33 protein-coding genes, 1 tRNA gene and 2 riboswitches are annotated in these 40,834 nt (G+C 37.0%); of the genes, 30 read left to right on the plus strand and 4 right to left on the minus strand.

Features of this window, described 5'->3' with window-relative positions; all coding sequences use genetic code 11:
* Positions 1 to 1,265: 1,265 nt before the first annotated feature.
* The 5 genes from C406_RS0105175 (at position 1,266) to tsaD (ending at position 4,085) form a co-directional block, all read left to right on the plus strand.
* Positions 1,266 to 1,341 (plus strand) — tRNA-Asp (locus C406_RS0105175).
* Between the two features lie 123 nt (positions 1,342 to 1,464).
* Positions 1,465 to 1,917: a tRNA (adenosine(37)-N6)-threonylcarbamoyltransferase complex ATPase subunit type 1 TsaE gene (tsaE, locus tag C406_RS0105180; RefSeq protein ID WP_017379533.1), complete on the plus strand. Its 453-nt coding sequence runs from the start codon at positions 1,465 to 1,467 to the stop codon at positions 1,915 to 1,917.
* Positions 1,914 to 2,621 carry a tRNA (adenosine(37)-N6)-threonylcarbamoyltransferase complex dimerization subunit type 1 TsaB gene (tsaB, locus tag C406_RS0105185; RefSeq protein ID WP_017379534.1) on the plus strand — a complete coding sequence of 236 codons (708 nt, stop codon included), beginning with the start codon at positions 1,914 to 1,916 and terminating at the stop codon, positions 2,619 to 2,621. The genes tsaE and tsaB overlap by 4 nt, the downstream gene beginning before the upstream one ends.
* Complete coding sequence (rimI, locus tag C406_RS0105190) at positions 2,614 to 3,069, plus strand: ribosomal protein S18-alanine N-acetyltransferase (RefSeq protein ID WP_017379535.1); 456 nt, start codon at positions 2,614 to 2,616, stop codon at positions 3,067 to 3,069. Before tsaB ends, rimI begins: the two co-directional genes overlap by 8 nt.
* Complete coding sequence (gene tsaD / locus C406_RS0105195) at positions 3,066 to 4,085, plus strand: tRNA (adenosine(37)-N6)-threonylcarbamoyltransferase complex transferase subunit TsaD (protein ID WP_017379536.1); 1,020 nt, start codon at positions 3,066 to 3,068, stop codon at positions 4,083 to 4,085. Before rimI ends, tsaD begins: the two co-directional genes overlap by 4 nt.
* Before the next feature lie 336 nt (positions 4,086 to 4,421).
* Here the strand turns inward: tsaD and C406_RS0105200 are convergent, their stop codons facing one another.
* The gene (locus C406_RS0105200; RefSeq protein WP_017379537.1) at positions 4,422 to 6,353 is read right to left on the minus strand and encodes an ABC-F family ATP-binding cassette domain-containing protein; all 1,932 of its coding nucleotides are present in this window, start codon (positions 6,351 to 6,353) and stop codon (positions 4,422 to 4,424) included.
* 124 nt (positions 6,354 to 6,477) lie between these two features.
* On the opposite strand from C406_RS0105200, the gene C406_RS0105205 reads away from it, so the two are divergent.
* From C406_RS0105205 to tatC, 3 genes are all read left to right on the plus strand, one after another.
* Positions 6,478 to 7,134, plus strand: a complete 657-nt coding sequence (locus tag C406_RS0105205) for a redox-sensing transcriptional repressor Rex (protein ID WP_017379538.1) — start codon at positions 6,478 to 6,480, stop codon at positions 7,132 to 7,134.
* A gap of 63 nt (positions 7,135 to 7,197) precedes the next feature.
* Positions 7,198 to 7,392, plus strand: a complete 195-nt coding sequence (locus C406_RS0105210) for a twin-arginine translocase TatA/TatE family subunit (protein ID WP_017379539.1) — start codon at positions 7,198 to 7,200, stop codon at positions 7,390 to 7,392.
* Between the two features lie 18 nt (positions 7,393 to 7,410).
* On the plus strand, positions 7,411 to 8,187 hold the full coding sequence (tatC, locus tag C406_RS0105215) for a twin-arginine translocase subunit TatC (RefSeq protein WP_017379540.1): 777 nt from the start codon (positions 7,411 to 7,413) through the stop codon (positions 8,185 to 8,187).
* Between the two features lie 197 nt (positions 8,188 to 8,384).
* Here tatC and C406_RS0105220 read toward each other — a convergent pair whose 3' ends face one another.
* A complete protein-coding gene (locus tag C406_RS0105220) occupies positions 8,385 to 9,116 on the minus strand; it encodes a CPBP family intramembrane glutamic endopeptidase (RefSeq protein ID WP_017379541.1) in 732 nt (243 codons plus the stop codon).
* Positions 9,117 to 9,313: 197 nt separating this feature from the next.
* Here C406_RS0105220 and groES point away from each other — a divergent pair, with 197 nt between their 5' ends.
* The 3 genes from groES to C406_RS0105235 all read left to right on the plus strand — a co-directional run bounded on the left by groES (position 9,314) and on the right by C406_RS0105235 (position 12,062).
* Positions 9,314 to 9,598: a co-chaperone GroES gene (gene groES / locus C406_RS0105225; protein ID WP_017379542.1), complete on the plus strand. Its 285-nt coding sequence runs from the start codon at positions 9,314 to 9,316 to the stop codon at positions 9,596 to 9,598.
* Between the two features lie 40 nt (positions 9,599 to 9,638).
* A complete protein-coding gene (gene groL / locus C406_RS0105230) occupies positions 9,639 to 11,270 on the plus strand; it encodes a chaperonin GroEL (RefSeq protein WP_017379543.1) in 1,632 nt (543 codons plus the stop codon).
* A 363-nt stretch (positions 11,271 to 11,633) separates the two neighbouring features.
* Positions 11,634 to 12,062, plus strand: a complete 429-nt coding sequence (locus C406_RS0105235; protein WP_017379544.1) for a hypothetical protein — start codon at positions 11,634 to 11,636, stop codon at positions 12,060 to 12,062.
* 581 nt (positions 12,063 to 12,643) lie between these two features.
* Here the strand turns inward: C406_RS0105235 and C406_RS0105245 are convergent.
* Complete coding sequence (locus tag C406_RS0105245; RefSeq protein WP_017379546.1) at positions 12,644 to 13,090, minus strand: hypothetical protein; 447 nt, start codon at positions 13,088 to 13,090, stop codon at positions 12,644 to 12,646.
* A gap of 874 nt (positions 13,091 to 13,964) precedes the next feature.
* Here C406_RS0105245 and C406_RS0105255 point away from each other — a divergent pair.
* The 11 genes from C406_RS0105255 (at position 13,965) to C406_RS0105310 (ending at position 29,105) form a co-directional block, all read left to right on the plus strand.
* On the plus strand, positions 13,965 to 14,948 hold the full coding sequence (locus C406_RS0105255) for a tRNA dihydrouridine synthase (RefSeq protein WP_026045613.1): 984 nt from the start codon (positions 13,965 to 13,967) through the stop codon (positions 14,946 to 14,948).
* Between the two features lie 683 nt (positions 14,949 to 15,631).
* Entirely contained in the window at positions 15,632 to 17,686 is a 2,055-nt protein-coding gene (locus tag C406_RS0105260; protein WP_017379549.1) for an acyltransferase family protein, read from the plus strand.
* Positions 17,687 to 18,057: 371 nt separating this feature from the next.
* Entirely contained in the window at positions 18,058 to 18,576 is a 519-nt protein-coding gene (locus C406_RS0105265; RefSeq protein WP_017379550.1) for a DUF1456 family protein, read from the plus strand.
* A gap of 231 nt (positions 18,577 to 18,807) precedes the next feature.
* On the plus strand, positions 18,808 to 20,622 hold the full coding sequence (locus C406_RS0105270; RefSeq protein ID WP_017379551.1) for a LysM peptidoglycan-binding domain-containing protein: 1,815 nt from the start codon (positions 18,808 to 18,810) through the stop codon (positions 20,620 to 20,622).
* A gap of 271 nt (positions 20,623 to 20,893) precedes the next feature.
* Complete coding sequence (locus tag C406_RS0105275; protein ID WP_017379552.1) at positions 20,894 to 21,604, plus strand: EcsC family protein; 711 nt, start codon at positions 20,894 to 20,896, stop codon at positions 21,602 to 21,604.
* Positions 21,605 to 21,623: 19 nt separating this feature from the next.
* Entirely contained in the window at positions 21,624 to 22,421 is a 798-nt protein-coding gene (locus tag C406_RS0105280; RefSeq protein ID WP_017379553.1) for a DUF4097 family beta strand repeat-containing protein, read from the plus strand.
* Positions 22,422 to 23,097: 676 nt separating this feature from the next.
* A complete protein-coding gene (locus C406_RS0105290; protein WP_017379555.1) occupies positions 23,098 to 23,820 on the plus strand; it encodes a GntR family transcriptional regulator in 723 nt (240 codons plus the stop codon).
* A gap of 3 nt (positions 23,821 to 23,823) precedes the next feature.
* Positions 23,824 to 25,371, plus strand: a complete 1,548-nt coding sequence (gntK, locus tag C406_RS0105295) for a gluconokinase (RefSeq protein WP_017379556.1) — start codon at positions 23,824 to 23,826, stop codon at positions 25,369 to 25,371.
* Between the two features lie 24 nt (positions 25,372 to 25,395).
* Positions 25,396 to 26,742 (plus strand): GntP family permease, encoded by a 1,347-nt coding sequence (locus C406_RS0105300; protein WP_017379557.1) that lies wholly within the window; start codon positions 25,396 to 25,398, stop codon positions 26,740 to 26,742.
* An 18-nt stretch (positions 26,743 to 26,760) separates the two neighbouring features.
* Complete coding sequence (gene gnd / locus C406_RS0105305; protein WP_017379558.1) at positions 26,761 to 28,164, plus strand: decarboxylating NADP(+)-dependent phosphogluconate dehydrogenase; 1,404 nt, start codon at positions 26,761 to 26,763, stop codon at positions 28,162 to 28,164.
* A gap of 167 nt (positions 28,165 to 28,331) precedes the next feature.
* Positions 28,332 to 29,105, plus strand: coding sequence for an exodeoxyribonuclease III (locus C406_RS0105310; RefSeq protein ID WP_017379559.1), 774 nt, complete (start codon positions 28,332 to 28,334; stop codon positions 29,103 to 29,105).
* Between the two features lie 51 nt (positions 29,106 to 29,156).
* Here the strand turns inward: C406_RS0105310 and C406_RS0105315 are convergent, their stop codons facing one another.
* Positions 29,157 to 29,522 carry a hypothetical protein gene (locus tag C406_RS0105315; protein WP_017379560.1) on the minus strand — a complete coding sequence of 122 codons (366 nt, stop codon included), beginning with the start codon at positions 29,520 to 29,522 and terminating at the stop codon, positions 29,157 to 29,159.
* Between the two features lie 277 nt (positions 29,523 to 29,799).
* Between C406_RS0105315 and C406_RS0105320 the strand changes: the two genes are divergently transcribed.
* From C406_RS0105320 to C406_RS0105355, 8 genes are all read left to right on the plus strand, one after another.
* Positions 29,800 to 30,003, plus strand: coding sequence for a hypothetical protein (locus tag C406_RS0105320; protein WP_017379561.1), 204 nt, complete (start codon positions 29,800 to 29,802; stop codon positions 30,001 to 30,003).
* A gap of 112 nt (positions 30,004 to 30,115) precedes the next feature.
* Positions 30,116 to 31,585: a nicotinate phosphoribosyltransferase gene (locus tag C406_RS0105325; protein WP_017379562.1), complete on the plus strand. Its 1,470-nt coding sequence runs from the start codon at positions 30,116 to 30,118 to the stop codon at positions 31,583 to 31,585.
* Between the two features lie 12 nt (positions 31,586 to 31,597).
* Positions 31,598 to 32,425, plus strand: coding sequence for an ammonia-dependent NAD(+) synthetase (gene nadE / locus C406_RS0105330; protein ID WP_017379563.1), 828 nt, complete (start codon positions 31,598 to 31,600; stop codon positions 32,423 to 32,425).
* 148 nt (positions 32,426 to 32,573) lie between these two features.
* Positions 32,574 to 33,524, plus strand: a complete 951-nt coding sequence (locus tag C406_RS0105335; protein WP_017379564.1) for an AAA family ATPase — start codon at positions 32,574 to 32,576, stop codon at positions 33,522 to 33,524.
* Positions 33,521 to 34,738: a DUF58 domain-containing protein gene (locus tag C406_RS0105340; protein WP_017379565.1), complete on the plus strand. Its 1,218-nt coding sequence runs from the start codon at positions 33,521 to 33,523 to the stop codon at positions 34,736 to 34,738. Before C406_RS0105335 ends, C406_RS0105340 begins: the two co-directional genes overlap by 4 nt.
* A complete protein-coding gene (locus C406_RS0105345; protein WP_017379566.1) occupies positions 34,735 to 36,930 on the plus strand; it encodes a DUF4129 domain-containing transglutaminase family protein in 2,196 nt (731 codons plus the stop codon). Before C406_RS0105340 ends, C406_RS0105345 begins: the two co-directional genes overlap by 4 nt.
* 33 nt (positions 36,931 to 36,963) lie before the next feature.
* A riboswitch (purine riboswitch) is annotated at positions 36,964 to 37,065 on the plus strand.
* A 198-nt stretch (positions 37,066 to 37,263) separates the two neighbouring features.
* Positions 37,264 to 38,817, plus strand: coding sequence for a glutamine-hydrolyzing GMP synthase (gene guaA, locus C406_RS0105350; protein ID WP_017379567.1), 1,554 nt, complete (start codon positions 37,264 to 37,266; stop codon positions 38,815 to 38,817).
* Positions 38,818 to 38,922: 105 nt separating this feature from the next.
* Positions 38,923 to 39,024: riboswitch (purine riboswitch) on the plus strand.
* Between the two features lie 230 nt (positions 39,025 to 39,254).
* Positions 39,255 to 40,595, plus strand: a complete 1,341-nt coding sequence (locus C406_RS0105355) for an NCS2 family permease (protein ID WP_017379568.1) — start codon at positions 39,255 to 39,257, stop codon at positions 40,593 to 40,595.
* The last annotated feature ends 239 nt before the right edge of the window (positions 40,596 to 40,834 follow it).

The raw sequence follows: 40,834 nt of genomic DNA on the forward strand, positions 1-40,834 counted from the left end.
GCAAATAAGAAACCGTTACCTGTAAAAGGGTATCGGTTTTTTTGTGTGGTTTATTTCGAGTGTTAATAGAAGATGAGCGAGAAATGAGACCTGGAGCCTATAGCTTACGGAAAGACCTGGGATGTGACGAAAATCATTAGATTTATACAACAGTTGTCTCAACTAATAAGTCATCTTGCCTATTAATACCAATACTTTCTGATGTAAAAAACCGTCACTTGAACCAAGTTGACTATTGGAAGCCAATTCTTTTTTTAACAGCTCCATGAAAATCGTTTAAGATTACCGGATAGCTTTCTGTTTTTTGCGAAATGGAAACTCTTAAATTGGACCCATTTCGTTGTCGCTACATGCCACTTTACTTTGTGTGAAGATATAAATAAAATTTTCGATTTATGGGAAGGGTGTTCCCAAATTAGCTTACCAGTTTTAGGAATAAATAATTCTCAATGAAAGTAACTTTTAAGAACCAAATCCTCTAAATTCGTAAGTTTCGACATATTTCCCGGGAAATGTCGAAACTCAATAACTTTCTCCACTTACTTTTCAAAATGCCTCAGAATATATTTCTTTTTGTTTAGTGAAGATGATTCCTCATTCTCTGGAAATCCTTTTATCGCAAATTAGTCCGTGAATTCGATGTGTATATGAATTAGTAGAATTTTGATGAAATGACACCTCTATTTGCTGTAGCATATATCTCTTAATCTTCCATGCAATGCATACATCCTACATAACATTTGTATTGAAGCGTTAAGGAATTTTAAGCTGATGTAGATAATAAGATATATAGGGGTGAAAATAATAGAAACATTTAATTGGATTATTTTGATTTGGCAAATTTCATTTGTAGGTTCATTTATTTCGTTTTTGTATGGCTTGTTTAACAGGTCTTGGATATCAATGCTTTTCACTTTTCTAACTTTTCTCCCGGTTGCTTATTATTTCAATGGAGTCGAAAATGGATGGACATTCATAGCTTTAATTTCAATTGTATTGCTTATTGTGTCAATTATCTTTTGGAGAAAGGGCAAGAGGTAGTTAGTATATTTTGGCGGTGCAAATAATAGGAAACAATAAATTAGCGATAAGTTATACTAATAAGAAAGATGGTTTCAGTTATCATCACTTCGTTAACCCACCAAATTTACAACCTAATTACTATACTAAAACTCATATTATAAAATCTTTAAACTATTTTTCAAATTACTATTGTTTAATATTATATTAGATGATATAATAAATCTTGTCGTTAAATAACATGTGGTCCCGTGGTGTAGCGGTTAACATGCCTGCCTGTCACGCAGGAGATCGCCGGTTCGATCCCGGTCGGGACCGCCATTTATCTAAATTATCAATCCGCAATGAAAGGAAACTTTCTATGTGGGTTTTTTTGTGCAAATAAAGTGAAGAATTGTTATGAATTCGGTACACTAGAGAAAACATGTGTGAGGTAATCATTATATGACATATATTAAACAAGTATCATCTCTTGAAGAAACAGAACAATTTGGTCAGCGATTAGGCTCGCTCGTTCAAGCACAAGATGTTATTACGCTAGAAGGCGATCTTGGTGCCGGAAAGACAACTTTTACAAAAAGCTTTGCAAAAGGTTTAGGGATAGAGCGTAATGTGAATAGCCCGACCTTTACGATATTGAAACAATATGAAGGTAGATTGCCATTCAATCATTTAGATGTATATCGTCTTGCAGGCAGTGAAGAGGATTTAGGATGGGATGAACTTTTTTATGGAGATGCGGTAACTGTGATTGAGTGGGCAAAATTGATTGAATATGATTTGCCAAATGATCGATTACAAATCGAAGTATTCTACGAAGATGAATTTGCTAGACGTTTTGAAGTTACCCCAATGGGTGAACGTTATGAGCGATTATGTAAGGAGCTATTTGAATGATTTGGTTAGGAATTGATACATCGAATGTGCCATTATCAATCGCGATTGTTAAAGATGATCAGCTATTGGTTGAATGGACAAGCTCGGTAAAAGTAACACACTCTGTAGGGGCAATGCCAGCTGTTGAAGAAGTTTTAAAACAAGCAAATATAAAACCGAATGAAATTGATGCAATTGCAGTGGCTGAAGGCCCAGGCTCATACACAGGTGTTCGAATTGGTGTGACTATTGCTAAAACTTTGGCTTGGACACTAAAGATTCCATTAGTGGGGGTATCAAGTCTTCAAACCCTTGCAGGGAATGGAGCGCTATTCAAAGGACTTATTTGTCCTATTATGGATGCTCGCCGTCAGAATGTATTTTCAGCGATTTATACAAATGATTTAGAAACTTACTTAGCAGATGGTCACTACTCCCTGGAGACTGTTTTAGAAAAGTTGGCAGCTAAAGAAGAAGATATATTGTTTGTTGGGAAAGATGTTTCAATTCATTGGGACGCAATACAACAAGTTCTAGGTAAACGTGCTATTCGTGCACCGTTTCATTTAGATTTACCAAAAGCTTCTATTGTGATTGAGCAAGCATTGAAGACAGCACTTCCTTCAATAGAAGAAACGCATCACTTTGTACCCGATTATAAACGAATTACCGAAGCTGAAACGAATTGGCGTGCAGAACAAAAGGCTGGAGAAACACATGGATGATATGATTATTTACCGTAAAATGACGGAATCAGATATTGATGGAGTCTTAAAGATTGAACAAGAAGCATTTAGTCTACCATGGACACGAGATGCATTTGTTCAGGAAATGACAAGTAACTTGCATGCTTATTATGTTGTCGCTGAAAATAGTGAAGGAAAAATTGTAGGTTTCTGTGGAATGTGGATAGTGGTAGATGAAAGTCATATTACTAATGTAGCAGTGACTGAGCAACTTAAGGGCCAAGGGATTGGAGAAGGACTTATGCGTGAAGCAATCCAAGTTTCTAAAGAGTCTGGAGTTGTTCTGATGACATTAGAAGCACGGGTCAGTAATACGGTTGCACAAAATTTGTATCGTAAATTAGATTTTCAAAATGGTGGTATTCGAAAAGGTTATTATACTGATAACCAAGAGAATGCCCTGGTAATGTGGGTGAAATTTAAATGATGAAAGATCAAATCATATTAGGTATTGAGACGAGTTGTGATGAGACTGCTGCATCCATCGTCCGTAACGGAAGTGAAATTGTATCCAATGTTGTAGCATCACAAATTGAAAGTCATAAACGCTTCGGTGGAGTCGTTCCTGAAATCGCTTCTCGTCATCATGTAGAGCAAGTCACCATTGTCATTGAAGAAGCGCTCAAGCAAGCAAACATGCAACCAAGTGACATAGATGCAGTTGCAGTTACAGAGGGTCCAGGGCTTGTAGGGGCACTATTAATAGGTATTAACGCAGCGAAGGCATTTGCATTCGCTAATGGATTGCCTCTTGTTGGTGTTCATCATATAGCGGGACATATTTACGCGAACCAGTTAGTAGAACCGATGCAATTCCCTTTACTAGCTCTTGTTGTTTCAGGAGGACACACAGAAATCGTCTTGATGCGAAATCATGGTTCATTTGAGTTAATTGGAGAAACACGTGATGACGCTGCAGGTGAGGCATATGACAAAGTAGCTAGAGTATTAAAACTGCCCTATCCAGGTGGTCCTCATATTGACCGACTGGCACATGAAGGCGGAGAAGCAATTGCATTTCCACGGATTTGGTTAGAACAAGATTCCTATGACTTTAGCTTTAGTGGACTTAAATCCTCAGTAATAAATTATATGCATAATGCCGAACAGCGTGGGGAAGTGGTTAAACCACAAGCCGTAGCTGCAGGTTTCCAAGCAAGTGTGGTAGAAGTACTCACTGGTAAAACATTACGCGCTGCTAGAGAATTTAAGGTGAAACATGTGATTGCTGCAGGCGGTGTTTCTGCAAACAAAGGATTACGAAAATCGTTAAAAGATACCTTTGCTAAAGAAGGCATCACATTTACTGTCCCTCCTCTGTTTTTATGTACAGATAATGCTGCGATGATTGCAGCAGCGGGTTCAGTTATGTTCGAAAAAGGACATAAAAGCTCGATGTCCATGAACGGAAAACCAGGTATGCCTTTATTCGACTGGAATTAACAAGAATCGATTCTCTCATTGAAGAGAATCGATTCTTTTTTAACAAAAATACAAGGCGCTGTCAATAGAGAACATCTGTACTTATGCACAATTTGTGGATAACCTGTGCATAAGTTAGTTGAATTCAATATGTAGTGGTAGGTTATTCATATTGAATTGTAGATAAAAAAAATTTCACCTGTGGATAGTGTGGATAAGTCTGTTGATAGATTGATATATCAAGCTTTAGTTTGTGAATAAATATGTGGAAAGAAAAATGTCGAAATTTGTACTTGACCTATATATATGGGTAAAAAATTGCAAGAAAATAGCGCATGTTGAAGCATGCGCTATTAATTATAATATTTCTAATTCTTCTTCTAATTCCATCCATTCCATCATTAACACTTCTTGTTCCTCTTTAAAAGCTTCGAGCTCTTTTTGAAGAGTTAATAGTTGCTCATGGTCTTGGAAAATGGCTGGATCACACAATTTTTCCTCAACAGCACTAATGCTAACTTCAATTGTTTGTAATTGAGCTTCTAATTCTTCTAAGCGTCTTGAAATTTGTCGTTCCCTTTTTTTCGCCTCTTTATCAATGGTCGAAGTGGATTGCTTCGTGGTCGCAGCTCCTACTTCTTGAGGACCCGTTTGTTCTAATCGAATTTCTTCTAGTTCTTTTTTCTTTTCCACGTAGTAATCATAATCACCTAAATATTCAAATGCCCCGTCACCTGATAGCTCAATAACTTTAGTGGCAATCCTGTTAATAAAATAGCGATCATGTGAGACGAAAAGAATAGTTCCTGGGTAATCAATTAATGCGTTTTCGAGCACTTCTTTACTATCAAGATCTAAGTGGTTGGTCGGTTCATCGAGAATAAGAGTGTTTGCTTTTAACATCATGAGTTTAGCTAAAGCGACTCTGGCTTTTTCGCCACCCGATAAAGAGGAAATTGTTTTGGTCACATCATCACCACTGAATAGGAAACGACCCAAAACATTACGAACATCTTTTTCATTCATCAATGGCCAATCATCCCATAATTCCTTTAATACGGACCGATTACCTGTTAGTTTAGCTTGTTGTTGATCATAGTAACCAAATTGAACATTGGTCCCGTAATGAATTGATCCAGCAATAGGGGGAATATCTTTAACAACTGTTTTGAGTAATGTAGATTTCCCTACACCATTTGGTCCAACTAAAGCAATTCGGTCTTCACGAAAAATCCGAAGATCTACATCTTTGGACACCGGCTTACCAGAATAACCTACCGTTAATTCTTCTAATTTTAATACGTCGTTGCCACTTTGGCGATCAATAGAAAAACCAAATTTTGCTGATTTTTCATCACCATTCGGTGAACCCATCCAGTCCGTTTTCTCCAGAACTTTTCGACGAGACTGAGCCATTTTAGTTGTAGAAGCACGAGCTAAATTACGTTGTACAAAGTCTTCAAGTTTCTCTTTTTCTGCTTGCTGACGGTCAAAAGTTTTCATATCCCGTTCATACGTTTTTGCCTTTTCATCCAAGTACTTGCTATAATTTCCGACAAAGCGTTTCACTTTATGACGAGATACTTCGTAAACAAAGTTCACAACTTGATCAAGGAAATACCGGTCATGAGAAACGATTAATATGGCACCAGGGTAACCTTGCAGATAACGCTCTAACCAACTGAGTGTGTCGATATCTAAATGGTTAGTCGGTTCATCAAGAATGAGCAGATCTGGTTTAGTTAATAATAATTTGGCTAATGCCAAACGTGTTTTTTGACCACCAGATAACGACTGTATCGGTTTATCGTATTCTTCGGGGAAGAATTGCATCCCGTGTAAGACAGCACGTGTATCAGCTTCGTATTGGTAACCACCGGAGTCCTTAAAGGCTACTTGTAATAAGTCATAGTCAGACATGATGCGTGCATAGGAATCGGCATCATCATATACGGTAGAATCTGCCATTTGACGTTCCAATGAGCGTAATTTTAGTTCAGCCACATGGTGATACTCAAAAATGGTCATCATCTCATCCCAAATCGACAAATCTGAATCGATGCCAGCATGTTGCTCCATATAGCCAACTTTAGTATCTTTTGGAATGATAATATCTCCAGAATCATAAGACATTTCACCTGCAATAATTTTAAGGAGTGTGGACTTCCCAGCTCCGTTTCGACCTACGAGAGCCACACGGTCACGATGATTTATTTCTAGTTTGGCCCCGCTTAAGATTTCATCGATACCAAACGATTTATGTAATTGATTCACTTGTAATACAATCATATATTCCACCTCAGTTCTCACTTAGTGTAAAGGATGCTCGTGACTCGTGCAACGACTGAACTTTACTTCTTTCACGTAGTAATGTAAGATGAAAGCGATTTCGCTTGAGTGCAGGAGGAACAACATGAAACAAGAACCGCTTAAAATTCCACAAGCTACATCAAAAAGATTACCTCTTTATTATCGTTTCATCCAAAACTTCTCAAACGCGGGTAAGAAGCGTGTTTCTTCACAAGAACTAAGTGAAGCGATGAAAATTGATTCTGCTACAATTCGTCGTGATTTTTCACATTTTGGCGCATTAGGTAAAAAAGGCTATGGCTACGAAGTCCAACACTTGCTTGAGTTTTTTCGTCAAACGCTCGACCAAGACGAAGAGACGAATGTCGCATTAATTGGTGTAGGCAGTTTAGGTACAGCTTTTCTAAAATATAATTTCCACAAAAATCATAACACCCGAATTGTGGTGGCATTTGATACGAGTGCAACGGAAGATGGGACGATAATGAGTAATATTCCCGTTTTTGAGCCAAGTAAGTTAGAAGAAAAAATACAACAATATGGGATTGAACTCGTAATCTTGACAGTGCCATCTCGTGCGGCTCAAGAAGTAACAGACCGTCTAATAAAAACGTCGGTTAAAGGAATTCTCAATTTCACTCCGGTTAGATTGACTGTACCTGATTCAATTCGTATTCACACAATTGATCTGTCTGTCGAATTGCAAACCCTAATTTACAGCATAAAACAAGACGAAGAAACGTTCACACTTCGTTCATAGAAGCAATAGCGTATAGATGCTAAATACGTTAAACTTAAATCACACTATAAGGAGGTATTTTCAATGCCAGGTCCATTAAGTTTTATAATTATCGGTGTTGTCGCGTTACTTGTGTTTGGTCCTAAAAAGTTACCTGAACTTGGTAAAGCTTTTGGTTCTTCTTTACGTGAGTTTAAAAATGCAACAAAAGGGTTAGTAGATGATGACGATGCAGTTGATAAAAAGAAAAAAGACGTTCAAAATGATGAACTGAAGTAAGTTAGGATGACCAATCCGATGAATGAAAAAGATTTAACACTCATTGAACATATAGATGAAATAAGAAAACGACTGATGATTACCGTCGTTTTCTTTGTTATTGCAGTACTTGGTAGCTTTTTTTTAGCCAAGCCTTTAATACACTTTTTACAGTATAGTGAAGAAGCGAAATCATTAACGTTAAACGCATTCACCATTACCGATCCAATTATGATTTATTTAAAAGTTATCATGTTTATCGCGATGGTGATTACATCACCCGTCATCTTGTATCAATTATGGAGTTTTGTTAGCCCGGGATTACACGAAACAGAACGAAAAGCGACACTTAGTTATATTCCATTTACGTTTTTCTTATTTGTAGGTGGTATTCTCTTTTCCTACAAAGTGTTATTTCCTTATGTCATTAATTTCATGATACTATTATCAACAGATTTAGATATCAACCAAGTTATTGGGATAAATGAATATTTTACTTTCTTATTTCAAATCACAGTACCATTTGGGATTATTTTTCAATTACCAATCGTGTTGTTATTCTTAACACGTCTTGGAATGGTTACACCCATGATGATGGTGAAAGTAAGAAAGTATGCATACTTCGTATTATTTGTCATTGCAGCCTTTATCACACCACCAGATATTTTCTCGCATTTGTTAGTAACTTTGCCGTTATTCATATTGTATGAGATTAGTGTTATGGTTTCCCGAATTGGTTATAAAAAGTATTTGAAATCAGAACAAAGGCGTCAACGTGAAGAACAACAAGCGCTCATCGACGACATGAAGAAGTAACAAAATGAAAGCTTTCCACCGGATTAAACGGTGGAGGGCTTTTTTTTGATAGCAACCAAGTGTTGTTAAGGGGTTGAGGGGGCAAATCAATTTGAATGGCCATAAATTAATAGGCAATAAAAAAATCTCCCAATGATTGCTTCATCGGGAGAAATTCTTATGTACTTTGAAACTGGTGTTCAATTACGTCAAACAGTTTATTGTGAGTTAGATAGAGTTTCTAAATATTTTTGATAACGTTCAATATTATCTGCATTTAATTGGACCAATACGACAAATCCATTTAATAACATGTGTGAAATAATTGAAGTCATAATACGTCTTGTTTTGTAATACAAGAAAGCGAATATGAATCCTGATACTGCATACAGTAGGATATGGGTAAAGTCAAAATGGATAATAGCGAAGACAATCGCACTTACAGCCCCCGCAATAAAGAAGTTGGTCTTTTGGACAAGTGATCCAAAAATTACGCGTCTAAAAATTAGTTCCTCTAGAATAGGAGCAAATATCGCAATCGATAATATAGCGACAGGTGCGGCATCTGCAATTTTAATAAAAGCAGCTGTATTTTCAGACCCAGGATCTATACCAAGTGCATTTTCAATAAGTGCTGCAAGTGCTTGACCAAACAACACCATGAAAAATCCGAGAACACCCCAACCAATCGAAGCACCAATTGAACTCTGCTTGCCTTTTAAATTGTTTAAAAAAGATTTGTTTTTTCGGATAATGATAACACTTATTAGAGTTGCCACAGCCATGCTGATGAATACCCACCAACCACTTGCCATAAGTTTAGCTTGTTGTATTTCCATTCCGTCTTGTTTCATTAATAAGTCAAAGATAAGAGGTGCAAACACTATTCCTGACAATTGCATGATTACATAAATTAAGATTAAATAAAACGCTGTATTGTATTTTTTCACAAATAAAGTCCTTTCATCAAAAGATGTTCTTTTCTTATTGTATTGTTTTTTAATGCGCCCCGCAAAGAATACAGAAATATCGATGTTCCTACTTGCAAAAGTGGAGACGATTCATTAATATAAGAACTGTGTTAGCACTCATACACTGAGAGTGCTAATAAATTAATTTACTACCATTTCAGGGAGGTTGTTTTCACTTGTTAAAACCATTAGGCGATCGTATCGTAATTGAATTAGTCGAGTCTGAAGAAAAATCAGCATTCGGCATTGTCATTCCAGACTCTGCTAAAGAGAAGCCACAGGAAGGGAAAGTAATTGCTGTTGGGACTGGTCGTGTACTTGAAAACGGCGCGCGTGTAGAGCTAGATGTGAAAGCGGGAGACAAAATCATCTTCTCTAAATACTCAGGTACTGAAGTGAAATTTGAAGGTAACGAATTTTTAATTTTACGCGAAAGCGATATTTTAGCTATTATTGGCTAATATTAATAACTTCATTTAACTCATTAGGAGGATTACAAAAATGGCAAAAGAAATTAAATTTAGCGAAGACGCACGTAGCGCAATGCTTCGTGGTGTAGATAAATTAGCGGACGCTGTTAAAGTAACGCTTGGACCAAAAGGACGTAACGTTGTTCTTGAGAAAAAATTCGGTTCACCACTTATTACTAATGATGGTGTAACGATTGCTAAAGAAATCGAGCTAGAAGACGCATTTGAAAACATGGGTGCTAAGCTAGTAGCTGAAGTTGCCTCTAAAACGAATGATATCGCTGGTGACGGAACAACAACTGCAACGGTTCTTGCGCAAGCAATGATTCGTGAAGGTTTAAAAAACGTAACAGCTGGCGCAAACCCAGTCGGAATCCGTAAAGGAATCGAAAAAGCGGTTGCAGCAGCAATTACTGGACTTAAAGAAATTTCAAAAGAAATCGAAGGCAAAGAATCAATTGCACAAGTAGCATCGATTTCTTCTGGCGATGAAGAAGTAGGCCAATTGATTGCTGAAGCGATGGAGCGCGTTGGAAACGACGGCGTTATCACGATTGAAGAGTCAAAAGGCTTCACAACTGAACTTGATGTAGTTGAAGGAATGCAATTCGATCGTGGATACGCATCTCCTTACATGGTTACTGATTCAGAAAAAATGGAAGCTGTTTTAGAAAATCCATATATCTTAATCACAGACAAAAAAATTACAAGCATTCAAGAAATCCTTCCAGTACTAGAGCAAGTGGTACAAGAAGGGAAACCATTGATCATCATCGCTGAAGACGTTGAAGGCGAAGCGTTAGCGACATTAGTTGTAAACAAATTACGTGGAACATTTAATGCGGTAGCAGTTAAAGCTCCAGGATTCGGTGATCGTCGTAAAGCAATGCTTGAAGATATCGCTGTTCTTACAGGTGCTGAAGTTATCACAGAAGAACTTGGTTTAGAGTTAAAGACTGCTAATATCTCACAACTAGGCCGTGCAGTGAAAGTGGTTGTAACAAAAGACAACACCACTATTGTTGAAGGTGCTGGTCATCCAGAAAAAATCACGGGTCGCGTAAGCCAAATCCGTGCTCAATTAGAAGAAACAACTTCTGAATTTGATAAAGAAAAATTACAAGAGCGTTTAGCTAAACTTTCGGGTGGTGTTGCCGTGATTAAAGTCGGAGCAGCAACTGAAACTGAGCTTAAAGAGCGTAAACTTCGTATTGAAGATGCTTTAAACTCAACTCGCGCAGCAGTTGAAGAAGGAATCGTTTCTGGTGGTGGTACTGCACTAGTGAACGTTTACAAAAAAGTAGCTGAAGTAGCGGCTACTGAAACTGGCGACGTTGCAACTGGCGTGAAAATTGTACTTCGTGCACTTGAAGAGCCAGTTCGTCAAATCGCAAACAACGCAGGTCTTGAAGGTTCAATCATTGTTGACCGCTTGAAACGCGAAGAAATCGGTATCGGTTTCAACGCAGCAAACGGTGAATGGGTGAACATGATGGAAGCGGGTATCGTGGATCCAACTAAAGTTACTCGTTCTGCACTTCAAAATGCAGCATCTGTAGCAGCTATGTTATTAACTACTGAAGCAGTAGTTGCAGAAATTCCAGACAAAAATGCAGGCGGCGGCGGCATGCCTGACATGGGCGGAATGGGCGGCATGATGTAGATTTTTTAAACAAAAATAGAGCTAGAGCCTTAGATATATCTGGGTTTTAGCTCTTTTTGTTTTGTCTTAAAAATGAGTAATGCTCATAATTTGCTCATAGTATTCTACCTGCCATTGAATTAATGTTCCAAATGTATATCAAAATTAATGGAGGTGGTTAGAAAGAGCTGAAAATGGTAGAGCTTTCAAAACTAATAAAAACTTGAATAAAGTGAAAGTGTACTACCCCTTAATTTCTAATGAATTAAGGGGTTTTGTATACCTTTTTATTTAGATATAGAGTTATTTATATGAAAAGTTAATATAAAGTATATTGCTTTAGTACTGATATCATTAGGTTTAGGGGTAATTCTTGTTAATGAGATGTATATCAATAATACTTTATGGAACGGTATTACAGGTAATATTGCAACAGCTCTCTTTATTGCAGGAATTTTTGAAATAATGAATGAGTACTATTTAAAAGAAAAATTAGTTGACCTAATTTTCGAAAAAATTAAGTTAAAGGGAACAATTGATAAAACAGGGATAGTTGAGATATTTTCTGAGATTGCCGATATTGATTATAGATATTATTTTAAAAAATCTTCAAGTAATATTGATATATATCATGTTTACGGAAGAACTTGGACTAATTCACATATAGAACTTTTGAGAGATAAAGTAGTGCGTTCCAATTGTAAAGTAAGAGTAATTTTACTATCACCTAAGTCTTCATTTATTCAGCCACTAGCTGAAAGGTATGAAACATCAGTAGAGGAGTTACAGAGTAATATATTAAAAATGGAATAAGCATGGAGTAGGATTTCTCAGGAAAAGAAATCACCAAAAAGAAAGAAAACGCAGAGTAATCTGAGATTTTATTATAGTGATTCCTTCCCTTCTTATTCTCTTTATAGACTTGATGATAATATTATTTCTGTTCAGTCTAAGCCTTCCAAAGGCAGGACAACAATACTTCCAACTATTGTTTGTGAGGATACTAATAAAGGAAATGATTTATTTGACATGTATTTAAGCGAAATTGATGAAATAATTAACCAAGCTCAAGAAATTGATTTAAACGAGCAGGATGAAAGTTTGGTTGTAGGAAAACCACTTGTAAGCTAGGAGGGTTAGATACACTAAACACTCGGAGTCAATCTCTATGAGTGATTCATGGATAAATAAAAAAGAAAAAACCCCTAGTGGTTTTTTTGTCTCACAATAAGTAAGGAGTATTAGTTAATGCTTAAAAGTCTCCACCCAACTAGACCAAGTCAAACTTCCTCCATCAGTTTCCGACTCTGTTAATAAGTATCCATCCACGCTCCATGTGGTTTGTTGGGTAATGGCATAAGAAAAAAGAGCCGGTTAGGGCTCTTCATTTTAATTTATGCAATTGATTCTTTCCGCCCTTTCAACTTCCTTACCGCTTTTCTCCCTAGTATATAAAGGGTCAAAAACGGGTACAAGAAATGAGTAAAGACCAAAGATATCATAATCGATACACAAGCAAGTGACGTCACGAGCAAGAACTTGTCATTCTCTTCTTTCCATTTCGTCATGCCTCTAATGCCAAGTATCGTCATCGAGATAAACAAAAACAATCCTGACGGTATCATAACCACAAAGCCCATCCCATATCCTTCGCTGTCCTCTCCAGGAAACAAATAGCGTTGGAGCGGGAAGCCGACGTACAGCAAGCTGTAGATAAAGGTTAAAGGCAGTGATTGGAAGAGAATCAGGTTCTCGTTAGACTTTGTTTTCCAACCGAAGACAGTAATCAAGATAATGGTTAGTAAAGAAATGCCGAGCACGGTAAATAAAAATGCGTTCATGGTATCACCAGCTTTCGTTTTCCTTTATGCTATGGCAGTTTGTTCCAGTTTATCAGAAGGTTGAGCGTATTTGATAGATTTGATGGAAAATAGAAAAAGAGCCGGTGAGGGCTCTTAGAAAAACGGTGATTTACAAAGTAAAAGCATTTAATAACTCTTTAAATTCTTTGTTTATTTCACCTTGGTCGGAGTCGGAGCAATTTCTCAATAAGAGACGAGATAACTCTACTAACTCTTTAATATAGAAAAAAGACCCCCGAGAAAAAGCTTCTCAAGAGTCTTCGTGTCTTTTACATGCGTTTTGCAATGATTTTTAACGCCTTCTCATTCATCTTCCGTATATCTTGAAGGCTTCTGATTCAGACACGTTCACGGTCATCCTATCATTGATGACCACTTCTTTGTTTGAAAAATTGCATATGACCACTTTTAGAGAAGGTCTTTCATCAGTTTACTAAACTGTTGGGAGGCCTTTTCTTTCACGTTTATTGTTGGTTGTGTTGTAAAAGGTTTATGTAACGCGTAATGAACAAGTACTTGTTTTTTTAAAAAAATCAAAGAATGTTGATAAACCCACCAACATCCCTTTTGTTTTGTCAATAACACTCCACACATTGTGAAGCGGTCGCGTGGTTGGAGTTGGTATAATAGAAACGCAGTTGATATAGAAAAAATCTATATTTTTTTTGTTTATAAAAATACCATTCAGGACAGAATTTCGTTAAAATAAACATTGTCGATTTTCACAATAGTTTTTCACAAATTATAAGTGTCCAAATGTACTTGTGTTTGATAATAAGTTATTAAGCATGATATAAGTGTAAAAGAAGAGGATCATTTATTTTTTGAGTGAAAGTTTGAAGTTGTATCCATAGTGAGAGGATTTGAGTTTGAAATGATAGATAATTTTTGGCGTGATTTACCACGACCATTTTTTGTACTTGCACCAATGGAAGATGTGACAGATGTTGTTTTTCGGCAAGTAGTAAGTAAAGCCGGTCGACCGGATGTATTTTTCACAGAGTTTACAAACTCGGATAGCTATTGTCATCCAGAGGGCATTAAAAGTTTGCGTGGCCGGTTGATTTTTACTGAAGATGAACAGCCAATGGTGGCACATATTTGGGGAGATAATCCTGAATATTTCCGTCAAATGAGTATTGGCATGGCAGAGCTAGGATATAAAGGTATCGATATTAATATGGGCTGCCCTGTACCGAATGTGGCAACGAGAGGGAAAGGTAGTGGCCTTATTCTTCGTCCAGACGTTACGGCAGAACTTATTCAAGCAGCAAAAGCAGGAGGACTGCCTGTCAGCGTGAAAACTCGACTTGGCTATAACGATGTAAATGAGTGGGAGGAGTGGCTAACGCATATTTTAAAACAGGATATTGCGAACCTTTCTATTCATTTACGTACAAGAAAGGAAATGAGCAAAGCAGATGCGCATTGGGAGCTAATTCCAGAAATCAAAAAATTACGTGACCGTATCGCACCAAATACGCTGCTAACAATCAATGGAGACATTCCTGATCGTCAAACTGGGATGGAGCTTGCTGAACAATATGGTATTGATGGCGTTATGATCGGGCGAGGTATTTTTAAAAATCCTTTTGCTTTTGAAAAAGAGCCAAAAGAGCATAGCACTAAAGAATACCTTGATCTTTTAAGACTTCAGCTTGATCTTCAAGATCAATATGCGGAAGCACTGCCACGTTCAATCACAGGGCTTCATCGCTTTTTCAAAATTTATGTCAAAGGATTCAGTGGAGCTAGTGAATTAAGAAATCAATTGATGAACACGAAATCAACAGATGAGGTGCGTGCATTGCTTGATAACTTTGAAAAAGAGTGTTGATGAGAAGGGGACAGTGAAGTGATGTAACTCTAAAAAAGTTAGAGAAAAAATGAATCACATCACCTTTGTGTACGTACTTTATTCAGTTTCAAGTTCCTTTACAGCGTAATTTTTGTTTTGATAAAGTCTGTTTTCTGAAAGAAAAAGGTCTCTATAATGGAATAAACCCACCAGCATCCTTGTGTTACCACATACACTCTACACATTGTGATGCTATGGTAAAATTGAATTGGTATTAGAGTAACAGCCTTGTCCATTAGCGATAAGGCCGTTTTTTCGTAATTTGAGTGATATCAGTAACGGTCTTTCTTTGCGACGATAATTTATCCACCTGTATGGTATCCAATAGAAGGGTTGTAAGTTTGTACATATGAATTCCGACTTACGTATATTGTTTATACTAAATATCACCAAGTGTGAGGATCTAACGTAAATTTAAAATTTACGTTAGGTCCTTTTTCGTGCTTTATAAGGTGAAGTACTGAAACTTGTCATGAAATAAAGCGGAAAAACACAATTAACAAAAATGGGTCAACTTGACAAATAGATCAGAACGTTGCATTCTAGTAATGTTCAATAAATTCAGGAATTATTAACTAGAATGGAAGGCTTGTGATAGCTATTGTAGTTTTTAAATCAAAGGAATTTGATTAAATGAAAGTATTGAAATTGAGGTGTATTAGTTGGTTGATTTAAGAGTACCAGAAAAGAAGTTTCGCCCCGAAATAGAGGGGGTAAGAGCTGTTGCTGCGTTATTAGTCGCAATATATCATATTTGGATAGGGTCCGTTTCCGGCGGAGTGGATGTTTTTTTTATTGTGTCCGGGTACTTAATTACAACTTCTTTATTGTCAAAAATAGAGAGGGAAGGAAGAATCAATCTTATTGAATATTTGTTAGGGTTGTCTAGAAGATTATTTCCTATCGCCTTTACAGTACTTTTGTTTACAACCATATTTTCTATTCTAATCTTGCCGATGACGGCTTGGAAACAAACCATTCCTGAAATCTTTTCTTCGGCATTTTATTATCAGAATTGGCAGTTGGCGAACACTGCTGTTGATTATCTGGCTAAAGACAATGTTGCCAGTCCGTTCCAGCATTTCTGGGCTTTGTCAATTCAAGGTCAATTTTATGTTACATGGCCGCTAATTATTATGTTGGCCTACTTTGCGGCAAGGAAAATATTTAAACTTCCTGTGCGAAAGACTTTATTGGCTGTACTGACCATTATTTTTAGCGTTTCTCTCGGTTATTCAATTTATATTACCTCTACAAATCAGCCCTGGGCGTATTTTGACACGTTTGCGCGTGTTTGGGAGTTTAGCTTAGGCGGGATTTTGGCGCTATTGATTCCATATTTGAAGTTTAAAAAGTCTATTAGTTTTGTTATAGGATGGTTCGGTTTGGCCGTCATTTGTTTTACTGGAATTCTTTTGCCTGTATCCAATGTTTTTCCTGGATATGCTGCGTTATTGCCAACTACAGGTGTGATGTTAGTCATACTTGCTGCAGAGAATGGTAGCCGTTTTGGAGTAGAGAAACTGTTAGGTTCAAAACCGTTTTTATACTTAGGAAATATTTCTTACGGCTTTTATTTATGGCACTGGCCGATATTAATTTTCTATTACACGTATTTTGGCACTGCTACGGTAACTTATCAAGGTGGATTGGCTATTTTGTTAGGCGCGTTCGCTTTATCACTTATTTCCGTAAAAATCCTTGAAGCACCAGTAAGAAAAATAAACGTAAAGAAATCAAAAGTAAGACTTGGTGTAATTTTGACGACATTCATGCTCCCCGTAATCTTCGTCGGCATATCTTGGGAAGTTTACGTAGATCAGTCTCAAAAGAGTAGTGAAGAAGAATATACCGATGCTTCCGAAAGTATTAAAGTGAACGCGGATATAGAGTCGATTGAAGGAGACGTCGTTGAAGATTATCCAGGTGCGCGCACCATTTCTGACAACATTATAGCAATCCCGAATCTTGAACCGATGCCCAATTTAATTAATGCTAAAATGGATGTTCCCGTGTTCTACGAAGAAAGAGATTGTTTCAGCAGTCGTACTGAAAAAGGAGTAGATAAATGTTCATATGGTGAATTAGACAATCCGGAATATACAATTGCACTTGTAGGCGGCTCCCATTCTGGTCACTGGCTCCCTGCCTTGAAAATTGTGGCTGAAATGCAGAACTTGAAAATTGATTTATATAATAAAGACGCGTGTAGGTTTTCGAGTGACGATTTTAATGGCAATCTGTCAAAATCTTGTATGGAGTGGAATGTTGATGTGATGGAACCTTTACTTTCCGATCCACCCGATTTACTATTTACCACAGCAAACGTCAATAGTGGTGATACAATACCGCCTGGATACCTCAGTAAGTGGGAAGAGTTTGAAGGAATTACTACGGTGTTTGCGCTCCGTGATAATCCAAGAATGAATGAGGACCCTCCTTTGTGCGTAGAAAAAAATCCAGATAACTGTTCAGTGCAGAGGAAAGATGCCTTATCCGCAATTCCTCCATGGGAAAACACCGAGATTATACCGGACAATGTAATTTTTGCCGACATGTCGGAGTATTTCTGTGATGATGATACTTGCAAACCTGTCATAGGAAATGTATTAGTGTATCGTGATTATCACCATATCACAGCCACCTATTCTCGAACGTTAGCTCCTGCCCTGGAAAAACATATTGTTAAAGCTTTAGAAAGCTTGAAGTATAATTAAAACCTTCTTTCTTATTACATCATGCTCATTGAGTAGCATGATGTAATAAGGATTTATAACCCATACTTATATCGGGTTTTAGCCTGTTACAAATAAAACTCATCTATTAGAAAAGGTCTTTTATCAGTTTATTAACTGATGAAAGGCTTTTTTTCCTTGCTACTGTCATATGAGGATAAATGTACATGGTTATGATAAGGCTATGAAATGAATGCATTTATAGAGCTGTCGATTTAAAAATAATTTTATGTGCTATTATTAAGTTTGAATAAATACTATAAACACACAAATGGGTACTTAATTTTATGTAATACTTTTTTCGTTAAGAACTTGAGGTTGTGTAAATAGGTAATGTTATAGGAGGTTTATTGATGGATAATAATGATATATTAATCAGATTAAGATATGCGCTAGATATAAAAAATAAAGATATGGTAGAGGTCTTTAAACTTGGCGGCATTGAACTCTCAAAAGATGAAGTGCTGAAGGTACTGACAAAATCACCTGACGATTACGATGATGAAGCTGACAGTATTTTTGATGCTGTTGAAGATGAAAATCATATTAGACTTGATAATGCGATGTTAGAGACATTTTTAAACGGCTTTATTATTTTCAAAAGAGGAAAACAAGAGCCGAAACCAGGACAACCTGAAATCCCTGCACTGACTAAGGAAAGAGCGAATAATCTCCTTCTGAAGAAAGTGAAAATAGCACTGTCATTAACAAGTGAGGATATGCTTGATATATTAGAAACTTCAGGAGTAGTGATAACAAAAGGGGAATTAAGTGCTTTTTTAAGAAAAGAAGGACATAAGAATTATAAAGAGTGCGGTGATCAGAACGCTAGAAATTTCTTAAAAGGATTAGCTATAAAATATAGGGCATAAAAATGCACACTTCTAAAACCGGCCTTGCAGTTCTTTAATAAAGTGTAAGCAAAAAGACTATTTCTCATGAAAATGGGAGGTAGTCTTTTTTTTCACTCTTATATTTTACGGATAAATGATTAAGGGATGCATTTTCTACTTCTTCTCGCGATAAGTTAAGTATTCGGTAAAAAACGAAAGTAGATATAAAAACGTAAATTTCTTTAATTTAAATGATATTGGAGGTAAGAGATGCAAATTTTTTATACAGTCCGTCCTGGGGATACGTTATATCAGATAGCAAGGAGATGGGAGCTACCGGTTGAGTCCCTTATTGCTGCGAATAATTTGGAATCACCTTACACGATTTACGTAGGTCAGCAGCTTTCCGTTCCTCCTGGTGTTGATGTCATCCGTGTAAGGTCAGGAGATACCATTTATAAAATTGCTCAATTTTTCGGCGTTCCACAATCCGTTATTATCCAAGCAAACCAACTTCATCCTCCGTATATCATACAAGTGGGCCAACTGTTGAAAGTCCCTCCAGGTAGCCCATACTACGTTGTTCAACCCGGGGACACACTTTTTCAAATAGCTAAACGTTTTAATGTAATAACAAGTGGACTAAGTAATCCTGAGCTAATCAGGGAAGTGAACCTACTACCATCAAATACCATTTTCCCAGGTATGAAGTTAATCATTCCATATGCACCTCCCGGGAATCAAGGTTTGATTGCCTATACAGCCAACGTAGGGGGAGACTATGATATATGGCTATATAACCCTAGTAATGGTGAGAATGTACAATTCACAAACGGTTTAGGAGAATCCTTTTCAATTCCTTTTTGGTCTCCAGACAGCACAAGAATCGCTTTTGTAGGAAAAAATGAAATTCTGTATGTACTCTATGTATCTGAAGGTGGAATTAGCCGTATTGATCAATTTAGTGAGGGCTTAGGCGTTTATTTAAGTTGGTCACCGGACAGTCAAATACTAACTTATACGAAGCGGAATGATGTGATTTTGTACAATATTAATACACATCAATTTCAAAAAATAAACCAACATGGTGCCACTGATGTCCAGTGGTTTCCGAGCGGTACAGAATTGCTTTTCCAAGCGGCCGACGCATCAGGAATTAGTCAGCTTTACCGTATTCAAACCGATGGAACTAATAAACAGCAAATAACTCAAAACACTGGAAGTCGTTTTAATGATGTTCGTATTTCTCCAGATGGATCCTACTTACTTTACACAACCCCTGGTGCTAGCATCTCCATTATTTACACATTAGAAATTTCAACGGGAAGCATATTTGAAGTAAGGGGCGGTCCTCTTGCTAAAAACTATTCTCCCGTATGGTCTCCTAATTCCTCAACTATTGCTTACAGTGCTACTGCTTTTGAAGACGTTGGATATTTCTCTCTAATCAAAACAAGTGGAAAAAGAGGGGAAAACGACTTGACGAGAGCCATATCAAATTGCTTTGTCACTCCTGTTACATGGTCCCCAGATGGCAGGAAAATTGCCTATCTTTCGGACTGTAACAATGGGATGGCTAGTGAGATATGGATGATTGACATATTGCATCCTGTACCGATTCGATTAAGGGAAGTTGCATTCATTACGTCTTTGCAATGGTCCCCTAGCCCAATTGTTCCTATGAAGAAAACCTATACAAACACTGTCTATAATGTACAATTTCAATACCCTTCACATTGGGAAAGAATAAGAGAGGAAAGATATGAAGGTCTCGATGGCTTCTTTCAACTTTCAGCGATTTCTACAGATGAAACGATTAGCGAAGTTTGCCTCAATGAAGCGTACCATGGACTATATCCATACGGTTCCGCACCTCGCATCATTAAAGCACAAATCCAACAACAAGAAGCATGTTTTATTTTCCCGTCAGTGGACCAACCACCAGAAATGGAAGGTCAAGCTGCTTTAATCGTCAGGTACCCAAAACCGATTCAAATTGAGGGCAGTACCTACAATTATTCTATCTTGTGGGTATCCCAAAACCATCTGAATGAAATAAGTTCTACCTTTGTTTTTCTACAGTAGTTAATCCATACAAAAAAGAAGGTCTGTATCAGCTTACCTAACTGATAAAGATCTTCTTTTCAATATTTTTCATCATCATAAGCTATTAAGGGAGAGGATTTTTAACACGCTTGTACTTAGTATATCAAATGTTTTACAGAGGCTAAATGAAAAATTAGCTACTAAGTCTTAAGGCTTAGATGTAAATACCTCCTAGGTCCATTTGAATGAATGACTAAAAGGCTATACTTAAACTAACGAAATGATTGTGGTGTGCAGAAGGGGGAGACATATGATTGATTATAAGCTGAAGGTAGAACAAGAACTACTAATTTGGAAGCAGAAAATGACAAGACAATCAGGTCCTATAAGCCGTGTAGCTAAGACTGCACAGACGAAGATAAATGGACTTCTACCAGAAAAGTTTCATAAAGTGATGACAGAAAGCATCAAAAACATGGTGAAAGCAACGCTTGTAGGCTCTAATTTGACGACGAAAAAACGGTCATTAACAAGTATGAGTCTCTATGAGCGTGACGAGCTATTTAAGGAAAAGCTTTCAACCTTCAGAAAAACAGCTGTTATTGAAGGTGCTGGAACAGGTGCAGGGGGAATACTACTTGGAGTAGCTGACTTTCCGTTGCTATTATCCATTAAAATGAAGTTTCTGTTTGAAGTGGCTGCTGTGTATGGATTTGATACGAACGATTCCGAAGAACGTCTGTTCATTTTGCATATTTTCCTATTGGCCTTTTCGAGCGAGGAAAAACGAAAAGAAACATTGTTGATCATTGAAAACTGGCAGCAACAAAAATATGTGGTCGCCGATATGGACTGGCGAGAATTTCAACAGGAATACCGGGATTACATCGATTTAGTGAAAATGTTCCAAATGCTACCTGGAATCGGAGCAGTGATTGGCGCGTTTGCCAATTATAATCTGCTTGACCAACTCGGCGAAACGGCAATGAATTCATATCGATTGCGTTTATTACAATCTTAATAAAGGGGTCTTACAGAGAATGATGTTTAAAAATAAATGGGTCATTTTTTTAGCTCTATTGCTAGTGGTAACAGGTGGAATTATGTTCATTTTCAAAGGTAATGATGTCTTTGGGGAGAACATCGATAAGAAAGTTATTGAAGATTCATTTACTAACATTGAAATTTTGACAAATAATACTGCAGTAGAAATTATACCAACTAAAAGTTCAGTAGCAACAGTGGAATATTCAGGCGATACAAGTAAGAAGTCAAAATACACATTTGATGTGAATGTAAAAGGAGAAACACTTTCTGTTCAATTTAAAGAGAGACGCCGGTTTTTCTTTTCGTTTGGTTTCCCTTCTTTTGACTTGAAATTGACAGTAAATATTCCAGAGAAACAATATGAAAGCATCAAAGTTAATAGTGACAACGGGCGCATCAATGTAGAAAATATACAAGCAGATGTGGTTTTGCTAGAGACGGAAAATGGTCAGATACAGTTAAGAAATGTAGAAGCCAGCACTGTTAATGTTGAAACCGATAACGGTAAAGTTATTTTGGAACATATCAAAGGTGAAATTAAGGGGAATTCGGATAATGGGAGAATATCCTTGATAACAAATAAATTAGACTGGCCGATTGATTTAGCAACAGACAACGGCAGTATTGAAATCAAAACTGAATCCGTGCCGACAAACGCGACAATAGATGCAGAATCGGATAACGGGAAAATCACCATTTTTAACGAAGAGAAAAACCTTGTAACTTACGGTAAAGGGAAAAATTTGATTAAGTTACAGACAGATAATGGCCGAATAACCGTAACTAAATGAAGTCAATTTGTTTTCTTCTCTAGTAAGCAGTGCTCATTAATTACAAAAAGCCTGTGAACCCTTTGATAGTAAAGGGTTTACATGCTTTTTTTATCTATTATGGACAAGTTACTTATCCACATAAAATTGAAAGATATCGAATACGAGGTTAAAGATAACTACCGTATTGATTACCACAAACAATAGTGCCTGTTTATTGAGTTTTTTCATCTTGATTCGGTCCATCTACCCACTCCTTTTTCAGATTATACATCTCAAAATATCTATTGTAATAATATGTTTGCGGGTTTTTCATTATTAATAAATGTGCTTTTTTTTACTTGTTTTTTGATTAGAACCATCTTTATTGGTGCAGATAATAAACTTTAGAATTTCCTAATCAATTTGTGAATATCCGAATGAGTATGATTCTGTTACCCAAATTGTTTCCTCCTTATATTATTCGCCGTTTGACAAAATGTGACTTGTTCACGTCTGTGCATCTGCAATTTTCCCCCTCATTCACGAAAAAAATAATGATTAAACTGCTTAGATATGCAATGGTGCCATGATTCGAATTCCGTCCTATAAATGTCTCCGAAAAAAATTGAATGTATAAAAGCGTTTACATTTCAATATAGTTGAACTATCATACTTGTATACAAGTATGCCGGTTACCGGATGAGGAAGTGAAATGATGAGTGAATCAATGGAATATCTCTATCCTTCAAAATGGATTGCGGGCGCATCTACAGGTGTTCGTTTAGCATGCGAGCTTAGAATTCGCATTATTTCAGGCATGATAAAAAAAGGTACCGTTTTATCAGAAAACAAATTAGCAGCAGAATTTGAAGTAAGTCGATCCCCTATTCGTGAAGCATTAAAAATATTGGCAACTGAAAACATTATTCGATTAGAAAGAATGGGTGCGGTTGTTGTTGGTTTATCGGAACAGGATATAAAGGAAATTTATGATGTGCGATTACTCATCGAAACGTTTGTTTATGAACGTATTGTGAAAATGGATACCACTGAATTAGTAAAAGAGCTTAGTAAAATAAGCGAAATGATGGAAGTTGCCATTAAATATAATGATGCTGATGAATTCTCTTATCAGGATGTATTGTTTCATGAAACAATAATTCGTTCGATTAATCATTCCTATATCCTATTAATATGGAATAATGCAAAACCTGTTATGGAAAGTTTAATCCTTCTATCTATGCGCATGCGTTTAGAAGAAAAGTCCGATGATTTTGCACGAGTTTTAAAAAATCACGAGCTCTATATCGAAGCGATCAATTCAAAAAATCGAGATATCATGATCCAGGCGTTACATCAAAACTTCCAAGATGTTCAAGGAAAAGTAGATGATCTTTGGATGTCGCAACAAATGCTCGCGAAAGAAAGGGAGCAATAGGCTATGACGAATTATATGTTAGGTGTCGATATCGGTACGACGAGTACGAAAGCTGTTTTGTTTACTGAAAAAGGTGAAATTATTCAGCAAGAGAATATTGGATACCCGCTGTACACACCAGATATTTCGACAGCAGAACAGAACCCGGAAGAAATATTTCAAGCTGTAGTGCAAGCTATATTAAATATAATGGTGAATTCCCAAATTCCCTCGGAAAAGTTGTTGTTCATTTCATTTAGTAGTGCCATGCATAGCGTAATTGTGATCGATGAAAATGATCAACCACTGACGCAATGTATTACTTGGGCAGATAATCGCAGTGAAGCGTGGACACGTAAAATAAAAGAAGAGTTAAACGGTCATGAAGTGTACAAACGGACTGGGACACCTATTCATCCCATGGCCCCATTAAGCAAGATTGCTTGGATTGTCAATGATCGACCTGAAATAGCAGTCAAAGCCAAGAAATACATAGGAATTAAAGAATTCATTTTCAAGAAGTTCTTTGATCGATACGTAGTGGACCATTCTCTTGCGTCAGCAATGGGTATGATGAATCTCAAAAAACTAGATTGGGATGAAGAAGCATTGCAAATAGCGGAAGTTACAGCGGATCAGTTATCCGTGCTTGTGCCGACGACGAAGATTTTCACAAATTGCAACCCAGAAATCGCAAAAAAGATGGGCATTTCTCCACAAACGTCATTTGTCATAGGGGCAAGTGATGGTGTGCTTTCTAATATAGGCGTGGATGCCATTGGTAAAGGTGAAGTAGCGGTAACAATTGGTACTAGTGGTGCCATACGAACAATCATTGACCGTCCTCAAACGGATGAAAAGGGCCGAATATTTTGCTACGCATTAACCGAAAAACATTGGGTCATTGGTGGACCTGTCAACAATGGTGGAATGGTACTGAGATGGATTAGAGATGAATTTGCATCGTCAGAAGTAGAAACGGCGAAAAGGTTAGGCATTGATCCATATGAAGTGTTAACAAGAATTGCTAAACGGGTCAGACCGGGCTCAGAAGGTTTATTGTTCCATCCCTATTTAGCGGGTGAACGTGCTCCATTGTGGAATCCTGATGTACGTGGCTCATTTTTTGGTTTAACAATGACCCATAAGAAAGAACATATGATTCGGGCAGCACTTGAAGGTGTCATTTATAATCTATACACCGTATTTTTAGCCTTACTCGAAGTGATGGATGAACCGGTTACCCGAATAAAAGCAACTGGCGGCTTCGCAAGATCAGATGTTTGGCGACAAATGATGGCTGATATATTTGATGTAGAAGTAATTGTTCCTGAAAGCTATGAAAGTTCATGTCTTGGGGCTTGTATTTTAGGGCTATATGCTACTGGAAAAGTTGATTCATTTGACGTGGTTTCTGACATGATTGGTACTACATTTAAGCACACACCTATAGAATCCGATGTGCAAGAATACAGAGAACTTCTACCGATATTTATTAATATATCGAGAGTATTGGAAAAAGAATATACAAGCATTGCAAGGTATCAACGAAATTTGATTAAAAAAGAATAAACAGTCAGTATTGGAGGAATTGTCATGCCGTTAGTTATTGTCGCGATAGGTATTGTTTCGTTACTAGTTTTAATTATGGGGTTCAAATTAAACACCTTTGTTTCTTTAATCATTGTATCTTTTGGAGTTGCTTTAGCTTTAGGTATGCCACTAGATAGCGTTGTTGGTTCAATTGAATCTGGACTTGGCGGGACACTTGGACATTTAGCATTAATATTTGGACTAGGTGCGATGTTAGGTAGTTTAATTGCAGATTCTGGAGGCGCGCAACGTATTGCGATGACCTTAATAGATAAATTCGGAGAAAAAAATATTCAATGGGCTGTTGTAGTTGCTTCATTCATAATCGGAGTTGCCTTATTCTTTGAAGTAGGATTAGTACTATTAATTCCAATTGTATTTTCGATTTCAAAACAATTAAGAGTGTCTATTTTATACTTAGGAATTCCGATGGCTGCTGCTTTATCGGTGACTCACGGATTCTTACCACCTCACCCTGGACCGACAGTAATTGCCGGTGAATATGGTGCAAATATTGGTGAAGTATTACTATACGGATTTATTATTGCCATTCCAACTGTCATTTTAGCGGGGCCACTATTTACAAAGCTTGCTAAAAAACTTGTCCCTGATTCATTTAATAAAACAGGTGATATTGCTTCTTTGGGTGAACAAAAAACATTTAAAATAGAAGATACACCTAGTTTTGGTATCAGTGTATTTACAGCAATGTTTCCTGTTATTTTAATGGCTATCGGAACAATTATTACCATGATTCAACAAACAAATGGTATTGCAGATAATATGTTATTCGAAGTCGTGCGTTTTGTAAGTAATGCTTCAACTGCAATGTTGTTATCTTTATTGCTTGCTGTTTATACAATGGGATTGGCAAGAAAAATCCCGATGAAAACCGTGATGAATACTTGTTCGAGAGCAATTGCAAGTATTGGGATGATGCTACTAATTATTGGTGGTGGCGGGGCTTTTAAACAAGTACTCATTGATGGTGGTGTTGGTGACTACGTGGCAGAATTATTTAGTGACACGACATTATCACCTATCTTACTGGCATGGATGATCGCTGCTATTTTACGAATCGCTTTAGGATCTGCAACGGTTGCGGCTTTAACAACGGCTGGTTTAGTTATTCCTCTATTAGGTACAACTGACGTTAACTTAGCTTTGGTCGTACTTGCAACTGGAGCAGGTAGTTTAATAGCTTCACATGTTAATGATGCTGGTTTCTGGATGTTTAAAGAGTTTTTTGGTTTGACTATGAAAGAGACATTTGCAACATGGACATTACTTGAAACGATTATTTCTGTTGCTGGATTAGGGTTTATTCTATTATTAAGTTTAATTGTTTAAAAAGGAGATAGAAAATATATGAGTAATACAATTGGTGTTATGGGTCTAGGTGTAATGGGAAGAAGTATTGCGATGAATATGGCAAGTAAAGGTGAAAAAGTAGCTGTCTATAATTACACGAGAGATTTAACGGACTTGCTAGTAAAAGATATCGAACAACAACAACTTTATCCATATTATGATGTGCAAGAATTTGTGCAGTCTTTACAGTCACCAAGAAAAATCTTCATGATGGTCACAGCTGGGAATGTTGTAGATGCAGTGATTAAATCATTAGTACCCTACCTTGAGCCAGGCGATATTATCATGGACGGTGGTAATTCAAACTACCAAGACACGGCCCGTAGATTTGATGAATTGCAGTCACAAGGCATCGATTATTTAGGTATTGGTGTTTCAGGTGGGGAAGAGGGAGCCTTGAAAGGTCCTTCCATCATGATTGGCGGCAAAAAAGAAGTGTATGAAAAAGTGGCATCTATTTTCACTAAAATTGCTGCTCAAGTTGAAGGAAACCCTTGCTGTGCGTATATGGGTCCTAAAGGTGCAGGTCATTTTGTGAAAATGGTGCATAACGGAATTGAGTATGCAGATATGCAACTCATTGCCGAAGCCTATACTTTTTTGAGAGAAAAACTACATATTCCTCTCAATGAAATTGCTGATATTTTTGAAACATGGAATCAAGGGGAACTGAAAAGTTATCTGATAGAAATCACAGCCGATATATTAAGAAAGAAAGATGAAAAAACAGGTTTACCACTTGTCGATGTAATTCTAGACAAAACAGGCCAAAATGGCACAGGTAAATGGACGAGTATACAAGCAATTGATAATGGAATTCCCGTATCCATTATTACAGAATCATTATTTGCTCGTTACATCTCACATGCAAAAGAAGAACGATTACATGCAGCAAGTATCTTAACTGGCCCAGAAACTACTAATGAACCAGTAGATCAAGAAGAATGGGTTGAATCTGTCAGACAAGCCTTATATATGGGGAAAATTTGTGCCTATGCACAAGGCTTTACTCAATATAAAGTAACGTCAGAAATCAATGATTGGAACTTGCCATTAAAAGACATTGCGCTTATTTTCCGTGGTGGTTGTATTATTCGAGCAGAGTTTTTAAACACAATTAGTGAAGCTTTTGGAGCACAAGAGTCTTCAACAAATTTACTGATTGCACCTTACTTTGTTGAAAAAACGAAAGCATATCATATAGGGATGAGAAAAGTGGTAGCTGAAAGTATGATGTCAGGTATGGCGTTCCCTTCTTTAAGTGCTGCTCTTACTTATTATGATGGTTATCGTACTGGTTACTCGACTGCCAATCTATTGCAAGCACAACGTGATTATTTTGGTGCTCACACATATGAGCGAACAGATGTAGAAGGTTCATTTCACACAATATGGAAATAATCTAAATAGAAGAGCAGGATTAAGGTTGCAATTACCCTTAATCCTGCTTTTCTCTTCTTTAGTATACTGAACATATGAAGGTTTGTTATATTGTAGGGAATAATATAGCATTCTTGGTATTGTTCATATATACATAGAATAGATTTAATAAAAGGGGTTATCACGTGATGAAGCTAGTTTCTTGGAATGTGAACGGCATTAGGGCTTGTGTGAAAAAAGGATTTACAGATTATTTTCATGAAGTGAATGCGAATATTTTTTGCCTGCAAGAGACGAAGTTACAAGCTGGGCAAATTGATTTACAGTTAGAAGGATATTATCAATATTGGAATTATGCAGTAAAAAAAGGGTACTCAGGTACAGCTGTCTTTACAAAGGAAAAACCAATCTCAGTAAAGTATGGAGTAGGAGATTTAAATGAAGAAGCTGAAGGTAGAGTACTTACATTAGAATACGAACAGTTCTATTTAGTGAATGTCTATACACCCAATGCGAAGCGAGATTTAACAAGACTTCCTTACCGCTTAGAATGGGAAGATAAAATGCGCGCTTATTTGAAGCACTTAGATCAAACAAAACCAGTGATTATGTGTGGAGATTTAAATGTGGCGCATCAAGAAATAGATTTAAAAAATGCTAAATCAAATAAAGGCAATTCAGGCTTTACACTAGAGGAACGAGGAAAGATGACGGGATTACTAAATGAAGGATTTACAGATACGTTTCGTCATTTTTATCCGGGGAAGGAAGGAGCCTTTACATGGTGGTCTTACATGGCCACGGTGAGAGAGCGTAATATCGGATGGAGAATTGATTATTTTATTACATCAAACCGACTAGGTGAAAGGTTAGTTGATGCCTATATTCATCCACAAATACAGGGAAGTGATCATTGCCCGATTGTCTTGGAGCTTAAAGGGAATGTGAAAAACCTTTCATGAGTTCATTGAACTTACGAAAGGCTTTGCTTTTTGTCGAGTAATCAAAAGAAGCTACCTAAAACGTTTATTGACTACTTTATTTGAATACAATAGGGCGCCTAAGTAGCCAACCAAGTATGCAATAACTAACACAAAAAGTGCTGAGCCACTAATGCTGCTATTGCCAAGATACAATTGATATAGAATGATGAAAAGAGTTGCGCATATTCCGCCAATATGTGGTGAATTCTTAATGTAAAAGTGCATGGCTACTAATCCACCGATAATGGCAACAATGAAGAAATTAATTTTAACGAGTACATCTTGTGACGTTGAATGATCTACATTAAGTTCAATATAGAGTAACAACTGTAGGATGATATATTGAGCTATTAAAGAAATTAAGACGACAGGTATCCAATCAAATTTTCTGTTCAAAATCAAAAACCTCCTTCCATTATTGTATGCATAATAAGCATAAAAAAGAATAACAAGAATTTTAGTAGCTAGGATAATTGATTGAAAATAAAGAGGGGAATATGTAACAAAATGCTGACGTTCTTTTCTTTCGTAATAAAGAAAATGTGAATGTGCCAGATGAAGGTGTAAAGAATTAGTAAGCATAAGTATAGAAAATTTCCAGTAATCGTCGAGTATCGAGTATAATAGAGAAAAGTAGAGACTGATCATCATTTGATCTAAAGGAGGACTTTAATTGACTGAAAATAATGAAACAACCCAACAAGATGTGCCGAAGAAAAAACTAAGCTTAAAAGAAGCGATGCAAAAACAATTGGAAGCAAAGAAAAATCAAACTTCCGATAACAACGCTAAAGGAAGTACATCGAAATCATCGAAAGTAATGCAAAGCCAACAAACGAAAAAAGTGAGTAATACACGCAGAAAAATGGGTGTATAATAAAACGGCGCAAACCAATTTTTCTATGGTTTGCGTTTTTCTTAGGAAATTTTAGATTTTGGTTAAATGGTGTATACTTATGACAATTGTGATTGTGGAAGAAGGGTTTTAGATGGTGTCGAAATATGCAGATGATGGATTTGCATTACATACGGACTTATATCAAATAAATATGGCAGAAACTTACTGGGCTGATGGTATACATAATCGTAAAGCGGTGTTTGAGCTGTTTTTCCGCAATTTACCCTTTGGTAATGGCTATGCAATTTTTGCAGGTTTAGAGCGAGTACTAGATTTTCTTCGTGATTTCCAATTTACGGATAGTGATCTTGCATATTTGCAGCAAGAGCTTGGGTACAAGGAAGATTTTATTAGTTATTTGCGTGAAGTCAGGTTCACCGGAGATGTATATTCGATGATTGAAGGTGAGCTCGTTTTTGCTAATGAACCAATTATGCGCATTGAGGCTCCACTGGTTGAAGCGCAACTCATTGAAACAGCACTCCTAAATATCGTCAATTACCAAACCTTAATTGCAACGAAAGCAAGTCGTATTAAACAAATCGTCAAAACCGATACAGTTATGGAATTCGGTACGAGACGTGCTCAAGAAATGGATGCAGCAATTTGGGGCTCACGGGCTTCCATAATTGGTGGAATAGAGGCAACAAGTAATCTTAGAGCTGGTAAAAAGTTTGGTATTCCTGTTGCAGGAACACATGCGCATTCTCTTGTTCAAGCATACAAAAGTGAATATGAAGCTTTCCACGCATATGCCAAACGCCATAAAGATTGTGTATTCCTTGTAGATACTTACAATACATTAAAGACTGGTGTTCCAACTGCCATTCAAGTAGCAAAAGAACTTGGCGATAAAATCAATTTCGTTGGAATTCGTTTGGATAGTGGAGATATTTCATTCCTATCAAAAGAGTCACGTCGTATGTTAGATGAAGCGGGCTTTACGGATGCGAAAATCGTCGTGTCAAATGATTTAGATGAATATACAATTTTAAACTTAAAAGCCCAAGGTGCGAAAGTGGATATGTGGGGCATTGGCACAAAGTTAATTACCGCGTATGACCAACCCGCTCTTGGTGCAGTTTATAAAATTGTTTCAATTGCAGATGAAAAAGGTGTAATGGAAGACACAATTAAAATTTCTTCTACTTCTGAAAAGGTAACGACTCCGGGTAGGAAAAAACTGTATCGTATAATTGACCGAGAAAATGGCAAAGCAGAAGGCGATTATATTACGATGTTTGATGAAGACCCTACTCATGAACACCGTTTAAAAATGTTCCATCCAGTTCACACCTTTGTTTCGAAATTTGTGACGAACTTTGAAGCAAAAGAGCTTCATACAAAAGTCATTGAAAATGGACAAGTTATTTATACGAATCCCACGTTGTTTGCAATGAGGGATTACGCAGCTGCTAACTTAGAATTACTATGGGATGAATACAAACGTTCTTTAAATCCAGAAGAATATCCAGTAGATTTAAGCCAAAAATGTTGGGATAACAAGATGCGGAATATCCAAGAGATAAAAGATATGGTAGATAGAATGCATTACTCTTAAGGAGTGACTATGATGATAAACTTGCAAAAGACAATTATTGAAGAATTGAAAGTTAAACCATCGATTGACCCCAAACAAGAAATACGTATATCCATTGATTTTATGAAAAATTATTTAAAAAAGCATTCATTCTTAAAAGGATTGGTTCTTGGTATTTCAGGTGGTCAAGATTCTGCACTTACTGGCAAGCTTGCTCAAATGGCGGTAGATGAATTAAATGAAGAAGCGGGAGCACAAGCCTATTCTTTTAATGCGGTTCGATTGCCTTATGGTGTTCAGTTTGATGAAGATGATTGTCACGACGCATTAAATTTCATACAACCATCTAAAATTTATACGGTGAATATTAAAAATGCAGTCGATGCAAGTAAACATGCACTGGATACCGCTGGGATTACCCTTTCTGATTTTGCTAAAGGAAATGAAAAAGCACGCGAAAGAATGAAAGTTCAATACTCAATTGCGGCTATGCACGATGCAGTCGTCCTTGGAACAGATCATGCAGCAGAAGCCGTCACCGGTTTTTATACTAAATATGGTGATGGTGGAGTCGACTTAGTGCCTATTTCTCGATTAAATAAGCGACAAGGGAAACAACTATTAATAGAACTAGGTTGTCCTGAACATTTATATACCAAAATTCCTACTGCGGATTTAGAAGAAGATCGTCCTGCGTTACCAGATGAGATTGCTTTAGGTGTTTCATATGATCAAATAGATGATTATTTAGAAGGAAAAAAGATTCCAACTGAGTCAAAAGAAAAAATTGAAAATCATTATTTACGCTCAAAACATAAAAGGCATATGCCTATTACCGTCTTTGATGATTTTTGGAAATAAATTCAAGCACATGTAGCACTATGCTATGTGTGCTTTTTTGCACTCTAATAAGTTGTTAAGTATCAAAGTATTAGGTAAAATGGACTTATAATGTGTCAATTTTCTAACAAATACAAAAATTCAACACAACAACTGGGGGAGTAGAGCCATGAAAAACCAAGAAAAAATGCATTCGATTATAGATAATATAGAGCGAGTAATTATAGGGAAACGAGATATTGCAGAGCTATGTGTAGTTGCGTTAATCGCGCAAGGACATGTTTTACTTGAAGACGTTCCAGGTGTTGGTAAGACGGTTATGGTACGTGCATTAGCGAAATCAGTAGGCGCTCAATTCAAACGTATTCAATTTACGCCCGACTTACTGCCTTCAGATGTAATTGGTGTATCAATCTATAATCCCAAAGACATGGAATTTCAATTTAGACCAGGTCCAATTATGGGGAATATCGTATTAGCGGATGAAATCAATCGAACTTCACCCAAAACTCAATCAGCACTTCTCGAGGGAATGGAAGAAGCATCGGTAACAATCGATGGAGAAACGATGATGATTCCTAAACCGTTCTTTGTAATGGCCACACAAAATCCAATTGAATATGAAGGTACATATCCGCTTCCAGAAGCACAATTGGACCGTTTCTTACTTAAACTTAGAATGGGTTATCCTTCACATGCAGAAGAAATTGAAGTGTTGAAAAGAGCTGAAAAATCAGCTCCACTTGAAGACTTAAAGCCTGTCATTTCACTTGAAGACCTCATTCTTTTGCAACAAGAAGTAAAAGAAATAATGGTCGATGATACCATCAAAAATTACATTGTCGATTTGGCTAACCGGACAAGAAAAGATTCTTATATATATTTGGGTGTAAGTCCTCGAGGATCGTTAGCGTTAATGAAAGCATCACAAGCGTTAGCGATGTTAAGAGGTAGGGACTTTGTTACACCGGATGATGTTCAATATTTAGCGCCATTCGTATTTAGTCACCGAATGATTTTACGTTCAGAAGCACGCTATGATGGAATTACTACTGAAGAAATTATTGGACGTATTTTAACAAAAACAAATGTTCCGATTAAAAGGCTTGTTAAACAATGAAACGAATAAACTCTTCATTGGCATTAGGAGTGCGTCTCCTGTTTGTTATTTTTCTATTAATCTCTGCGTTTACCTTTGCGATGTTTCAGGGTGGATTCGTTAGCTGGTTTATTTTTTATACTGTGCTTCCATTTGCCTTATATTCCATCATATTTTTCTTCATCCCAATCTCAAAAATACAAGTTGAACGTTTTATCCAGACGCCTCAAATACGTAAAGGTGAGAAACTCATCGTAACGGTGAAATTAATAAGGACTTCTAGATTTCCCATGCTTTATTTAGTGGTAAAAGAAATGACACAAAGCTTACAACTCATTCGTCATATGGATTCATCCCAGTTAAAAACAGTTAAAATGGTGGGGTTTCAACGAACAATCGAATGGACCTATGAAATTGATCATATGCCACGTGGTGAACATACATTGGACGGAATTGAAATTACCGTAAGTGACTTTTTTGGATGGGTCAAGAAATCTCAAATCCTCCCATTAAAACAAATGGTCCTTGTCTATCCGAATATAACGGAGATGATATTTATGCCGATTGAAACTCGATATGAACAAGGGGCTGTTGCCTCTCCTTTTACCATTGTAAAAGATACAACAATGGCTACGGGTGTTCGAGATTACCAACCTGGTGACCGCGTATCATGGATTCATTGGAAATCTTTCGCCCGTACACAAACACTCCGTACTAAAGAGTTTGAAGATAGAGAGTCTCAAGAATTATTCATAATAACTGATCGAAAACCATCAGATAATTTTGAAGAACAAATTGAATTAACCGCGTCAGTTTTACAAGCGGTTGTTCGAAATCAAGCAAGTGCAGCGTTTTTATCTTTAGGGGCGACACGTTTTTATTTTCCAATGGTTAAAAGTGAAGATCAATTACAAAGGACAATGTTTCACTTGGCGAAAGTAGAAGATGATTTAAAAAAACCAATCGAGCAAATGTTGCCAAGAGATCCGGCGATGTCGAGTGCTACATCAGTTTTACTCATCACTGGAGATTTAACAGCAGGATTGATTGAGGCTATTCCAAAATCAGCAAAAAATTTACGTCAATGCACGGTTTTTGTCGTCATCAAAAAGGGTGAAAAGCTATCAAAACAAGCAGGGGTTATGCATAAACTTGCTCGTTCTAGAGGAATGATTATTCACGTGCTTTCTCCAGATCATTTTGCAAACGCCTTTACGGAGGTGGGACGCTCATGAAAAACGGTCTTCAAAATAAATGGTTGCAAGGTATATTTTATGTGCTTGTGTTCTTCTTGCTACGTGAATGGCTACTCCCAGTTATGGAATTAACGAAAACCAATTACTTATCTATTTTCTTAGCTTTTATTGCGTTATGTTTTGTGTTTAGTTTTTTCTCTGTTCCTTGGTGGCTGTCGGGTCCCGGGAAACTATTGTATATGTCTTGGGTCATTATATTTGTTTATACAGGGGAAGTGTTTTTTACAAAAGACGCTATTTCATTTCTGTTTGGTGATGCGATGATAAATGTTTTTGCTCTAATCAGTGGTGATTGGGCAGTAGTTACCGATACTTTTCGCACCGTGTTGTTTTTTGCACTGTTATGGATGACAACTTATTTAATACATCATTGGATAACAGTCCGATTGAATATTTTTTTGTTTTTCTTCATGACCGTTATATTTATTGCGGCTCTTGATACTTTTAGTCCGTATCAAGGTGTTGAATCGATTCCTCGTGTCATGATACTAGGGTTGTTATTATCCGGTTTGTTAAAAGTAGCTCAAATACTGGAACAAAACCACATTTCCGCGTCTCGAGGGAACTACGCTTCTCTAATTATTCCGCTTATTGTGGTAGTTGCATTTAGTGGCTCACTTGGTTATCTACTACCAAAGGCAGGTCCTGTGTGGGTGGATCCTGTTCCTTTTATTCAATCATTTGCTGAAGGGGCAGGAACAGCACCTGGAAGATCAGGTGGAATAGGGAAAATTGGTTATGGCGAAGATGATTCCGTTTTAGGAGGGGGATTCCGTTCTGATTCTACAGTTGTCTTTGAAGCAACCGTGCAAACACCCCAGTACTGGAAAATTGAAACGAAAGATACCTATACGTCAAAAGGATGGGAACAATCTGTCATGTCAGATGGTACAACTGTCTTCAATCCTGGTGATGTATTTGATAGTGGAATCGCGCCTGGGCCAGTTGAAGATCAAGATGTTGCACAGTATTCATTTAATTTAGAGTACCCATTTCTAATGTATCCATATGGTTCAGTTGCTGCAGAAGCAACAGTAGAGACAACTTTTGCACTTGAAAAAAATTCACAAAAAATTAACACGTTCCAGGGGAATGATTTGGTTGAATTAAAGCAATATAGTATATCGTTTAGTGAACCCAAGTTTAGTTTAACTGATTTAAGAGCAACCACAATTGAATCGTTGGCAGAGGTAACTCCAGAGTTTGATCGCTATTTACAACTACCAGAAGAATTACCGGAGCGGGTAAGAGAACTATCACAATCAATTACTGAAAATCAAACAAATTTGTATGATAAAGCTCGTGCGATTGAACGTTACTTTTCACAGAATGGCTTCTTGTACGATCAAAGTAATATTAGTATTCCAGAAGCAAATCAAGATTATGTGGATCAATTCTTGTTCGATACAAAACGGGGATATTGTGATAATTTCTCCACATCTATGGTTGTTATGCTTCGATCTCTAGATATCCCAGCTCGATGGGTAAAAGGATTTGCTGAAGGAGAAGAAATAGAAAATAACAATGGTGATAGAGTATACGAAGTTACAAATAATAATGCTCACTCATGGGTTGAGGCATATTTTCCAGGTGTAGGTTGGATGCCGTTTGAACCAACTATTGGATTTAGTGGAACTGGAAATATTGATTACGATTTAGAATTAGACTCTACAGAAGAGCCTGAAGAAGCAGTTGTGCCAGAACAACCGAAAAAACCGCAACCAACAGAAATTGAAGATAATAAATCAATTTCTGAAAGATTTACAGAAACCATGCAAAATTTTATGGGTTGGATTTCAAATAATCGAGGGCGCATAATTCTCTGGAGTATATTTGCGATAGGACTTCTTGTAGTCTTGTTCCGTATTCGACAAAAATGGATGCCCAAACTGTTAGTGCCTTACTATCGATTACGTAAAGATGATTGGAATTCTTTTGAAAATAGTTATCACCGTTTATTAAAACAACTCGCGTTGTATGGTGTGGCACGAAGAGAAGGGCAGACTCTGCAATCGTATGCGAATTATGTAGATGGTTTCTTCGATTCAAAAGATATGAGAATGTTAACAATTGCTTATGAAAAGGGCTTTTATGGAAGAAATATAGAGGCTCATGAATGGTTGAAACTGAGAGAATCTTGGGAAAACTTAATCAATAAGACAAGCGGTTGATTTTAAGTCAAACTACCTGTAGAATTGAGAAAAATTATACAGACCGTTTGCCCTTATATATGTCCGATGATACGGTTCGGATGTCTCTACCAAGTCGCCGGAAATGACTTGACTATGAAGGCGAATTCAAACATGTCTACTAATTAATGGACGTTTGTTTGATTTCGCCTTTTTCATAAGAAAAGATAGACTTTTTGTCTAGTTCAAAGTGTCAGACTGAACGACACTTGCACTTTTCTTAAGTAGAGCAAAAGAACGCGTAGAAAGGTTTTCTTTCGTACGCGTTTTTTTTGTTAATAGGAGCAGGATAATCTAAATGAAGAGGTGTACACATTGTCAGCAACTCCTATCTTAAAAGAACAAGAAAAAATCGTTGTACTAGATTTTGGTAGTCAATACAATCAGTTAATTACACGTCGTATTCGTGAGTTTGGTGTTTATAGTGAATTACACCCACACACAATCACGGCTGAAGATATAAAAGGGATGAATGCTACAGGTATTATTTTCTCGGGTGGTCCAAACTCGGTATACGATGAGAATGCATTTCACGTCGATCCTGCAATCTTTGATTTAAATGTGCCAATCTTAGGGATTTGCTACGGTATGCAATTAATGTCTCTTCATTATGGTGGAAAAGTTGAAAAAGCTACACATCGTGAGTACGGAAAAGCTGAAATCTCAGTAATTAAAGAAACTCCTTTATTCAAAGACCTGCCGAACGAGCAAGTTGTATGGATGAGTCATGGTGATCATGTAACAGTTGCTCCAGAAGGCTTTGAAGTAATTGCAACAAGTCCATCTTGTTCAGTAGCAGCAATGGCTGATGAATCAAGAGGATTATATGCCGTTCAATTCCATCCAGAAGTCCGTCATTCTGTTTATGGTATTGAAATAATTCGCCAATTCGTATTTGGCATATGTAAGGCAAAAGGCGATTGGTCAATGGAAGGCTTTATTGAACTTGAAATCGAAAAAATTCGCCATGAAGTTGGCGATAAAAAAGTATTATGTGCTTTAAGTGGTGGAGTAGATTCTTCTGTAGTAGCCGTATTACTCTACAAAGCAATTGGTGATCAATTAACATGTATGTTTGTCGATCACGGTTTACTGCGTAAAGGTGAAGCTGAAAGCGTTATGAAGATGTTCGCTGACGGATTCAACATGAATGTAATTAAAATAGATGCACAAGAACGTTTCATGAGCAAACTAGAGGGCGTATCGGATCCTGAAACAAAGCGTAAAATTATCGGCAATGAATTCATTTATGTATTCGACGATGAAGCGTCAAAATTAGAAGGTATGGACTTCCTTGCACAAGGAACTCTTTACACAGACATTATTGAAAGTGGTACAGCTACTGCACAAACAATTAAATCCCATCACAATGTTGGTGGTTTACCTAAAGATATGCAGTTTAAGTTAATTGAACCATTAAAAACTTTATTCAAAGACGAAGTACGTGCACTTGGAACAGAGCTTGGAATGCCGGATGAAATCGTATGGCGTCAACCATTCCCAGGACCAGGTCTTGGAATTCGCGTTTTAGGAGCAATTACAGAGGAAAAACTTAAAATTGTTCGTGAGTCTGATGCGATTTTACATCAAGAAGTAGTTAAAGCGGATCTACAACGTGATATTTGGCAATACTTCACAGTGCTACCTGACATTCGTAGCGTAGGTGTTATGGGAGATGCCCGTACGTATGATTACGCAATAGGAATTCGTGCAGTTACATCTATCGATGGAATGACTTCTGACTGGGCTCGTGTGCCGTGGGATGTTCTAGAGAAAATCAGTGTACGTATAGTAAATGAAGTACCACATATTAACCGAGTACTTTACGACATTACGAGTAAGCCACCAGCAACGATTGAGTGGGAATAAACAGTTCAATTGGAAATCGCTGTTATTTCCGAACATTAACCGCTTTTTAAAAAACAATGTTCGGAAAGTAGATTGAAATCATATAGCATTAATGTTATTATTTCTATTGTAATTAAATAATGTCGTCGTATAATGTCGGGAATATGGCCCGAAAGTTTCTACCGAGTTACCATAAATGACTCGACTACGATTTAGAAATACGAACTCTTTCGTCTTTCTTCATTCATATGACCCTTAGGTGATATGATAATCGGAAGCATGCGACTTTTTTGTCGCATGCTTTTTGTTGTTTATAATAACAAGCTTAGCGCGGCACTTAAACTCTTTTGAAGGCAAGTTTCTTCTAAGGTAATAGAGTTACTTTAAGAGAGGTATTTTAAGAAAGCTTCTATTATAGTAGAAACTAATGTGTGTACAAGACAACACGGAGGAAAATCATGAAAAAGTATTTTCAATTTGAAGAACTCGGAACTAACTATCGTCGAGAGATTATCGGTGGATTAACAACATTCTTATCAATGGCGTATATCTTAATCGTTAACCCACTAGTATTATCATTAGACTCTGTTCCAGATTTACCAGACTCGATGCGGATGGACGCAGGTGCGGTATTCGTAGCCACGGCTTTAGCAGCGGCCGTCGGATCTATCTTTATGGGGCTACTCGCCAAGTATCCAATAGCCCTTGCTCCCGGAATGGGATTAAATGCATTTTTTGCTTATACTGTTGTCTTAACGTATGGTATCCCATGGGAAACAGCATTAACAGGCGTTTTATTTTCAGGACTCATTTTTATTGTTCTATCATTAACAGGTATTCGAGAGAGAATTATTAATGCGATTCCCGCTGAATTGAAATATGCAGTTGGAGCGGGTATTGGTTTGTTCATAGCATTTATTGGACTACGAAATGCAGGAATCATCGTAGATAATCCAGCAACTCTTGTTGGACTTGGTGATTTATCTGCAGGAAATACATTGTTAGCGATATTTGGTTTATTCATAACCGTTATTTTTATGGCTCGTGGTATTAAAGGCGGTATCTTTTACGGTATGCTTCTAACAGCTGTTGTGGGTATGATTTTCAGTTTAGTTGATATTCCTTCATCTATAATAGGAAAAGTTCCAAGCGTAGCACCAACTTTCGGTGTAGCTTTTGAACCAATATTTAATGATCCAGGTTCATTACTTACGTATCCATTTTTAATCGTTGTCCTCACATTCTTGTTTGTAGATTTCTTTGACACAGCAGGTACTTTAGTATCTGTTGCAAATCAAGCAGGATTAATGAAAGATAACAAGTTACCTCGCGCTGGCAAAGCATTGCTTGCAGATTCTTTAGCAACAGTAACGGGAGCTGTGTTCGGTACATCGACAACTACTTCATACATTGAATCAAGTGCAGGAGTTGCGGCAGGTGCACGTACAGGTTTCGCTGCAATTGTTACTGGTGTACTTTTCTTGTTCGCTTTATTGTTTTCACCTGTGTTATCAGTTATGACTTCTGCAGTAACAGCTCCAGCTTTAATAATTGTTGGTGTCTTGATGGTTTCATCATTAAACAAAATAGAGTGGAACCGATTCGAAATAGCAGTACCCGCATTTTTAACGATTATTGCAATGCCCCTTACGTATAGTATTGCTACAGGGATTGCAATTGGATTTATCTTCTATCCTATAACGATGATCTTGAGCGGCAATGCTAAAAAGGTTCATCCTATCATGTACGGAATGTTTGTAGTTTTTGTTCTATACTTTGTATTCGTTGAAGGTTCATAATAATATCAAGCAGGACGTTACTTATTAAAAAGTAACGTCCTGCTTTTTGGTTATATTTAGCATCTTATTATGACTTGTATTGAGCGAAAATTCTGATATAATAAGAGGAACAAAAACTTTTACAACTAGTCTTGACTTATAGTAACTAGGCTGATATATTTATAAAGTTGCTGTTTTGAAAGCGACAAAGTAAATGAAAAAGAGCAAAACTTTTTGTTGACATAACGATGAGAAGTTGT

It is taken from the genome of Paenisporosarcina sp. TG-14 (assembly GCF_000297555.1).
GTDB lineage: Bacteria > Bacillota > Bacilli > Bacillales_A > Planococcaceae > Paenisporosarcina > Paenisporosarcina antarctica.

What these genes read in the sequence shown, in the direction of transcription:
- gnd (WP_017379558.1), top strand. Translation starts at nt 26,761, where the DNA reads ATGAGTAATACAATTGGTGTTATGGGTCTAGGTGTAATGGGAAGAAGT.
- C406_RS0105280 (WP_017379553.1), top strand. Translation starts at nt 21,624, where the DNA reads ATGATGTTTAAAAATAAATGGGTCATTTTTTTAGCTCTATTGCTAGTG.
- C406_RS0105275 (WP_017379552.1), top strand. Translation starts at nt 20,894, where the DNA reads ATGATTGATTATAAGCTGAAGGTAGAACAAGAACTACTAATTTGGAAG.
- C406_RS0105355 (WP_017379568.1), top strand. Translation starts at nt 39,255, where the DNA reads ATGAAAAAGTATTTTCAATTTGAAGAACTCGGAACTAACTATCGTCGA.
- C406_RS0105205 (WP_017379538.1), top strand. Translation starts at nt 6,478, where the DNA reads ATGAAACAAGAACCGCTTAAAATTCCACAAGCTACATCAAAAAGATTA.
- tsaB (WP_017379534.1), top strand. Translation starts at nt 1,914, where the DNA reads ATGATTTGGTTAGGAATTGATACATCGAATGTGCCATTATCAATCGCG.
- C406_RS0105325 (WP_017379562.1), top strand. Translation starts at nt 30,116, where the DNA reads ATGGTGTCGAAATATGCAGATGATGGATTTGCATTACATACGGACTTA.
- C406_RS0105300 (WP_017379557.1), top strand. Translation starts at nt 25,396, where the DNA reads ATGCCGTTAGTTATTGTCGCGATAGGTATTGTTTCGTTACTAGTTTTA.
- tsaD (WP_017379536.1), top strand. Translation starts at nt 3,066, where the DNA reads ATGATGAAAGATCAAATCATATTAGGTATTGAGACGAGTTGTGATGAG.
- groL (WP_017379543.1), top strand. Translation starts at nt 9,639, where the DNA reads ATGGCAAAAGAAATTAAATTTAGCGAAGACGCACGTAGCGCAATGCTT.
- nadE (WP_017379563.1), top strand. Translation starts at nt 31,598, where the DNA reads ATGATAAACTTGCAAAAGACAATTATTGAAGAATTGAAAGTTAAACCA.
- tsaE (WP_017379533.1), top strand. Translation starts at nt 1,465, where the DNA reads ATGACATATATTAAACAAGTATCATCTCTTGAAGAAACAGAACAATTT.
- C406_RS0105210 (WP_017379539.1), top strand. Translation starts at nt 7,198, where the DNA reads ATGCCAGGTCCATTAAGTTTTATAATTATCGGTGTTGTCGCGTTACTT.
- gntK (WP_017379556.1), top strand. Translation starts at nt 23,824, where the DNA reads ATGACGAATTATATGTTAGGTGTCGATATCGGTACGACGAGTACGAAA.
- C406_RS0105200 (WP_017379537.1), bottom strand. Translation starts at nt 6,353, where the DNA reads ATGATTGTATTACAAGTGAATCAATTACATAAATCGTTTGGTATCGAT.
- C406_RS0105345 (WP_017379566.1), top strand. Translation starts at nt 34,735, where the DNA reads ATGAAAAACGGTCTTCAAAATAAATGGTTGCAAGGTATATTTTATGTG.
- C406_RS0105340 (WP_017379565.1), top strand. Translation starts at nt 33,521, where the DNA reads ATGAAACGAATAAACTCTTCATTGGCATTAGGAGTGCGTCTCCTGTTT.
- C406_RS0105235 (WP_017379544.1), top strand. Translation starts at nt 11,634, where the DNA reads ATGTATATCAATAATACTTTATGGAACGGTATTACAGGTAATATTGCA.
- C406_RS0105335 (WP_017379564.1), top strand. Translation starts at nt 32,574, where the DNA reads ATGAAAAACCAAGAAAAAATGCATTCGATTATAGATAATATAGAGCGA.
- tatC (WP_017379540.1), top strand. Translation starts at nt 7,411, where the DNA reads ATGAATGAAAAAGATTTAACACTCATTGAACATATAGATGAAATAAGA.
- C406_RS0105265 (WP_017379550.1), top strand. Translation starts at nt 18,058, where the DNA reads ATGGATAATAATGATATATTAATCAGATTAAGATATGCGCTAGATATA.
- rimI (WP_017379535.1), top strand. Translation starts at nt 2,614, where the DNA reads ATGGATGATATGATTATTTACCGTAAAATGACGGAATCAGATATTGAT.
- C406_RS0105290 (WP_017379555.1), top strand. Translation starts at nt 23,098, where the DNA reads ATGAGTGAATCAATGGAATATCTCTATCCTTCAAAATGGATTGCGGGC.
- C406_RS0105270 (WP_017379551.1), top strand. Translation starts at nt 18,808, where the DNA reads ATGCAAATTTTTTATACAGTCCGTCCTGGGGATACGTTATATCAGATA.
- C406_RS0105245 (WP_017379546.1), bottom strand. Translation starts at nt 13,090, where the DNA reads ATGAACGCATTTTTATTTACCGTGCTCGGCATTTCTTTACTAACCATT.
- C406_RS0105310 (WP_017379559.1), top strand. Translation starts at nt 28,332, where the DNA reads ATGAAGCTAGTTTCTTGGAATGTGAACGGCATTAGGGCTTGTGTGAAA.